Origin of the sequence: Nucisporomicrobium flavum (assembly GCF_016464385.1) — a bacterium.
Taxonomy (GTDB): Bacteria; Actinomycetota; Actinomycetes; order Mycobacteriales; family Micromonosporaceae; genus Actinoplanes; species Actinoplanes flavus_A.
On the sequence record NZ_JADMLH010000001.1, the window covers coordinates 395,445 to 452,070 of the forward strand.

Annotated in this window: 50 protein-coding genes and 2 riboswitches (2 of these 52 only partly in view); of the genes, 19 read left to right on the forward strand and 31 right to left on the reverse strand. The window is 73.9% G+C overall.

The window, feature by feature from the left end:
* Together IT780_RS01930 and IT780_RS01935 are read right to left on the reverse strand one after the other, a co-directional pair.
* Positions 1-1,950: the 5' portion of a glycoside hydrolase family 3 protein gene (locus IT780_RS01930; RefSeq protein WP_199509592.1), read on the reverse strand. 987 nt of this gene lie to the left of the window's left edge; 1,950 of the gene's 2,937 nt are visible here — the first part of the coding sequence; it begins with the start codon at positions 1,948-1,950; the stop codon falls past the left edge of the window.
* 206 nt (positions 1,951-2,156) lie between these two features.
* The gene (locus IT780_RS01935; RefSeq protein ID WP_199509593.1) at positions 2,157-3,941 is read right to left on the reverse strand and encodes a serine/threonine-protein kinase; all 1,785 of its coding nucleotides are present in this window, start codon (positions 3,939-3,941) and stop codon (positions 2,157-2,159) included.
* 132 nt (positions 3,942-4,073) lie between these two features.
* A riboswitch (FMN riboswitch) is annotated at positions 4,074-4,204 on the forward strand.
* A gap of 70 nt (positions 4,205-4,274) precedes the next feature.
* On the opposite strand from IT780_RS01935, the gene IT780_RS01940 reads away from it, so the two are divergent.
* Positions 4,275-4,991: a nicotinamide mononucleotide transporter family protein gene (locus IT780_RS01940; RefSeq protein ID WP_199509594.1), complete on the forward strand. Its 717-nt coding sequence runs from the start codon at positions 4,275-4,277 to the stop codon at positions 4,989-4,991.
* Positions 4,992-5,045: 54 nt separating this feature from the next.
* On the opposite strand, the gene IT780_RS01945 is transcribed toward IT780_RS01940, so the two are convergent.
* The 4 genes from IT780_RS01945 to IT780_RS01960 form a co-directional block, all read right to left on the reverse strand.
* Positions 5,046-5,234, reverse strand: a complete 189-nt coding sequence (locus tag IT780_RS01945) for a hypothetical protein (RefSeq protein ID WP_199509595.1) — start codon at positions 5,232-5,234, stop codon at positions 5,046-5,048.
* Positions 5,235-5,615: 381 nt separating this feature from the next.
* Positions 5,616-6,386, reverse strand: a complete 771-nt coding sequence (locus IT780_RS01950; protein WP_307831032.1) for a helix-turn-helix domain-containing protein — start codon at positions 6,384-6,386, stop codon at positions 5,616-5,618.
* 89 nt (positions 6,387-6,475) lie between these two features.
* Positions 6,476-6,988 (reverse strand): DUF6879 family protein, encoded by a 513-nt coding sequence (locus tag IT780_RS01955; RefSeq protein ID WP_372443590.1) that lies wholly within the window; start codon positions 6,986-6,988, stop codon positions 6,476-6,478.
* Positions 6,927-7,205, reverse strand: coding sequence for a hypothetical protein (locus IT780_RS01960; protein WP_199509598.1), 279 nt, complete (start codon positions 7,203-7,205; stop codon positions 6,927-6,929). Before IT780_RS01960 ends, IT780_RS01955 begins: the two co-directional genes overlap by 62 nt.
* 176 nt (positions 7,206-7,381) lie before the next feature.
* On the opposite strand from IT780_RS01960, the gene IT780_RS01965 reads away from it, so the two are divergent.
* Genes IT780_RS01965 through IT780_RS01980 form a run of 4 tightly spaced genes read left to right on the forward strand, consistent with a single transcriptional unit; the run spans position 7,382 to position 10,901 of the window.
* Entirely contained in the window at positions 7,382-8,017 is a 636-nt protein-coding gene (locus tag IT780_RS01965; protein WP_199509599.1) for a hypothetical protein, read from the forward strand.
* Positions 8,018-8,056: 39 nt separating this feature from the next.
* Positions 8,057-9,169, forward strand: a complete 1,113-nt coding sequence (locus IT780_RS01970) for a LolA-like protein (protein ID WP_199509600.1) — start codon at positions 8,057-8,059, stop codon at positions 9,167-9,169.
* On the forward strand, positions 9,166-10,074 hold the full coding sequence (locus IT780_RS01975; protein ID WP_199509601.1) for an ABC transporter ATP-binding protein: 909 nt from the start codon (positions 9,166-9,168) through the stop codon (positions 10,072-10,074). The genes IT780_RS01970 and IT780_RS01975 overlap by 4 nt, the downstream gene beginning before the upstream one ends.
* Positions 10,071-10,901, forward strand: a complete 831-nt coding sequence (locus IT780_RS01980; RefSeq protein ID WP_199509602.1) for an ABC transporter permease — start codon at positions 10,071-10,073, stop codon at positions 10,899-10,901. Before IT780_RS01975 ends, IT780_RS01980 begins: the two co-directional genes overlap by 4 nt.
* On the opposite strand, the gene IT780_RS01985 is transcribed toward IT780_RS01980, so the two are convergent.
* Together IT780_RS01985 and IT780_RS01990 are read right to left on the reverse strand one after the other, a co-directional pair.
* Positions 10,894-11,667 carry an esterase/lipase family protein gene (locus IT780_RS01985; RefSeq protein ID WP_307830997.1) on the reverse strand — a complete coding sequence of 258 codons (774 nt, stop codon included), beginning with the start codon at positions 11,665-11,667 and terminating at the stop codon, positions 10,894-10,896. The two genes, IT780_RS01980 and IT780_RS01985, sit on opposite strands and share 8 nt — an antisense overlap.
* A gap of 31 nt (positions 11,668-11,698) precedes the next feature.
* Positions 11,699-12,733, reverse strand: a complete 1,035-nt coding sequence (locus IT780_RS01990) for an aminotransferase class V-fold PLP-dependent enzyme (RefSeq protein WP_199509603.1) — start codon at positions 12,731-12,733, stop codon at positions 11,699-11,701.
* Between the two features lie 181 nt (positions 12,734-12,914).
* On the opposite strand from IT780_RS01990, the gene IT780_RS01995 reads away from it, so the two are divergent.
* On the forward strand, positions 12,915-13,181 hold the full coding sequence (locus IT780_RS01995) for a hypothetical protein (RefSeq protein WP_199509604.1): 267 nt from the start codon (positions 12,915-12,917) through the stop codon (positions 13,179-13,181).
* A 57-nt stretch (positions 13,182-13,238) separates the two neighbouring features.
* The gene (locus IT780_RS02000; protein ID WP_199509605.1) at positions 13,239-14,156 is read left to right on the forward strand and encodes an SDR family oxidoreductase; all 918 of its coding nucleotides are present in this window, start codon (positions 13,239-13,241) and stop codon (positions 14,154-14,156) included.
* Here IT780_RS02000 and IT780_RS02005 read toward each other — a convergent pair.
* The 10 genes from IT780_RS02005 to IT780_RS02050 all read right to left on the reverse strand — a co-directional run bounded on the left by IT780_RS02005 (position 14,147) and on the right by IT780_RS02050 (position 24,413).
* Positions 14,147-15,109, reverse strand: coding sequence for a helix-turn-helix transcriptional regulator (locus tag IT780_RS02005; RefSeq protein WP_199509606.1), 963 nt, complete (start codon positions 15,107-15,109; stop codon positions 14,147-14,149). The genes IT780_RS02000 and IT780_RS02005 overlap by 10 nt on opposite strands.
* A gap of 39 nt (positions 15,110-15,148) precedes the next feature.
* The gene (locus tag IT780_RS02010; RefSeq protein WP_199509607.1) at positions 15,149-16,219 is read right to left on the reverse strand and encodes a polyprenyl synthetase family protein; all 1,071 of its coding nucleotides are present in this window, start codon (positions 16,217-16,219) and stop codon (positions 15,149-15,151) included.
* Positions 16,216-17,598 (reverse strand): alkaline phosphatase family protein, encoded by a 1,383-nt coding sequence (locus IT780_RS02015; protein WP_199509608.1) that lies wholly within the window; start codon positions 17,596-17,598, stop codon positions 16,216-16,218. The genes IT780_RS02010 and IT780_RS02015 overlap by 4 nt, the downstream gene beginning before the upstream one ends.
* Entirely contained in the window at positions 17,595-18,746 is a 1,152-nt protein-coding gene (gene eboE / locus IT780_RS02020) for a metabolite traffic protein EboE (protein ID WP_199509609.1), read from the reverse strand. Before eboE ends, IT780_RS02015 begins: the two co-directional genes overlap by 4 nt.
* Entirely contained in the window at positions 18,746-19,597 is an 852-nt protein-coding gene (locus IT780_RS02025) for a TatD family hydrolase (protein ID WP_199509610.1), read from the reverse strand. Before IT780_RS02025 ends, eboE begins: the two co-directional genes overlap by 1 nt.
* A complete protein-coding gene (locus IT780_RS02030) occupies positions 19,597-20,193 on the reverse strand; it encodes an EboA domain-containing protein (RefSeq protein ID WP_199509611.1) in 597 nt (198 codons plus the stop codon). The genes IT780_RS02025 and IT780_RS02030 overlap by 1 nt, the downstream gene beginning before the upstream one ends.
* Positions 20,190-21,041, reverse strand: coding sequence for a sugar phosphate isomerase/epimerase family protein (locus tag IT780_RS02035; RefSeq protein ID WP_199509612.1), 852 nt, complete (start codon positions 21,039-21,041; stop codon positions 20,190-20,192). The genes IT780_RS02030 and IT780_RS02035 overlap by 4 nt, the downstream gene beginning before the upstream one ends.
* The gene (locus tag IT780_RS02040) at positions 21,038-21,883 is read right to left on the reverse strand and encodes an SCO3242 family prenyltransferase (protein WP_199509613.1); all 846 of its coding nucleotides are present in this window, start codon (positions 21,881-21,883) and stop codon (positions 21,038-21,040) included. The genes IT780_RS02035 and IT780_RS02040 overlap by 4 nt, the downstream gene beginning before the upstream one ends.
* Positions 21,880-23,016 carry an inositol-3-phosphate synthase gene (locus IT780_RS02045; protein WP_199509614.1) on the reverse strand — a complete coding sequence of 379 codons (1,137 nt, stop codon included), beginning with the start codon at positions 23,014-23,016 and terminating at the stop codon, positions 21,880-21,882. The genes IT780_RS02040 and IT780_RS02045 overlap by 4 nt, the downstream gene beginning before the upstream one ends.
* Before the next feature lie 170 nt (positions 23,017-23,186).
* A complete protein-coding gene (locus tag IT780_RS02050; RefSeq protein ID WP_307830998.1) occupies positions 23,187-24,413 on the reverse strand; it encodes a serine/threonine-protein kinase in 1,227 nt (408 codons plus the stop codon).
* Between the two features lie 116 nt (positions 24,414-24,529).
* On the opposite strand from IT780_RS02050, the gene IT780_RS02055 reads away from it, so the two are divergent.
* The 5 genes from IT780_RS02055 to IT780_RS02075 are packed head-to-tail and all read left to right on the forward strand — an operon-like array spanning position 24,530 to position 28,584.
* The gene (locus tag IT780_RS02055) at positions 24,530-24,844 is read left to right on the forward strand and encodes a hypothetical protein (protein WP_199509616.1); all 315 of its coding nucleotides are present in this window, start codon (positions 24,530-24,532) and stop codon (positions 24,842-24,844) included.
* Positions 24,841-26,511: an alpha/beta hydrolase gene (locus IT780_RS02060; RefSeq protein WP_199509617.1), complete on the forward strand. Its 1,671-nt coding sequence runs from the start codon at positions 24,841-24,843 to the stop codon at positions 26,509-26,511. Before IT780_RS02055 ends, IT780_RS02060 begins: the two co-directional genes overlap by 4 nt.
* On the forward strand, positions 26,511-26,987 hold the full coding sequence (locus IT780_RS02065) for a hypothetical protein (RefSeq protein ID WP_199509618.1): 477 nt from the start codon (positions 26,511-26,513) through the stop codon (positions 26,985-26,987). Before IT780_RS02060 ends, IT780_RS02065 begins: the two co-directional genes overlap by 1 nt.
* Positions 26,988-27,022: 35 nt before the next feature.
* A complete protein-coding gene (locus IT780_RS02070; RefSeq protein WP_199509619.1) occupies positions 27,023-28,240 on the forward strand; it encodes a PP2C family protein-serine/threonine phosphatase in 1,218 nt (405 codons plus the stop codon).
* The gene (locus IT780_RS02075; protein WP_199509620.1) at positions 28,237-28,584 is read left to right on the forward strand and encodes an STAS domain-containing protein; all 348 of its coding nucleotides are present in this window, start codon (positions 28,237-28,239) and stop codon (positions 28,582-28,584) included. The genes IT780_RS02070 and IT780_RS02075 overlap by 4 nt, the downstream gene beginning before the upstream one ends.
* 4 nt (positions 28,585-28,588) lie before the next feature.
* Here the strand turns inward: IT780_RS02075 and IT780_RS02080 are convergent, their stop codons facing one another.
* A complete protein-coding gene (locus IT780_RS02080; RefSeq protein ID WP_199509621.1) occupies positions 28,589-30,190 on the reverse strand; it encodes a methyl-accepting chemotaxis protein in 1,602 nt (533 codons plus the stop codon).
* A gap of 101 nt (positions 30,191-30,291) precedes the next feature.
* The gene (locus IT780_RS02085) at positions 30,292-31,608 is read right to left on the reverse strand and encodes a LysM peptidoglycan-binding domain-containing protein (protein WP_199509622.1); all 1,317 of its coding nucleotides are present in this window, start codon (positions 31,606-31,608) and stop codon (positions 30,292-30,294) included.
* A 96-nt stretch (positions 31,609-31,704) separates the two neighbouring features.
* Between IT780_RS02085 and IT780_RS41490 the strand changes: the two genes are divergently transcribed.
* Together IT780_RS41490 and IT780_RS02090 are read left to right on the forward strand one after the other, a co-directional pair.
* Complete coding sequence (locus tag IT780_RS41490; RefSeq protein ID WP_233412047.1) at positions 31,705-32,637, forward strand: glycosyltransferase family 2 protein; 933 nt, start codon at positions 31,705-31,707, stop codon at positions 32,635-32,637.
* Positions 32,634-33,791 carry a glycosyltransferase gene (locus IT780_RS02090; protein ID WP_307830999.1) on the forward strand — a complete coding sequence of 386 codons (1,158 nt, stop codon included), beginning with the start codon at positions 32,634-32,636 and terminating at the stop codon, positions 33,789-33,791. Before IT780_RS41490 ends, IT780_RS02090 begins: the two co-directional genes overlap by 4 nt.
* Here the strand turns inward: IT780_RS02090 and IT780_RS02095 are convergent.
* On the reverse strand, positions 33,709-35,028 hold the full coding sequence (locus IT780_RS02095) for a class I SAM-dependent methyltransferase (protein ID WP_199509624.1): 1,320 nt from the start codon (positions 35,026-35,028) through the stop codon (positions 33,709-33,711). The genes IT780_RS02090 and IT780_RS02095 overlap by 83 nt on opposite strands.
* A complete protein-coding gene (locus IT780_RS02100) occupies positions 35,025-35,855 on the reverse strand; it encodes a hypothetical protein (RefSeq protein WP_199509625.1) in 831 nt (276 codons plus the stop codon). Before IT780_RS02100 ends, IT780_RS02095 begins: the two co-directional genes overlap by 4 nt.
* Positions 35,856-36,004: 149 nt before the next feature.
* Between IT780_RS02100 and IT780_RS02105 the strand changes: the two genes are divergently transcribed.
* Complete coding sequence (locus IT780_RS02105; RefSeq protein ID WP_199509626.1) at positions 36,005-37,165, forward strand: molybdopterin molybdotransferase MoeA; 1,161 nt, start codon at positions 36,005-36,007, stop codon at positions 37,163-37,165.
* Positions 37,166-37,171: 6 nt separating this feature from the next.
* Here the strand turns inward: IT780_RS02105 and IT780_RS02110 are convergent, their stop codons facing one another.
* Positions 37,172-37,492, reverse strand: a complete 321-nt coding sequence (locus IT780_RS02110; RefSeq protein WP_199509627.1) for a winged helix-turn-helix domain-containing protein — start codon at positions 37,490-37,492, stop codon at positions 37,172-37,174.
* A 61-nt stretch (positions 37,493-37,553) separates the two neighbouring features.
* Positions 37,554-39,956 (reverse strand): phosphoketolase family protein, encoded by a 2,403-nt coding sequence (locus tag IT780_RS02115; RefSeq protein ID WP_199509628.1) that lies wholly within the window; start codon positions 39,954-39,956, stop codon positions 37,554-37,556.
* A gap of 194 nt (positions 39,957-40,150) precedes the next feature.
* On the opposite strand from IT780_RS02115, the gene IT780_RS02120 reads away from it, so the two are divergent.
* The 3 genes from IT780_RS02120 (at position 40,151) to IT780_RS02130 (ending at position 44,332) form a co-directional block, all read left to right on the forward strand.
* Complete coding sequence (locus IT780_RS02120; protein WP_199509629.1) at positions 40,151-40,954, forward strand: FAD binding domain-containing protein; 804 nt, start codon at positions 40,151-40,153, stop codon at positions 40,952-40,954.
* Between the two features lie 86 nt (positions 40,955-41,040).
* Positions 41,041-43,719, forward strand: coding sequence for a molybdopterin-dependent oxidoreductase (locus IT780_RS02125; RefSeq protein WP_199509630.1), 2,679 nt, complete (start codon positions 41,041-41,043; stop codon positions 43,717-43,719).
* A gap of 88 nt (positions 43,720-43,807) precedes the next feature.
* Positions 43,808-44,332 carry a Pycsar system effector family protein gene (locus IT780_RS02130; RefSeq protein ID WP_199509631.1) on the forward strand — a complete coding sequence of 175 codons (525 nt, stop codon included), beginning with the start codon at positions 43,808-43,810 and terminating at the stop codon, positions 44,330-44,332.
* 86 nt (positions 44,333-44,418) lie between these two features.
* On the opposite strand, the gene IT780_RS02135 is transcribed toward IT780_RS02130, so the two are convergent.
* Both IT780_RS02135 and metH read right to left on the reverse strand, forming a co-directional pair.
* Entirely contained in the window at positions 44,419-44,580 is a 162-nt protein-coding gene (locus tag IT780_RS02135; protein WP_199509632.1) for a hypothetical protein, read from the reverse strand.
* A 459-nt stretch (positions 44,581-45,039) separates the two neighbouring features.
* Complete coding sequence (gene metH, locus IT780_RS02140; protein WP_199509633.1) at positions 45,040-48,678, reverse strand: methionine synthase; 3,639 nt, start codon at positions 48,676-48,678, stop codon at positions 45,040-45,042.
* Positions 48,677-48,756: riboswitch (S-adenosyl-L-homocysteine riboswitch) on the reverse strand. It overlaps the preceding gene by 2 nt.
* A 264-nt stretch (positions 48,757-49,020) precedes the next feature.
* Here metH and IT780_RS02145 point away from each other — a divergent pair.
* Entirely contained in the window at positions 49,021-49,947 is a 927-nt protein-coding gene (locus IT780_RS02145; protein ID WP_372443592.1) for an MHYT domain-containing protein, read from the forward strand.
* On the opposite strand, the gene IT780_RS02150 is transcribed toward IT780_RS02145, so the two are convergent.
* The 5 genes from IT780_RS02150 to IT780_RS02170 all read right to left on the reverse strand — a co-directional run.
* Entirely contained in the window at positions 49,933-51,789 is a 1,857-nt protein-coding gene (locus tag IT780_RS02150; RefSeq protein WP_199509634.1) for an elongation factor G, read from the reverse strand. The two genes, IT780_RS02145 and IT780_RS02150, sit on opposite strands and share 15 nt — an antisense overlap.
* Positions 51,790-51,867: 78 nt before the next feature.
* Entirely contained in the window at positions 51,868-53,622 is a 1,755-nt protein-coding gene (gene cydC / locus IT780_RS02155) for a thiol reductant ABC exporter subunit CydC (protein ID WP_233412048.1), read from the reverse strand.
* A complete protein-coding gene (cydD, locus tag IT780_RS02160; RefSeq protein ID WP_199509635.1) occupies positions 53,619-55,217 on the reverse strand; it encodes a thiol reductant ABC exporter subunit CydD in 1,599 nt (532 codons plus the stop codon). Before cydD ends, cydC begins: the two co-directional genes overlap by 4 nt.
* A complete protein-coding gene (cydB, locus tag IT780_RS02165; protein ID WP_199509636.1) occupies positions 55,214-56,260 on the reverse strand; it encodes a cytochrome d ubiquinol oxidase subunit II in 1,047 nt (348 codons plus the stop codon). Before cydB ends, cydD begins: the two co-directional genes overlap by 4 nt.
* An 18-nt stretch (positions 56,261-56,278) precedes the next feature.
* A protein-coding gene (locus tag IT780_RS02170; RefSeq protein ID WP_199509637.1) for a cytochrome ubiquinol oxidase subunit I crosses the window boundary here: on the reverse strand, positions 56,279-56,626 show its end. It continues 1,050 nt past the right edge of the window; 348 of the gene's 1,398 nt are visible here — the last part of the coding sequence; its start codon lies beyond the right edge, outside the window; its stop codon occupies positions 56,279-56,281.

The following is a 56,626-nucleotide window of genomic DNA, read 5'->3' on the forward strand; positions in this document are numbered from 1 at the left end:
GGTCTGCAGGACGACGACCGTGCGCGGATTGGCCTTGAGCACCGCCCGGACGAGCTCGTGCTGGCCCTCGGCGAGCGCCATCGTGGTGCGGTCGTGGGCCTCACGGCCGTTGATGAACGGCATGCTGCCGACCACGACCACCGCGGCGTCCTTGCCCTTGACCGCGGCGACGGCCTGGTCGACACCGCTGCTGAGCACCTCCTTGGTGAAGTGCGCGGCGCCCGCGGCGGTGGCCGAGCCGAGCGCGAGCTTGCCGTCCGCGCCGACGGTCACGTACGTGTTGGCGCCGAACCAGCTCTCCTGCGTCTCGTAGCCGGCGTAGTGCAGCACGTACGTGCCGTCCGCCTGCTGCTCGAGCTTGAACTGCTGCTGGACGTACCAGCCGCTGGGCTGGTCGTCGCGGGTGACGAACGGGCCCCAGTTGTAGCCGAGGTACTTGCCCGTGCCGACGTTGCGCAACGTCTGGACGCCCTGACCCCAGTCGACCGCGTCGAACTGCGCGTTCTCGCCCGCACTCGCCCCGGTGGCGGTGACCGGCGTGGTGTCGGTGGTGCCGTTCGACGTCACGTAGCGACCGGTGGCGACGTCCTTGAGCCCGATGCGGTCGGCCGCCTCGCTGGTGGTGACGGCGGCGGAGCGCTCGCGGATGCCGTCGGCGGCGGTGACCCGGTACGGCAGGTTGGCGCCGTACCAGTCGCTGTAGAGGGTGTCGGCGAGCGGCCCGACGACCGCGACCTTCTTGCCGGTCGGCAGCGGCAGCGCCTGCCGGTCGTTCTTGAGCAGCACCATCGCCTTCGCCGCGGTCTCCCGGGCCAGCCGCTGGTGCGCGGGCGCGTTGATGACATCCGCGCCGATCTTCGCGTACGGGCCGCCGTCCGGGTCGAACTCGCCGAGGCGGAAGCGGATGCTCAGCGCGTGCCCGGCCGCCTCGTCGATGTCGCGCTCGGTGAGCAGGCCCTGGGCCAGCGCGGACTTGATCGCGTCGACCGTCGGCTGCCCGTTGGCGTTGTCCACCGTGAAGCTGTCGTTCCCGGCCTTGATGACGGCCGCGTTCGCCTCGGGCTGGGTGGCGTAGTACTGCTGGGAGCCGGTCAGGTTGTACGGGGCGTACGCGTCGCTGACGTTGAACAGCGGCTTGTCGCTCCACCGCCGCAGCAGCCCGCCCAGGTCCGGGTCCACGGTGGCGGGACGGCCGTTGACCAGGTTGTACGAGCTCATCACGCCGGTCGCGGCGCCCGCCCGCAGGGCCGGCTTGAACGCGGCGCGGTCGTACTCGTTGAGCACCCGCTGCGGCACGTTCGAGGAGGTGACGTCGCGCCCTGCCTCGTTGTTGTACGCGAGGTAGTGCTTCAGCGTCGGCGCGGTCTTCAGGTACCGCGGGTCGTCGCCGGTCAGGCCCCTGCCGTACGCGGTGGAGATCGCGCCGGTGAGCAGCGGATCCTCCGAGTAGCCCTCCTCGTTGCGTCCCCACCGGGGGTCACGCAGCGGGTTGACCACGGGCGCCCACAGGTTCAGCCCCCACACCCGGTCGTTCTGCGCGTGGTAGCCGCGCGCCTCGTCCCCGACGACCGAGCCGACGCGCCGCAGCAGCGCGGGGTCCCAGGTGCTGGCGAGCCCGACGGGCTGCGGGAACGACGTGCCGCTCGCCGTGACCACCGCGCCGTCGTTGTCGGCGTCGTTGGACCACGCGACGCCGTGCAGCGCCTCGGTGCCGGCCTTGAACAGCTTGATGCCGAGCCGCGGGATCGCCGGCTGGTACTGGTGCAGCAGCGAGATCTTCTCGTCGAGCGTGAGCCGGCCGACAAGGTCGTCGACCCGCCGGTCGAGGCTCAGCCGCGGGTTCTGGAACGGGTACTCGGGGGCGGCGAGCGCGGCGCCGGGCAGGGCGGGCGCGGCGAGCACCGCGAGCGCGAGCGCGGCGGCACCGCGGCGCAGGAAAGCCTTTCGCATGGTCACGATCCTTTGCGGAGAACACGCGGAATCGCCTTTCCGGCGGGTTCTACCGGAAAGGATGCGTCCTGATGAAGCCGCTGCTCAGCAGCGGGGAAGAATCGGTCGAAGCGCTTCGACGATGGGTCAGTCGGTAACGTCGGGGAAATACGGTGGATGGTTGCCAACCATAGATGTCGCACGATGCGAAGGCAACGGCCCGCGGCTCACCAGTCGAACTCGGCGCCGCGCGTCGTGCCGCCGGGCAGCAGCGACCGCCCGGTGTAGCGCCAGCTCTCCACCACGACGTACCGGCCGCCGCGCGGCGCCGCGAGATCCACCGGCCCGCAGGTGTGCTGCACCGCCGAGTCGGTGAACATCAGCCCCTCGCAGGTGTGCGGCCCGGCGACCACCTCTCCCGTCCGGGCATCCTGGACGGTCAGCGTGACGTCGGCCTGCACCCCCGGCGTCGCCTCGATGCGGCCCTTCACCCGGACCCTGCCGCCCAGGGCGTGACAGGGCTGGGCGAGCACGGGGTGCCCGACGTCCCAGGTGAAGGCCTCGCCGCACTCGTACGGCCCGAACCCGGCCTCGACGCCGGCGGAGCCCGTACCGCCCGGCAGCCGGACGCCCGCCGACACCCGCGCCGCCGCCGTGCTGCCGGACTCCCGCTGCGACGGCGACGGTGCGGCGGCGGTGGCGCCTCCGGTCGGCGAGCCCGGCCGGGGCACCCCGAGCGCCGCCCGGGACCTGGGCGCCGGGGCGCTTCCCGCGCCGATCACCGGTTCCCGAGGCGCCACCGCCGTGGTGGCGGCGGCCGCGTCCTGGCTGCTCTGCCACGCCCGGTAGCCGCTGACGCCGGACGCGGTCAGCGCGCCGCCGATGAGCGCCACGAGCGCCGCCCGGCGGCCCCAGGCCCAGCTGGCCGGCCGGTTCGGCGGCCGCCGCTTCGGCCGGGAGGGACGCGGCGCCGCGGCGGGCGTCGCATGCACCCGCGACACCGGCTCGTCCGCGGGGAACGGCTCGGGGGCGGAGGGCCGGGCGGGCATCGCGGGCGCGTCGGCGACGTCGCGGCGGAGCTCGTGCAGCATCCGCTCCAGCTCGCCCGCGGCCGGGCGCCGCGCCGGGTCCTTGTCCAGGCAGGACGAGATCACCGTCCACACCGGCTCGGGCATGCCGGCCGGGCGCTCCGGCACCTCGTCCAGATGCCCGCGCAGCACGGCGAACGGCTCACCGGTGTACGGCGTCCGCCCGGTCACCAGCTCGTACAGGACGATGCCGAGGCCGTACACGTCCGCCGCCGGGGTCGCGTCGCCGCCGCTGATCACCTCGGGCGCCATGTAGTACGGCGTACCGATGACCGCATGGGGCGTCGTCACGCCCGGCGTGTCCAGGACCCGGGCGATGCCGAAATCGGTCAGCTTCACGTCCGGCCGCTCGTCGTCGCCGTGCAGCAGGATGTTGTCCGGCTTGACGTCGCGGTGCACCACGCCCAGCGAGTGCGCCTGCCCCAGCGCGGCGCACACCTGCGCGAGCAGCCGGGCCGCCTCGGCGGGCGCCAGCGTGGCGGCGCCCCGCAGCCGCTGCCGCAGGCTGCCGCCGCCGACGAAGTCCATCGCCAGTCCCAGCGACTCCCCCACGCTGAACAGGTCCCGGACGCCCACGATGTGCTCGTGGCGCAGCATCTTCAGGATCGAGCGCTCCTGCACGAACCGGGTGACCAGCTTCGGCTGGCGCAGCAGCCCCTCGTGCAGCAGCTTCACGGCCACCTGATCGCCGGAGGTGCTCTCCAGGCCGCGCCACACGACGCCGGTGGCGCCCTGCCCGACCGGGCAGATGAGCACGTACGAGCTGCCCACGCACCGCCCGCTGAGGTCCATCGTTGCCAGGTCGCCGTTCAATCCGCCGGTGTGTCCTTCCCGCTTCTCCTCGTCAGGGCGCGGCCGATGGTGGCCGTCGATGCGGGTGCCCGGCAATGGGCGTACGCCCGATCTGTCAGGAAGCGTCAGCATCCCGCCCGGGCCGTCACCGTGGGCCCGCCGCCTCGTTGGGCAGGTCTGCCCTCCCGGGGGCGACTGTGGCGTTCATCGCTTGCCGCCGCGCCGGCGGCGGGCGGTACTACGATCCGAATCAGCACCAACGTTCAGCGTGCTCCGGGGTCGGTGAAAGTCCGAACCGGCGGTGACAGTCCGCGACCCGACCGCAGCCGGCGGCCGGTTGACCCGGTGGAATTCCGGGACCGACGGTGAAAGTCCGGAAGGGAGGCAGCACGCGGACGCCCGAACATCCGCGTGCGCGGTCGCTCCCCGGCGTGCACCTTCGCTGACCTGTGGAGGTGGACCCCGATGCACTGGCTCGACACCCTGCTCACGTCGTTCTACGACGCCAAATGGCAGGTCACGGACAACCAGGCGATCTACTACCGCGAGATCGTGGGCAACGCGTTCGGCCTCGGCTCGGCGCTGTTCGGCCTGCGGCGCAACGCCTGGGCGTGGCCCGTCGGCATCGTCGGCAACGTGCTGCTGTTCACTGTCTTCCTCGGCCAGGCGCTCGGCAACGACCAGGGCACCCCGCTCTACGGCCAGGCATCCCGCCAGGTCTTCTTCATCGCCACGAGCGTCTACGGCTGGTGGCGCTGGCGGCAGAACCGGCACGCACCGGGCGGCGCCGCGGTCACGCCCCGCTGGGCGACCAGGGCGCAGCGCGCCGTCTTCATCCCGCTCGCGCTGGCCGCGGTGATCCTGTGCTTCTACGTGTTCCGCGCGGTCGGTGCGGGCTTCCCGGTCCCGTGGTGGTACTACCTCGCGGACTCCTGGATCTTCGTCGGCTCGATCCTGGCCACGTACGCGATGGCCCGCGGCTGGGTCGACTTCTGGCTCTGCTGGCTCGCGGTGGACCTGATCGGGGTGCCGGAGCTCCTGCACTTCCGCTACTACCCCTCGGCGATCCTGTACGCGGTCTACGCCGGGTTCGTGGTGTGGGGCTTCGTGGTGTGGCTGCGCATCTCCCGCCGCGAACAGCCGCAACGCGTCGACTCGCCCACCATGGAGACGGTGGCCTGATCCCGTCAGCGCAACGAGGCGGCCGGTGAGCAAGTGCCGGGGGGACTCGTCGTTTCAGGACGCCCGTCCCCGGCACTTCTGCACATGCTCCGCCACTACCTCGGCAAGCTCGGTGAGCTCGGTTATCCCGCCCGCGTACAACTCCAGGTAGCACTCAGCGCAGCGAATCAGGCTCGCCCGCAGCGGCCACCGCATCGTGTCCACGCCCACTGGAACCACGATCGGGAGATCTTCCGTCGTCATCGCGCCCACCGCCGGCCGTTGCCCGCACGCCACGCGCCTGCCAGCGTGAGCCGGCCGGCGCGCCCGGCGTTGGCACCCGCTGACCGCTCCCCCAGGTCGTCCGAGGCCCTGGCCGGCCGCTGGACGGCGCACACGCCCACCGCGCGAGCGGACGCCGGTTCGGCCTCGGGCGGCAATGTGCCGGCGTCCGGACACCGCCAACGCAGACCACACCGACACCGCCGGCCGAACGTCCCGCGCCAATCCCGACGATGCACCGGCCCGACCAGGATGGGTCGTGCCATGCGGATCACCGTCCTTCCTCACCTGGGTCACACAGACGAAGTTAGGATTGAGGCGATTACCACTCAACGAGTGTGCGCGAAATTGCGGGGCGATTCCCTACTCGCTGATCACGCTGATAGCAGCCATAATCCGCGACCGAGCGGCGGCACCGTAGACCGCAGCGTCGGCAAGTTCGGTGAATACTTGTGCATACATGGCTATTTCGCGGGGCTGCGTGACCGTGAGGTGTCCTGAGACCAACTCGACGGCGACCTGTTCGTCATCGAACATGTAGAAAGCCTCAACGGGCCAAGCGGCATCACGATCAGGTCGCCAGGGTAGGACGCCCAGGCTGACGTTAGGCAGCGCCGAGACTGAGATCAGATGTCCGAGCTGGCCGACCATGACGTCAGTTCCGCCGATGCCGGCCAAGAGGGCGGATTCTTCGACCAGGCAGGCGAAGCGACGACGCGAGTCGAACAGAACCTGCTGCCGCTCCATGCGCGCGGCAACCGCGTCATCGAGGTCATCGGGTACGCCGCGCCGCCGAGCGATGGCCGCGAGAATCGCGGCCGTGTACGCCCTCGTCTGGAGCATTCCAGGAAGGATGTTCGGCGTGTAGATGCGGAACTGCCGCGTTCGCTGATACAGCGGAAGGCGCGCCACTTGAGCACGTCGAAGGCCATTCCGTTCCATACGTCGCCACTCGACCCACATACCCTCCACGGCGCGGAGCGACGCGATGATATCTGCTGTCCGGTCCTCGGCATGACAGTGCCGACACCATGCGCGAATGTCGTCCTCGGACGGTGCCGCCGATCCATGCTCTATCCGCGACACCTTCGATCCGTGGCGACCCATGAGACGCGCGAGATCGCGTGCCGTCAGGCCGGCTTCCTGGCGAACATCTCGCAGCCGTCGACCGAGGGCTTCCCGTGCCTCCTGAGCGGCTGACGATGACGATGCGGGCAACTCTGCTAACTCGTGACAGGTCGATAGTCGGCATGCGGCACGCCCAGCGCCCAAGCCGTGTCGAAGACTTCGGTGAGGCGCTTGGCCAGCGCGTCATCATTTCTCAGGTCCTCTTCAACCCAATTCCCGTCACCGTCGAAATGGTTGAAGGTCGTCACCTCATCAACGACCCAAAAATCAGTTGGCGGGAGGAACAACTCCGATGCGGTACGACGCGGAAGCCAGCGAACGTCCTCGCCGGCCGCAACGTTGTGCGCCTGAGTGATGTCGTATTCGTATTGGACGTAGGCAGAAATCGGCTCCGAGACGACGCGAAGCCGTCGGACGGAGACACCTCGCCCGGTGATCTCCCGGACCATGCCGGACCACCCTGCGCGCGTCACGGGAACGTCGGGTTGCTGCCCGGCACGCCATGTTCGCCAGTCCGGATCGTCCAACGTGTACCAGTCACGAAGCTCAAGATGAATTGCCGAACGGGCCGACGCTTTCAAGAGGTCGGCGATTGTCGACCCTGGCATTGCAGACCTCCTGGAGGAAGGGAATCATTCGGCCCGGCAGCCGAAGCACCGTCTCATGCTCCGGGACCGGGCGGGCCGACTGGATGGCCGCCAGCGTGCTCGCGTCTTCGATCTTCCAGCCCTGGACGACGATGCTGCCGTCCTCATCGTCGACCCAAATCGTCGGCGACCCGCCGTCCGGGCTTCCTGGGTCTTTGCCGATGAACCGAAGCGACATCGTGAGCCTCCCTGGACGATCGCGGGTGCGTCGTGGTCAAGTTTGCGCGGCGGGCCGCAACGCCTCAAGGCAGTGTGCGCGAGTTTGCGCGCCGGACTTCGGCGCCCAGACAGCGTTCGCCACTGACCGCAGCGGAACGTCACCCAACCGGGCGGCCGTGTGATTCACTGCCCGGCATGCGGGGGCGTAGGGGTCTGATCGTCAGTGTCGTCGTGCTCCTCGCCGGGGTCGCCGCGATCGCCGGGTGGCGGTGGTGGCACGGCCGGGCGCCGTACCCTCCGGAGGCCCTCGGCACCCGCACCACCCTGGAGCTGGTCGACCAGGCCACCGCCGCGGCCGCTCTGCGGCCGGTCAATGTGGAGGTTTCCGGCAAGGGCGATCAGATCCTGCTCGGCACGGTGAGCTGGACCGTCCCGGCGTCGGCGCCCGCGGGCGGGTCGTTCCGCCTGGTGCTGCTGGACCGGCGGACGATGGCCCTGCCGGGCTTCCTCTCGGTGACCTCGCCCCGGCCGGAGAGCGTGGGCTCCGGTTCGGACGACACGCTCGACGCCGCGGCCGGCCGCTACGACTGGCTGGCCCGGGCGGGGACCCGGGAGATCGACGGATCGTTCCGGAGCCCGGGCGACTTCATCACGGCGGATGCGGACGCCTCGCCGGTGACGTTCGCGGCGGTGCTGCACCCGGCGGACCCGCGGGCGCGGCCGCAGGAGGCGGTCATGTCCGCGCCGGTCACCCTCGACGATGTGCTGCTGGTGCTGATCGGGGTGGGGCCGGACGGGCAGGTGTACTGGGCGCAGCGGCTTTCGCCGTAAGGGCATGGCGGGCGGTTCGCCGGGTACGTTGGCGGGACCATGGGCGCGCACCGTACCGTCGTCTCCGCGCAGGCTCGCCGGCGGTGGGTCGTCGTGCTGGCCGTTGTCGCCGTGCTGGGCAGCCTGCCCGTGCTGGCCGGGCTGCGGCCGGTCCGGGCCGCCGAGGTCGGCCTCGCGACGCTGCGCGAGCGCATCGCCGCGTCCGGGCGTCAGGCCCATGAGGGGTACGCGCTCAGCAGCGGCCTGCTTCCCCTGCCCGCCCTGCCCGACCTGGAGCAGGTGACGGCCCTGGTCACCGGCACGACCGAGCTGCGCACCTGGTACGCCGCCCCGGACCGCTGGCGGGTCGACGTGGTCGACGAGGCCGCGGAACGGGACCTGTACCAGACCCCGGACGCCCAGTACGCCTGGGACTACGGGCAGAACCAGCTCACCCGGATCGCCGGCGCCCAGCCGGTCCGCCTGCCGCGCGGCGCCGACGTGACCCCGCCGGCCCTGGGCACCCGGCTGCTCGGGCTGGCCGCCGCGGACCGGTTCACGCCGCTCCCCGGCAAGCGCGTGGCCGGGCTCGCCGCCGCCGGGCTGCGGATCGTGCCGGCGAGCGCGGACACCACGGTGGCCCACGTGGACCTGTGGGCGGACCCGGGCACCGGGCTGCCGCTGCAGGTGGAGGTCACGGCCCGGGGCGGCAGCCGGCCGGTGTTCGTCACCCGGTTCCTGGAGGTGCACCTGCGCACGCCGGACGCGTCGGTGCTGACGCCGCCGGCCCCCGTGGCGGGCATGGGCTTCACCGTGACCGACACCTCGGACATCCTCGGCGCGATCGACCGGCTGGGCGTCGGCGGGCTGCCCGAACGGCTGGCCGGGTCGCCGCGCGAGGCCACGGCCGTCGGGGCCGCCGGGGCGTACGGCGCCGGGCTGGCCCGGTTCGTGGTGGTGGCGCTGCCCGGCCGGCTCGGCTACCGGACGTACGGGCGGCTGCGCGCGTTCGGCCAGGCCGTGACCGTGCCGCAGGGTGAGGCCGCGATCCTGTCCACCGGCCTGCTCACCGTGCTGGCGGTCCGCGCCGACCGGACGTACCTGGTCGCCGGCCTCGTCCAGCCCGCGCTGCTGCGGCGCGTCGCCGCCGAGCTCGCCGGAGGGGCCGCATGATCGTCACCCGCGACCTGACCAAGCGGTACGGGCGCCTCACCGCGGTCGACGGCGTGCACCTCGACGTGCGCGAGGGTGACCGGTACGGGCTGCTCGGCCCGAACGGCTCCGGCAAGACCACGCTCGTACGGATGCTGCTCGGGCTGGTGTTCGCGACCCGTGGGGAGATCGAGGTGCTGGGCCGCCCGGTGCCGCGCCGCGTCGGCGAGGTGCTGCCCGACATCGGCGCCCTGGTCGAGGGGCCGGGGGCCTATCCGCACCTGTCCGGGCGGGCCAACCTGCGGCTGTTCGACGCGGCCGGGCCGGGCGGGAGCCGCCGGGACCGGCGCCGCCGCGTCGACGAGGCTCTCGAGCGGGTGGGGCTGGCCGGGGTGGACCGGCGGCCGGTGCGGGCGTACTCGCTGGGCATGCGCCAGCGGCTCGGGCTGGCCTCCGCGCTGCTGCGCCGGCCCCGGCTGCTCGTGCTGGACGAGCCCACCAACGGTCTCGACCCGCGCGGCATCCGCGAGGTCCGCGACCTGCTCACCGAGCTGAACGCGCAGGGCACCACGGTGCTGCTCTCCAGCCACCTGCTCGCCGAGATCGACGCCTTCTGCACCCGCGTCGGGGTGATGGACCGCGGCCGGCTCGTGCTCCAGGACGAGCTGGCCGCGCTGCGCGAGCCGACCGGGCGGGTGGTCGTGGCCACCCCGGAACCCGAGCGTGTGGTGGCACTGCTCGACGGCCGGGTCGAGGGCCGCGACGGGACGACGCTGACCATCCGGCACGCCGACCCCGCCGCGCTCAACGCGGACCTGGTCGCGGCCGGCATCCGGGTCACCGAGCTGGGGCCGGAGCGCCGATCGCTGGAACAGGTGGTCCTCGACCTGACCACGACCAGCGCCGACCGGGTGGAGGCGGCGTGATCGCGGTCGAGCTCGCCAAGCTGTTCCGCCGGCCCAGGACGTACGTGATCACGGGTCTGCTCTGTGCCCTGCCCCTGATCGTCGCGATCTTCCTCGCGACCACGCGGGTGCCGCCGCCGCCCGGGCAGGGCGGCGCGTTCCTGTCCGCCGTGCTGAGCAACGGTGCGCTGTACCCGGCCGCGGCGATGGCGCTGGTCATGCCGGTGTTCCTGCCGGTGTCGGTGGCGGTGCTGGCCGGCGACGCGGTGGCCGGCGAGGCGACCACGGGCACGCTGCGCTACCTGCTGATCCGCCCGGTCGGCCGCACCCGGTTGCTGGCCGCCAAGCTGATCGCGCTCGTCGTGTTCGTGCTGTTCGCGATCGTGGCGGTGCTGCTCACCTCGTACGTGACGGGCCTGGCGCTGTTCGGGTCGCAACCGTCGGCCGGGGTGGCGCTGCCCGCGGACGTCACCTCGCTGTCCGGGGTCACGATCACCCCGGCCGGGCTGGCGCTGCGGATGCTCGGCACGGTCGCGTACATCGTGATCAGCATGCTCAGCGTCGCGGCGATCGCGCTGTTCCTGTCCACGGTCACCGACTCGGCGCTGGGCGCGGCCATGGGTGCGCTCGCGGTGCTGGTCACCAGCCAGGTCCTGGTCACGCTGGACGCGGCCGCGGCGGTGCGCCCGTACCTGCCGACCCGCTACTGGCTGGCCTGGATCGACTTCTTCCGCGACCCGGTGCTCTGGCGCGACATCGAACGCGGCGCCGGCATCCAGCTCGTCTACCTCGTCGTGCTGCTCGGCATGGCGTGGGCGAACTTCCTCACCCGCGACGTCGTCAACTGACCGGGCACGCCCCCGGGACCGCGAGCGGCGCGGTGCCGAGCGCGGCGAGCACCAGGGCGGTCACGGCCGGGTCGGTGGGCAGGCCGCTGTGCGAGACCTGCCGCTGCGGGCAGACGCTCTGCAGGGGTACGTTCATCGCGCCGTCCAGCCGAGCGGACTCCGGCGGCTGCACGGTCTCGTCGTTCAGCGTCCAGATCGACAGCCACGGCAGCCCCCGCGGCAGATCCTCGTCGCCCAGCTCGTCGAGCAGCGCGCTGCCCGGCGCCAGCTGCCGGCACGCCGGCGGGCACGCATCCGGCGCCAGCGCGGCACCCGCCCCGGCGATCCGCGCCCCGTGCAGCGGCGACCCCAGCGTCACCACCCGCCGCGCCACCTCCGCGCCGCGGTGCCGGTCCACCCACAGCCGGGTCACCACCCCACCGGCGGAATACCCCACCACGTCGACGGAGGGCGCCCCGGCGGCCAGCGCGGCCCGGACGGCGTCGTCGAGCGTCTGCGCCTGCTTCACCAGGTCGCCGGTGCCCCCGTCGGGCAGCGTGACGACCTGCGCGGTACGCCCCTCCGCGGCGAGCCGGTCCGCCAGCCGGGACAGCGCGGTGCGGCTGCCGCCGTACCCGGGGACCAGCAGCACGGCGCCCGGCGTGGCCTGGTCGGGCCGTACGCCGCTGTCGTCGTCGCCGCCGAACAGCCGCACGCCGGCCACGGCGAGCACCGCCACGACGACCGCGGCGGCCACGACCAGCAGCAATCGACGGCGCGGCGACACGTACCCATGATGCCCCGGCGGGCGGCCTCGATCAGACGGTCAGGGCTTTCAGGGCCAGGTCGACGTCAACCTCGGTGGAGTAGACGTGGAACGACGCGCGGACACGGCCGGCCCGTACGGCCGCGCGTACGCCCGCCGCCGCCAGTTTCGCCTGGGCGTCCGGGACGTCGACCGTGACGATCGCGCTGTCGGCGGGCGGCCGGCCGAGGCCCTCGAGGAAGCGGTTGGCCAGGGCGACGTCGTGGTCGTGGATGGCTGGGACGCCGATCCGCTCGATCACGTCGAGCGCGGCCGCGCTGCCCACCCAGCTGAACCATGCCGGGGAGATGTCGAAGCGCCGGGCGTCGGGGGCCAGCCGCATCGGGCCGCCGTAGTAGGAGCCGTGGACGTCCTCCGCGGCGTACCAGCCCGCGGCGATCGGGCGGATGCCGTCGCGGACGCGGGGGCTGAGGTAGGCGTACGCCGTGCCGCGGGGGCCCATCAGCCACTTGTATCCGCCCACCACGACCACGTCCGCGAGGCCCGCGTCGAACGGCAGCCACCCGCACGCCTGCGTGGCGTCCACGACCACCATGGCGCCCGCGGCCCGGGCCGCCCCGACGATGCCCGCGTAGTCCGCCACCTCGCCCGTCGCCGACTGGACCAGCGAGAACGCGACGACGTCGCAGCCGTCGGCGACGGTCTCCGCCAGCCGGCCGGTGGGTACGGGCGTCACCCGCAGCCGGTCACCCTGCGCGATCCAGGGGAAGACGTTCGACGTGAACTCGATGTCCGGTACGACCACCCGGGACCCGTCCGCGACGGCCGCCGCGACCGGCGCGATCAGCTGGGACACCTGCGCACCGACCGCGACGTCGGCGGGCGTCACCCCGGTCAGCCGTGCGAACGCCGCCCGCGCCGCGGTCGTCGCCTCGCCCCAGCCCTCCCAGCTGACGGCGCCCACGCGCCAGTCGGCGAGGGCGGCCTGCAACGCGTCCCACGCGGGCTGCGGCGGCAGGCCGTAGCTGGCCGTGTTGAGCCACCCGGGCTCCGGGCTCCAGAGCTGCTGCGCATCCTCGATCTCCACGGGCCGAGTCTGTCACCGCTGCCGGCCGGCGGGTAATGGGTGGAGCCGTACGGCGGCACGCTGCTAGCGTCGCCGGCATGTACCTCAGCTGAGACTCCCGAGCACAGGCATCCCGCCTCCGCGGCCCCACCGCGGAGCGTCGTCTCCGCACGTGTATGTCCCAGCAGAATGAGGTTCATCAGTGGTCAGCACTCCATCCGCCTCCCTCGCAGCGCTGCGGTGCCCGTACCGGCACGGGCGTCCCTTCCCGGCACCGCACGCCGGCGTCCTGCAGGTCACGGTCCGGCCGTGGCACGGCCTGGCGCCGCGCCGCAGCGTCAGCCGGGGCGGCTATCCGCAGCCGCGACCGGCCCGGCGGCGGGGCTTCCCGGGGCGATCGCCGCTGTCGTGGCGGTTCTCGCGGGGTCAGGCGCGGGCGCGGCGGCACCTCGGCCGGCGCGGCCGCTGACAACACGTCCGGGAAAGCAGACACGGGTTGTCAGGTTTTGCGGCAAGCATCGGCCGTATGACACAGCAACCACTCACCGGCAGGGTCGCCCTGGTCGCCGGGGCGACCCGCGGCGCCGGCCGGCAGATCGCCGTCCAGCTCGGCGCGGCCGGGGCCACCGTGTACGCCACCGGCCGCAGCACCCGGGCGCAGCGCTCCGAGATGGACCGGCCCGAGACGATCGAGGAGACCGCCGAGCTGGTGACCGCGGCCGGCGGCACCGGCATCGCGGTGGCCGTCGACCACCTGGTGCCGGAGCAGGTGGAGGACCTGGTCCGCCGGATCGACACCGAGCAGGGCCGGCTGGACGTCCTCGTCAACGACGTGTGGGGCGGTGACCCGCTCACCACGTGGCACAAGCCGGTCTGGGAGCAGCCGCTCGAGCCCGGGCTGCGCCTGCTCCGGCTCGCCGTCGACACGCACATCATCACCAGCCGGTACGCCCTGCCGCTGCTGATCCGCGAGCCGGGCGGGCTGGTGGTGGAGATCGGGGACGGCACCACGGCGTACAACGAGGTCAACTACCGGCTGTCGGTCTTCTACGACCTGGCGAAGTGGTCGGTGAACCGGCTCGCGTTCGCGTGGTCGAAGGAGCTGGCCGAGCACGGGGCTACCGCGGTGGCGCTGACCCCCGGCTGGCTGCGCTCGGAGATGATGCTCGACAACTACGGCGTCACCGAGGCGAACTGGCGGGACGCCACCCGCAAGGAACCGCACTTCGCGATCTCGGAGACTCCCGCGTACGTGGGCCGGGCGGTCGCCGCGCTGGCCGCCGACCCGGACCGGGCCCGGTGGAACGGACGGTCGGTGTCCAGCGGCGAGCTCGCCCAGGTGTACGGCTTCACCGACCTCGACGGCAGCCGGCCGGACGCGTGGCGGTACCTGGTCGAGGTGCAGGACCCGGGCAAGCCGGCCGACGTGACCGGTTACCGGTAGAGCGCCGCCGTCCGGGCCGCGGCCTCGGCGAGCCGGGCGCGTAGCTCGGGCGGCTCGACCACCTCGGCGTCCGGGCCGAGGCGCAGCAGGTACGAGTACGCGACGTCGAGCGACTCGACCGGCAGCCGGGTCCGGACCCACCCGTCCGGGCCCGGTTCGCCGGCCGCCGCGGTGGCCTCCTGCACGGCGACGGGCTCCGCGACGTGGCGCAGCGCGCGCAGGCCGTACGGGCTGAGCCGGACCGTGATGGTGTCCCGCAGCATCCGCCGGACGAACTCGGCGGCCCGAGCGGCCCAGAACGACGGCAGGTCGAAGGCGGGATCACGCTCGAACGTCTCCCCCGTCGGCTCGGCGGCGGTGACCCGGTCCACCCGGTACGAGCGCAGGTCCGCGCCCACCTTGCCGACCAGGTACCAGACGCCGTTCTTGAGCACGAGTCCGTACGGCTCGACCGTGCGGGTGACCTCCTCGTCGCGCCGGTATCGCAGGGTGAGGACCTCGTCCTGCCAGGCCGCCCGGGTGAGCGCGGCCAGCAGCGGCGGCGGCGAGGCGTCGGTGAACCAGCCTGGGGCGTCGAGGTGGAAGCGCTGCCCGGCCCGTTCCGACGCCTCCCGCAGGCCCGGCGGCAGCGCGGCGAGGACCTTGCGCCGCACCGCGCGGACCGGTTCGCCGAGGCCCATGTCGCCGGCGGGGCCGGGCAGACCGGCGAGGAACAGCGCCTCCGCCTCGGCGCGGCTGAGCCCGGTCAGCCGGGTGTGGTAGCCGCCGACGAGCCGGTACCCGCCGGCGCGGCCCTGTTCGGCGTAGACCGGCACGCCGGCCGCGGACAGTTCGAGGACGTCGCGGTAGACCGTACGCTCCGACACCTCGAGCTCGGCGGCCAGCTCGGCCGCGGTGAGGGTGCCGCGGGCCTGCAGCAGCAGGACGAGGTTGATCAGGCGGGCCGCACGCACAGCCGATTCTGGAACGCCCGGTGCGCGGGCACAAGGACGTCAGCGGCGGCGCGCGATGACCGACGACGCCAGCGCGGTCAGCGCCTCGCGGGCCTCGGCCGTCAGCGGGGCGTTGTCCAGCGCCGCGGTCGCCGCCGCGGCCCGCCGGCTGATGAGGTCCTCGACGCCCTCGAGCGCGCCCGTGCCGACGATCACCGAGCGCAGCTCCTCCGCGCCGGCGTCGTCGAGATCCGGGTTGCCGAAGAGGTCGCGGATGCGCGCGGCCTGGCCCCGGTCGGCGCGGTCGCGGGCCATGGCGATCATCACCGTGGGCTTGCCCTCGCGCAGGTCGTCGATGACCGGCTTGCCCGTGACGACCGGGTCGCCGAACACGCCGAGGACGTCGTCGCGCAGCTGGAACGCGTCGCCGAGGGGGTCGCCGAAGGCCTGCAACGCCGCCTGCACCCGGGGTGGCGCCCCGGCGAGGGCCGCACCGATCTGCAGCGGACGGGTCACCGTGTACCGCGCCGCCTTCATCCGGATCACCGTGAGGGCGCCCGCGACGGAGCCGTCGCCCACGCCGGAGACCAGGTCGAGGTACTGCCCGGCGATGACCTCGGTGCGCATCACCGTGAAGAGCCGGTAGCCGCGGTGGATCCAGTCGACCGGCAGCCCCGACTCGTGGAACATGTGGTCGGCCCAGGCGGCGCAGAGGTCGCCGCAGAGCAGGGCGGCGCTCTGGCCGTACCGGGCGGCCTCGCCGCGCCAGGAGTGGCGGACGTGCACGTCGGCGAAGTGCCGGTGCACGGTCGGCTGGCCGCGGCGCAGGTTGCTGCCGTCCATGATGTCGTCGTGGATGAGCGCGAACGCGTGGAACAGCTCGAGCGCCGCCGCGGCCACCACGATCGGCTGGCCGTCCGGCTGTCCCGCCCCGCGCCAGCCCCAGTAGCAGAACATCGGGCGCAGGCGTTTGCCGTCGGCGAGCACGAAGCGGCGTACGGCGTCGAGCACCCCGCGCGGCGTGCCGTCCGGCCAGTGCGGCCGCTGCCGGTCCAGGTACGCGATGAGCGCCGACTCGCAGCGCCGCGCGAGCCCCGCCGCGTCGGTGCCGGTGGCCGCCTCGACGGTCATGAGGAGAGCCCGGCGAGGCGCAGCAGCAGACCCTTCACCTCGGTGGCGGCGATCCGGTCGCTCGCCGCGGCGGGGTCGGAGCAGAGCAGCACGGGTGCGTCGCCGGGGTCGGTGGGCAGCCGCCCGTGCGAGCCGCGGACCGCGCGGGCGCCGGCGTCGAGGCCGACCACGCTCATCGTGTAGCGCATGCCGATCTTCTTGCGCAGCAGCGCCAGCGCCGCCCGGCCCTTCGCCGCGGCCGGGCCCGCCGGGTCGAAGAAGAGCTCGGCGGGGTCGTACCCGGGTTTGCGGTGGATCTCGACGAGGCGGGCGAAGTCGGGGGCGGCCGCGTCGTCGGTCCAGTAGTAGTAGGTGAACCAGGCGTCCGGCTCGGCGACGAGGACCAGCTCACCGGCCCGGTCGTGGTCGAGGCCGTGCGCGGCCTGCTCGGCGCGGCCCAGCACCTGCTCGACGCCGCCCAGCCCGGCGCACAGCTTGGCGACCAGCGGGACGTCGGCGGGGTCGCGGACGTACACGTGGGCGACCTGATGGTCCGCGACGGCGAAGGCGCGCGACGTCCACGGGTCGAGGTACTCCATCCCGGCCTGGGTGTAGACGTTGAGCAGCCCCTCGCTGCGCAGCAGGCGGTTGACGTGCACCGGGCGGGAGACGTCGGTGATGCCGTACTCGGACAGGGCGACGACCGTCGCGCCGCGGGCGGCCGCCGCGGCGAGCAGCGGCCCGAGGGTGACGTCGAGCTCGGCCGCCGCCGCGGCGGCCCGCGCCGAGGAGGGGCCGTACCGCTGCAGGTCGTAGTCGAGGTGCGGGACGTAGACGAGCGTGAGGTCGGGGTCGTGCGCGGCCATGATCTGCTCGGCGGCCCGGCAGATCCAGGCGGAGGAGGCGATGCCCGCGTTCGCGCCCCAGTAGCTGAACAGCGGGAACGTGCCGAGCTTCGCGGTCAGCTCGTCGTGCAGCTGCGGCGGGTACGTGTAGCAGTCGGGGTCCTTGCGCCCGTCGGCGTGGTAGACCGGCCGCGGAGTCACGGTCCAGTCGACGTCGGCGCCCATGGCGTACCACCAGCAGACGTTGGCCACCGTGTAGCCGGGGACGGCGGCACGGGCCGCGTCCCACACCTTCTCCCCGCCGACGAGCCCGTTGTGCTGGCGCCAGAGGAACACCTCGCCGAGGTCGCGGAAGTACCAGCCGTTGCCGACGATGCCGTGCCCGGACGGCAGCTCGCCGGTGAGGAACGTGGACTGCGCCGAGCAGGTGACCGCGGGCAGCACGGTGCCCAGCGGCGCGCGGAAACCGGTCTCGGCCAGCCGCGCCAGCCGCGGCATGTGCTGCAGCAGCCGGGGCGTGAGGCCGACGACGTCGAGGACGACCACGGGGGTCACGGCGACACCTCCTGCGAGGACGACAGGCCCAGGGCGGTCAGCTGGCCGCGGGCGAAGAACAGTTCCGAGGCGATCCCGGAGGCCAGCTCCGCCGGTCCGGACGGGCGCGAGGCCGGCGGCAGCACATGCCACGTGTACGTCTCGACGTCGAAGTGGTCGCACTCCGGGCTGTCGCCGGACAGCAATTCGCGCAGGGCGCTGACCAGCACCCCGACGGTGGTCTGCAGCGGCGGTACGGGCGGCGCGTGCAGCGGCACGTGGTAGTGGATCCGCCACGGCTGCTCGTCGGCGCCCGGGGTGGCCAGGGCCTCGTCGAGGTCGTCGGCGGACAGCCCGAACGGGCCCCGGGTCTGGTGCAGGAAGCGGGGTTCGACGTACTCGCCGAGCACCGCGGCGTCGCGGCGGGGGTCGGTGCTGGCCAGCGCGGCCGAGATCTGCGTCTTGACCACGGGGAGCCCGGCCTCCCGCAGCCGCCCGAGGGCCAGCGCGGGTTCCTCCCACGCGCAGGCGAGGTGGGCCAGGTCGAGGCAGACGCCGAGCACGGAGGTGTCGGCCTCGCCGAGCAGCGCCACGGCCTCCGCGGTGTTCTCGATGATGCACCCGGGCTCGGGCTCGAACGCGACCCGGATCGGCCGGGGCATCCCGTGCAGCCCGCGGGCCAGCTCGTCGAGGGCGCGGCGGCAGGCGCTCGCGCGGGCCGCGTCCCAGGGCTCGCGCCAGGCCAGCGGCAGCGTGGAGATCGAGCCACGGGCCGCGTCGGCGGGCAGCAGGTCGCACAGGACCCGGGCCAGGTCCATCGTGTACGCGAGCCGGTGCCGCGTGGTCCAGTCCGGCTGGTAGACGGCGTGCTTGACCACGGGCGCCTGGAAGGCCTGGTACGGGAACCCGTTGAGCGTCACCACCTCGAGCCCGCGCGCGTCCAGGGCCTTGCGCAGCCGCTGCCGGTCGGCGACGTCGGAGGCGAGCCCGGCGGCGACCGGCGCGGCGAGCCACAGCCCGAGCCCCAGCACGTCGGCGCCGAGCCGCTCCCGGATGGGCACGGCGTACGTGTCGAGCTGCTCGAGGATCCCCTCGAGGTTCTCGGCCTCGTGCACGTTGGTGCAGTACGACAGGTGCACGGTCTGCCCGCCGGGGTGGCTCAGCCGCATCAGCTGCCTCCCCGCGCGATGGAGCTGCCGGCGTACGTGGTGTCGGGCTTGTCGAGGTCGGAGAGGTCGAGGCGCCCGGACTGGGCGTAGAACGCGACCGGGTTGCGCCACAGCACGAGGTCGACGTCGTCGGCGGTGAACCCGGCCGCGAGCATGGCCCGCCCGGTCTCCACGGTGAGCAGCGGATCCGAGTGGCCCCAGTCGGCGGCCGAGTTCACCAGCATCCGTTCGGTGCCGTACTCCTTGAGGATCTCGACCATCCGCGGCGGCGACATCTTCGTCTCGGGGTAGATGCTGAAGCCCATCCAGCAGCCGGATTCGCGCACCAGGCCGACGGTGACCTCGTTGAGGTGGTCCACCGCCACCCGCCCGGGCTCGATTCCGGACGCGGCGACGACGTCCAGGGTCCGCTTGGTGCCGGTGGCCTTGTCGCGGTGCGGGGTGTGCACGAGGGCGGGCAGCTCGTACTCGACGGCCAGCTCGAGCTGGGCGGCGAACGCCTCGTCCTCGGCCGGGGTCATGGAGTCGTACCCGATCTCGCCGACCGCGACCACGCCGTCCTTGTCGAGGTAGCGCGGCAGCAGGTCGAGCACGCCCCTGCAGCGCGGATCGTTGGCCTCCTTGGGGTTGAGCGCCAGCGTCGCGTGGTGCCGGATGCCGAACTGCGACGCCCGGTACGGCTCCCAGCCCAGCAGCGAGTCGAAGTAGTCGGCGAACGAGCCCGGGTTGGTACGGGGCTGGCCGAGCCAGAACGCCGGCTCCACCACCGCCTGCACGCCGTGGGCCGCCATCGCCCGGTAGTCGTCGGTGGTGCGCGAGGTCATGTGGATGTGGGGGTCGAAGACGCGCATCAGTCCTCCTTGCGCAGCAGGTGCCGGTTGAGCAGCGCGAGGGCGTCGGCCGGCATACGGCGCCCGGCGGCGGCGCGCTCGCGGGCGAGGGCGGCCAGCATGGCGGTCAGCCCGGCGTCGGCGCGGTCGTCGAGGCGGTCGACCACGCTCAGCGGGATGCCCATGAACACGCATTTGACGACGCCCTGACGCCAGGTGGCGGCGTCGAGGTGCGCGGCGTACGGCCCCAGCGCGGCGGCGACGAGCCGGGTGTCGTTGGTGCGCAGGGCGTCCTCGGCCAGCGGCACCCCGCCGTTCCCGATCGGGAGCAGGGGCAGGGCGTGCAGGACCGCGAGGCGTTCGGCGGCGTCGCCCTGCCAGTACAGCTGCGCGGTGCGCTCGGCGTCGCTCAGCGCGAGCAGGAGCAGGATCCGCCCGGCCAGCGCGGGTGTCCACCCGGGACGGTCGGGCAACGGTTGACGGCCCAGCTTGCGTCCGGCGCGGGCGAACAACGGCCCGGCGTCGTCGGGGTTGGCCCGGAGCTGCGCCTCGGCCTCGTCCAGCCAGGCGCGGCCCGGTACGGCCGCCACCACGGCGCGCAGCTCGTCGGGCGTCATTCCGCCCCCTCCCCGGAAGCCTCGGCCGCCCGCAGGAACGCGAGGGATTCCCGGGCCACCGTGGGCGCCGCGTGCGAGTGCCGGGGCAGCTCGACGGCGACCAGCCCGCGGTAGCCGCCGTCGACGAGGGCGCGCAGCACGGGCGGGAAGTCGATCTCCCCCTGGCCGAACTCGAGATGCTCGTGCACGCCCCGCCGCATGTCGTCGATCTGCACGTTGACCAGGTACGGCACGGCCTCGGCGACGACCTGCGGCACCGGGCCGGGCTCGAGACAGCGCACGTGCCCGATGTCGAGGGTCAGGCCGAATGCGGCGGGCGCGCCCAGCTCCGCGCGCAGCCGGTGCCAGCCGGCGAGGTCCTCGACGAGCATCCCGGGCTCGGGCTCGAAGCCGAGCGGGATCTTCGCGCCGGCGGCGGCCGCGGTGAGCTCGGCGCAGCCGTCGACGAGGCGGGACCAGGCGGTGCGCTCGGCCACCTCGGGCGGGCGTACGCCGGCCCAGAACGACACAGCCTCGGCGCCCAGGTCGGCGCCGATCGCCACGGCCCGGCGCAGGAAGTCGAGCCGGACCTTGCGGTCGTCGTGCAGCAGCGTCGGCGCGTGCTTGCGCCACGGGTCGAGCAGGTAGCGGGCGCCGGTCTCGATCACCACGCCGAGGTGCCGGTCGCGCAGCTGGTCGGCGACCGCGGTGACCCGCCCGGCCAGGCCGGAGGCGTACGGGTCGAGGTGGTCGTGGTCGAGGGTGAGCGCGACCCCGCAGTAGCCGAGGTCGGCGATCACGGCGATGGCCTCGGCGAGGCGGTGGTTGGCGAAGCCGTTCGTGCCGTAGCCGTACCGCAGGGTGCTCATGTCGGGGAGATCTTCCGCGCGAGCAGCCGGGCGAGCGGGGCCGCGGCCGCGACGGCGAGGCCGGTGAGGTGGCGTCCCGCGCGGGCGGTCAGCGCCCCCTGCAGCGCCGGCAGGGCCGTGATGCCCGCGCCGACGGCGGCCCGTACCCGGGGCGCGGCCGGGTCGATGAGCAGCTTCGCCTGCGCCCGGCCGCAGCCGGCGGCGTACTGACCGGCGAGGACGGCCGGAACCGCTCCCCCGGCGGCTGTCGCGGCGGTCACGGCGGCGGTGGCGGCCAGCGTCGCCGCGGGCAGGTGCCGGCCGGGGCTGCCCGCGACCTCGTGCCGGGACAGGGCGGTCACGGTCCACGTATGTGCGGCGATCGCCGTCGCGGCGGGGACCGCGCGCACGGGGTTGCCGGCGCTCGCGCCGAGCAGGACGTCGAGGGCGCGGCAGGCGGCCATCCCGGCGGGCCCGGCGGCGGTGTTCTTGAGTCTCAGGTCGTAGGCCCACACGGCGGCGGCGAGCGGTACGGCCACGGCCATCGCCCGCGCTCCCCCGGCCCGGGCGGCGAGCGCGAGGCCCGCGGCGGTGAGCCCGGCGGCGACGCCGAGCGCGGCGGGGGCGGAGATCCGGCCGGACGGGATGGGCCGCTCGGGGCGCTCCACCGCATCGAGGTCCCGGTCGGCCCAGTCGTTGGCGGCCATCCCGGCCCAGTACAGGCACACCGAGGCGCCCGCGAGTCCGGCGCTGCGGGCGCCGAGCGTGCCCGCCGCGGCGGCACCGGCCACGACGTCACCGGGCACCGACAGCGCGGCCGGCGCGCGGACCAGCTCGGCGAGGGTCCGCAGCGGCGCCTTCATCGGGTCAGCCCGGCGACGAAGCCGGCGAGGGTGGCCCACTGCTCGGCGAGCGCGGACGGGCCGTCGCCGAGCGGATCCTTGAAGAAGAAGCCCAGCTGCGGCAGCGGCCCGGCGTGCCCGGCGTGGTGCGCGGCGGCGGTGAGCCGGGCGAGGTCGAGCACGAGCGGCGCGGCGAGCGCCGAGTCGCAGCCGTGCCAGGTGAACTCCATGCGCATGCCGGTGCCGAGGAATCCGGAGAACGTGATCAGGTCCCACGCGGTCTTGAAGTCGCCGATCTCCGCGACGTAGTCGATGCGGCTGGTGCCCTCCGGCACGTAGCCCAGCGCGTCGCCCAGGACCCGCTGCTTGCTGGCGACCTTGGCGGCGTTCGCGCCCGGGTCGGCGAGGTTCGCCCCGTCGCCGCCGCCGAGCAGGTTCAGCCCGGACCAGCTGGTGACCCGCAGGTGGCGCAGCGCGAACATCGGCGCCAGCACGGACTTCACCAGCGTCTCGCCGGTCTTGCCGTCGTTGCCGGCGTACGGCAGCCCCTCGCGGGCGGCCAGCTCGGCGAGGGCGGGCAGGCGGGCGCCGGTCGAGGGGGTGAAGTCCACGAAGGAGCATCCGGCGCGGAAGGCGGCGTACGCGGCGAGCGCACTGGCCGGCAGCACAGTCCCCTCCTGCCGCAGCGCGTCCTCCAGCGCGGCGAGCGACTCGTGGGCCGGGTGCGGCGCGGTGACCGGCTCGGTGGTGGCGACGTTGACGACGACCACCCGTTCCAGGTCGTGGCGGTCGCGGAAGTCACGCAGGTCGGCGCGGATCCGCTCGGCCGTCTCCGCCTGGGTGGCGGCCGCGGGCAGGGGACGCAGGTCGTGCTCGGCGCGGACCAGCTCGTCGGCGAGCGCCGTCACGAGCCGGCCGGGCAGCACCCCGGCGGCGGCGAGCGCCTCCGCCTTCTTCAGCACCGGCAGGGTGACCACGTCGTGCCCGCCGAGGACCAGATCGGACCAGGCGGGCAGCGCGGGGCTGCGCAGCTCGGGGAGTTCGGTGACGCAGCCGGTGGCCTCGACGAGCCGGGCCCGCAGGGCGCTCGCGCCGGCCAGAGCGGTCACGGCCACGGAGCCGCGTGCGCCCATCAACCAGATTCCGGTACGCATGCAGCATCCCTCCCGTATGCGGACAGAGGCGCGCTCAGCGATAACACGACGTGTCGCCCGTGTTACGTGAAGCGACGCTAACCCAGCGCCCGGGACAAAGGAAACCCTCGATATTGAGAAACTTCTCCATCCGGCGAAGAAACTTTCCCCGCCGCGTACGAAAGTCCGGCTCAGCCCTTCTTCTTGCCGACCGGCTTCGGCGCCTTCGGTTTCTTCGGCGCCTGGGGCTTCTTCGGCTTCTCGGCCGGCTCGTGGACGCGGGTGGGCTTCGCGGGCTTCACCACCGCCGCGGTCCTGATGATCGGAGTGGACGTACGGACGTCCCGCCGGGTCTGCTTCGACACCGGCGCCGTGTCGCCCTTCGGCTCGCAGGCGTTGCGGACGGCGCAATGCCGCGGCGCGGGGCCGGCGGCGGAGGTCGCGGGCGCGGCCTCGGCGGGCGCAGGCGCGGGGCCGCCCGACGGCCACATCGCCGACGCGGCGGCCACCGCGGGCACCACGACGGCAGCGGCCAGCAGGGCGGCCCGGCGGCGGCGGGTCAGCGGCGGGCGCATCGCCACCGTGGCCGGGTCCTCCTCGTCGCCCCGGCCCGGCACGAGCGTCAGTGGCGCCAGCCCCGCGGCCTCGGTCAGCACGCGGGCCGCCTCCGCGGCGTCCGGGCGGTCCTCCGGCCGCTTGGCCAGGCAGCGCCGGCTCAGATCGGCGACCTCCGGGGGCAGCCCGGGAATCCGCGGCAGCGGGCCCGGCTCGGTGTACACGTGGGCGCGCACCATCTCCGTCACCGTGGCCGCGTGCCACGGCATCCGCCCGGCCAGGGACCGGTGCAGCAGGAGGCCGAGGCCGTACACGTCGCTCGCGGGCCGCACCGGGCCGCCGTCGAGCCGCTCCGGGGCGAGGTACGCGGGCGTACCCAGCACCTCACCGTCCATCTCGTCGACCGCGCCGGCGGCGGCCGAGATGCCGAAGTCCAGCAGCTTCACCCCGTCGGAGGTCACCATCACGTTGCCGGGCTTGACGTCCCGGTGCACCACGCCCCGCGCATGGGCGGCGGCGAGCGCGGCCGCGACCTGGGAGCAGATCAGCACCGCCGTCCGCCACGGCAGGGCCTGCCGCGCCAGCACGGACGACAGGGTCTCACCCTCGACCAGTTCCATCACGATGTACGGCTCACCCGACGACTCTCCGTAGTCGTAGACGCCGACGATGTTGGGGTGCCGCAGCCCGGCCGCGGCGCGCGCCTCCAGGCGGATCCGGCCGAGCTGGGCCGGATCCGGCGCGGCGGCCGCCGACAGCACCTTGATGGCGACGTCGCGGCCGAGCACCTCGTCATGGGCACGCCAGACGACCGACATGCCGCCCACGCCGATCCGGTCGAGCAACTGGTAACGAACATCCACGGCCGCCCCCTTGCCCATCGCACCGTGATCGAAACCCCTCGGGCGGGACATCGAAGCGTGACGACATGCGGTACCGTGCCGCTCACACGCCAGACGTTGCGTTCACGGGGGAACGGATGTACGAGCCGGTGCCGGAAGTCGACATACCCGGCCTGACCCGGGTGGGGAGTGCCGTCGAGGCCGCCTCGGTGACCTGGGGCAAGGCCCACAGCGCCCACGCCGCGCAGCTGCCGCCGGGCGACGCGCTGACCGGCTGGTCCTCCGGGGCCGCGCTCGCCGCGGCGAACGACGGCTGGGCGGGGTTCATGACGCGGCTCAAGGAGGAGCTGCACGTGTACGCCGCCGGCCTCACCCAGTCGGCCAAGGACTACCAGGCGGCGGACGACGCGGCGGCCGCCGGGGTGCACGGGGCGGGTGGCGGTCCGCGATGAGCCTCACCCTCAAGGTCCTCTGGGACACCAGCCCCGAGGCGATCGCCACGCGGGCCGCGGCGTGGACCGACATGGCGAAGGACATCGACGACGCCGCCGAGGAGGTCATCCGCGGCAGCCGCGACGTCGAGGACGTGTGGCCGTCCGGGGCCGCCGCCGAGGCCGCCTGGAAACGCGCCGCCGAGCTGCGGGCCGAGGTGAGCAACGCGTACAACCCGTGCAAGCGGATCGGGCAGGCGCTGCGCGAGCACGCCGACACCGTGCGGTCCCTGCAGGAGCAGCTGCGCGACATCACCACCTCGGCGTCGAAGGCGGGTTTCGACGTGGACATCGCCTCCGGCACGGTGACCGCCCCGCAGCGCATGTACGACGAGACCACCGCCCCGCACACCGTCGCGCAGCAGGTCAGCGCGTACGTCGGGCAGCTGCAGGGCGTGCTCGACCGGGCCGCGGAGTCCGACGATCGCTGCGCCGGCGTCATCACCGTGAACCTGCCCGACCCGCGCAGCGGCTTCGGGTCGCTGAGCCTGCGCCCGGTGAGCAAGCAGGACCTCGAGTCGCAGAAGGGCCGCCCGCCGAAGGACGTCCGCGCCTGGTGGGACTCGCTCACCCCGGAGCAGCAGGAACAGGCCATCCAGGACTATCCCGAGCTGGTCGGGTGGCTCGACGGTGTACCGGCCTCCGACCGCGACGTGGCCAACCGCATCACGCTCGACCGCAACCTCGCCGACCTGAACTCGCAGCGCACCTCGGTGATGTCCCGCGAGGACTACCTCAAGGCGATGGCGGAGCAGGGCCGGCTCGGCGAGGTCTACCCGGAGTCCATGAACCCGGTCGGCAGCTACCTGGCCGAGATGGACCAGCTCGAGAAGCAGCGCGAGGACCTCGACAACCGGCTCAAGGGACCCACCACCATCCACAACCGGCTCGGCGACCCGAACAAGCCGCCGGCGCTGCTGATGGGCTTCGACCCGGCCGGCGACGGCAAGGCCATCGTGTCGATCGGCGACCCCGACACCGCCGACAACGTGGTGACGTACGTGCCCGGCACCACGTCCGACCTGCCGGGCTTCGGCACCGACCTGAACCGGGCCGACGTGATGCGCGCCGACGCGGACATCTACGGCACCGGCGGTAGCACCGCGTCGATCGTGTGGCTCGGCTACGACGCGCCGGACGCGATCCCGAACGCGACCAAGGCGCACTACGCCGAGGACGGCGCCCCGGCCCTGAGGCAATTCCAGGAAGGGCTGCGCGCGACCCACGACGGCGACCCGTCGCACAACACCGTCATCGGCCACAGCTACGGCAGCACCACGGTCGGGTACGCGGCCAAGGACGGCCACCTCGCCGCCGACGACCTCATCTTCGTCGGCAGCCCCGGGGTGGGCGTGGACTCGGCCACGGAGCTGCACTTCGACGGCGGCGCCCAGGACGTCTACGCCAGCACCGCGAAGAACGACATCATCTCGGGGGCCGGGCTCGACGACACCATGGTGCACGGGGAGAACCCCGACAACCCAGGCTTCGGCGGCCGGCAGTTCACCAGCGCCGACGGGTCCTTCTGGCATCCCATCGACACCCATTCGCAATACTGGGACCAGGGAAACCCGTCCCGGAAGAACATCGCGCTGGTCGTGACCGGCCAGGGAGACAAGGTCAGCTGATGTCGTCCTTGCGGCGTACCGTCCTCGCCCTTCTCGCCGCCGGCGCCCTGCTCGCCGGCTGCGACAGCACCCAGGAGTCCACCGTGACCAAAGAGGAAGCCGTCCAGCGGGTCGCCGCGCGCGCCCAGGAGGCGCTGCAGCAACTGCCGCCCGGTGCGACGCTCAAGCAGACCCTGCACACGCCCGACCTGGCCTGCAACGACCAGGACCGCGACGGCGCGATCTTCGTGGAGACCACGTACCAGGTGATCTACCCGCAGGGCTGGCCGGTGGACCAGACCATGGCGACGATCAGCGCGTACTGGGACAGCCACGGCTACAAGGCCGTACGCGACGACCGCGACGACACCGCCCACCCGGAGCTCGTGGTCGAGAAGGAGGACGACGGGTTCCGCATCGGCTACGTGATCAGCCGCCGCGCCAACGGGACCGAGGACGTCTTCCTCCGCAGCAGCTCACCCTGTTTCCAGCCCTGATCGTCGCGGGGCCGCGGGCCCCGTAGGGTGGGTTCATGACATCCGAGGACGCCGCGTGGCACGGGGTGATCCACGAGATCCTGGATCAATCGCACCTGTGGCGCCCCGAGGACCTCGCGGGGGTGGTGGACGGCGCAGCGGCCCGGCTGGGGCTGACGGCGACGATCTACCTGATCGACCACGAGCAGCGGTTCCTGCGCCCGCTCGATGTTCCCGGCCGGAAGCTGCCGGAGCCGCTGGCCGCGGACGGCACGACCGGCGGGGAGGCGTTCACCCGGGTGGAGTCGATCCCGGCCGGTGACCGGGTGTGGTCGCCGATGGTGAACGGCACCGACCGCCTCGGCGTCATCGATTACACCCTGCCCGCCGGCGCCGATCATGAGTTCATCCGGCAGTGCGAGCTCGTGGCCGGGCTCGTCGGGCACCTGATCACCACGACCCGGCCCCGCGGCGACGGGCTCCGCCTGGCCCAGCGCTCACAACCGATGACGCCGGGCGCCGAGCTGCTCTGGCAGCTGCTGCCACCGCTGACCGTGAGCGTCCGGGACTTCGCCGTGTCCGCCGTCCTGGAACCGTCGTACGACGTGGGCGGGGACGCGTACGACTACGTCGTCGACGACCGCCGGCCGCAGTTCGTCGTGCTGGACGCCGCCGGCCGCCGGCTGCGGGCGGGCCTGGCCGCGGCGGTGGTCCTGTCGAGCATCCGGGCCAGCCGCCGTGCCGGCGGTGACCTGCTCGAGCAGGCCCGCGCCGCCGACGCCGAGCTGCTGGCGCAGTTCTCCGACGCACGCTTCGCCACGGCGGTGCTGGCCGAGCTGGACCTCGGCACGGGCGTGCTGCGCTACGTCAACGCCGGGCACCCGCCGCCGCTGGTGATGCGCGACGGCAAGATCGTGGAGACCCTGACCGCGGGCCGCCGCATGCCGCTGGGCATCCCGGACCCGCAGGCCACGTACGGCGAGGTGACGCTGCACCCGGGCGACCGGCTGGTGCTCTACACCGACGGCGTGTCGGAGGCCCGCAACGCCGCCGGCGAGCAGTTCGGCACCCGGCGCCTCGCCGAGCTGGCCGAGCGGCACTCCACGGACGACCTGCCGCTGTCCGAGGGCCTGCGCCGGCTGGCCCACGCGGTCCTCGCCCACCAGGACGGGCCCCCGTCCGACGACCTCACGCTGCTGCTGGTGGAATGGTCGGCGGGCGCCGCGCTGCGGACCCTGCCACCGAGCTCACGAGAGAACGCCGAGGCGGGATGAGTACCGACATTCTCAGCGTCACCGCCCGCGACACGGCCGGCGGCGCCCGGGTCGTGGCGGCGACCGGCGACCTGGACCACGACAGCGTCCTGGTGCTGCGCGACGCCGTCGAGGCGGCCTGGACCGACGGGTGCGTCCACGTGGTGGTGGACCTGGCACTGGTCACTTTCTGCGACTCGGCCGGACTGAGCTTCTTCGTGGAGGCGCACCGGCGCGCGCAGGCCCGCCACGGCTCGTTCCGGCTGGCGGCGCCCGGCCGGGCGGTCCAGTACGTGCTGGAGGCCACCAACCTGGGCCGCTACCTGAGCATCCACCCGAGCGTCGACGAGGCGCTGGCCGCGTAGCCGCTCACCGCCGGAAGGCCGAGACCAGGCCGGTGAGCTGCGTCGACATCCGGGCCAGCTCGGTCGTGGCCTGCTGGGTCTCCTCGACCCCCCGGCTGGTCCGCCCCGCCGCGTCGGCGACGCCGGTGATGCTCCTGGCGATGTCGCCGGTGCCGGTGGCCGCCTCGGAGACGCTGCGGTTCATCTCGGCGGTCGTCGCGGTCTGCTCCTCCACCGCGGAGGCGATGGTGGTCTGGTAGTCGTTGATCCGCGCGATGACCTTCGAGATCTCGTCGATGGCGGTGACCGCGCCGGTGGTGTCGGCCTGGATCGCCTCGATCCGCCGGGAGATGTCCTCGGTCGCCTTCGCCGTCTCCTGCGCCAGGTCCTTGACCTCGCTGGCGACCACGGCGAAGCCCTTGCCCATCTCCCCGGCGCGGGCCGCCTCGATGGTGGCGTTCAGCGCGAGCAGGTTGGTCTGCTCGGCGATCGAGGTGATCACCTTGATGACGTTGCCGATCTCGGCGGAGGACTCCCCCAGCTTGTTCATCGTCGCCGAGGTGGTCGACGCCAGCATCACCGCCTCCGCCGCGACGTGGGCCGCCTCGGTGGCGTTCTGGGAGATCTCCCGGATCGAGGCGCCCATCTCCTCCGCGCCGGCCGACACGGTGTCGACGCTGCGGGAGATCTGCTCGGCCGCGGCGGAGACGGTCTGCGACTCCGTGGAGGCGCTCTGCGCCGATTCCGCGATCTGCGCCGCCGTCGCGCTCATCTCCTCGGATGCGCTGGCCAGCGAGGACGCCGACTCGTCGATCGTGCCCACGGTCCGGCGCAGCGAGGCGACCGCTGCGTCGAGCGCCTGGCCCATCTGCCCGGTCTCGTCGCGCGACGTCAGGCCGCTGGAGCGGGTGAGGTCGTTGGTGGCCAGTGCGTCGCAGACCGCCTTGACCCGGCCGAGCGACTTGACGATGCGGCGGGCCACCAGTAATCCGAGCAGCAGGGCGAGGATCAGGCCCACGACGAGCAGGGTCAACGACAGCATCCGGCTGAAGCCGTACGTGTCCTTCGCCGCGTCGGAGTTCTTCACCGCGTCGGCCGTCTCCGCAGCGTCCAGCTCCGCCAGATCCGTTCCGATCTTGTCGAGCACCGGCACGGCCTCCTTGGCCCGGACGGCCGACCACTGATCGAGTTCGTTGGCGGCGCCGAGCGGGAGCAACTTCGTGCGAGCGAGCTCAGCGTAGGACTGAAATGTCGTCTCCAGCTCGCTGATGGTCTGTGGCGAGCCGGCCGGGTTGCTGCGCCGGTACGCCGTCATGGCATCGCCGAACGAGGTCACGTCGGCTGCGAACCGGTCGGCGAAGCTCTTCGCCATGGCGTCATCCGGTGACAGCGCCTGCAGCGCAGTGTCCAGCCGGCTCTGCGTCACGGCGGACTCCAGATGCCCGACGGCCTTGATGCTCGCCACGTTGCTGCGCGCGATGAGGTTCGCCGCGTCGCTGGTCTTCTGCAGGCCGATCAGGCCGGTGACGCCCACGATCACCGCGACGAGCGCGGCGGCCGCCACGGCGCTGAGCACCTTCACGTTGACGCTGAGGTCGTCCAGCGACCGCCGCTTGCCTGCCGTCATCGCATCCCCCGGGTCGACGCCCCGGCGGCGCCGGGTCCTGTTGCCATCATCAGCACAGACGGCGGCCCACCGCGCGTGATTCGGCGAAGAACAGGCCGGGCTCAGGCGGGGGCTACGGCGCCGGGGGCGTACACCATGACGCCCAGCGAACCGGTGTCCAGCCGGCCGTCGGCCTGCAGCCGGAAGCGCCAGCGGTCCTCGCTGGTCGCGCCGAGCACGACCACCGCCCAGGCGGCGTCGCCGCGGGCCGCCAGCTCGCGGATGCGGGGCAGGTCGGGGGCCGGCGGGGCGGAGCCGAGCAGCAGCACCCCGGCACCCGGCGGTTGGGCCTCCGCGGCGGCGATCGCCTCCTCGACGGTCTGCGCCGAGGCCACCTGGACCCCGGGGGCGATGTGCTGGGCCAGGCCACCCGCGACCACCCGGACCCCGGTGGACCAGGGGCTGGTGGTCAGCTCGGTCGCCCACGCGGCGGCGAGCGCGGCGGTGGCGGCGGGGTCGCCCTGCAACGCGATGACCCCGGGTGCCTGGCCCAGGTCGAGCAGCTCCCGGGTGCCGTACAGGGATCCGAGCGTGACCAGTCGCGGGCACAGCACGGCAGCGGCCGGATCGACCGGCAACACCTGCAGGTCCCGCAGCGCGGCCATCCACAGCCGGCCACCGTCCTGCGCGAGCCACGGCGCCGGCGCCGGCTCGTGCGGCACGACCAGGCGCAGCTTGAGCCACGCCTCGTCGACCGAGACGCCGTAGATCGCCGGGACGCCCGCGCCCGCCGCGGTCGTGAGCACCCGCAGGGCGCGGTCGACGGTCCAGGAGGCGGCGGTGTCGAACAGGTGGGCGGGCGGCCCGGTGCGCTGCCTCGGGATGCCGAGCGCGGCCGCCGCGGCCGGGGCGCCGCGGCGCCGGCGCACGAGCAGCACGAGCAGCACCGCGCCGGTGATCACGAGCAGGACCCCGAGGATCAGCGCCACGGGCAGCCACGGGAAGCCGTCGTCCGCCGGGGCGGCCGGCGGAGAGCCGGCGCTCGAGGCGGAGGGCGCCGCGGCGGAAGGGGCCGCCACCGGCAGCGGGGAGAACTCCACGCCGGGGCCCTGCGCGTCGGGCGGCAGCTGCAGGATCCAGCCCGGCTCGATCTCGTCGGGCACGGTGAGCCGCTTGCCGTCGGGCTGCAGCCGGCCCTTGTTCAGCGTGAAGATCTCACTGTTGCGGTCGCCGTCGCCGAGAAAGCGCTCGGCGATCTCGTACAGGAACTCGTCCTGGCCGTTGAAGCTGGGCCTGACCCTGTACCACTTCACCGGGTCCGTGGGCTCGGCGAGGACGGCGTACGCGGCCACCGGCGCCGCGTCCACCCGGCCCGGTGCGTACGGCGCCGCGCCCGCGAGGGCGGCGAGCAGCGCCATGAGAACGATTCGCGCACGCATGGAACGGGACCTTACCGCCGTCGATCTCCAGCCGTCGGCGCGAGGTCATCCGGCGTTCAGGGGGTGGACGCGGAGAGCTCCTAGCCTTCGGGCGTCATGGACACCACCCCCGAGGTCAGCGTGGTCATCCCGACCCGTAACCGTCCCGAGCTCCTGGCCCGCGCGGTCCGCAGCGTGCTCGCACAGACCGTCGCCGCGCTCGAGGTCGTCGTCGTGGCCGACGGACCCGACGAGGCCACCCCGAAGGCCCTGGCCGAGATCGGCGACCCCCGGGTGCGCCTGATCGCCCTGCCGGTCCGGGGCGGCGCGCCGAACGCCCGCAACACCGGCATCCGCGAGGCCCGCGCGCCGTGGACCGCGCTGCTCGATGACGACGACGAGTGGCTGCCGCCGAAGCTGGCCGTGCAACTGGAGCTCGCCCGCTCGGCGGACTGCGCGCGCCCCGTGGTCGCCAGCCGGCTGCTGAACCGTACGCCCCGCGCGGAGTACGTGATGCCGCGGCGGCTGCCCGCCGAGGATGAGCACCTGAGTGAGTACTTCACCGTGCGGCGCGGGCTGTTCCACGGCGAGGGCTTCATCCAGACGTCGACGATCCTGGCGCCGACCGAGCTGCTGCGCGCCGTGCCGTTCACCGTGGGCCTGCGCCGGCAGCAGGAACTGGACTGGACGCTGCGCGCGATCCGCGCCGAGGGCACCCGGCTCATCGTGGCCGCCGAGCCGCTCGTGGTGTGGCACCAGGACGAGGACCGGGAACGGATCAGCCACGGCATGCCCTGGGAGTCCCAGCTGGCATGGCTGCGGCGCAGCCGGGAGCTGTTCACCCCGCGGGCGTACGCGGCCTTCACGATGAGCGTGCTCAGCTCGATGGCCGCTCCGACGCGCAGCGCCACGGTCTTCCGCGAGCTGCTGCGCGAGGCCCGTACGCACGGCCGCCCGGCGCCCATCGACTACCTGACGCATCTGCAGATCTGGGCGATCCCGCCGCACCTGCGCCACGTGCTGCGCGACCGGGTGCTGGGGCGCCGGTGAGCCGCGTCGTCGTCTGGCGCAGCGCACTGCTGTCCGGCTCGGAGACGTTCGTCCGCGCCCAGGCCCGCGCGCTGACCCGCTGGGACGCCCGGTTCCTCGGCGCCGTGAAGGCCGAATCGCCGCTCGCCGAGGAGACCGACGTCATCACCTTCCCCCCGGGATTCCTGCGGCTGCGGCTGACCGGGCGGTCCCCGCGGCTGCGCCGGATCCTGGCCGGGCTGGGGCCCGACCTGGTGCACGCCCACTTCGGCGGGGACGGCTGGCTGGTCAGCGCGGCGGCGGCGGAGCTGGGCGTACCGCTGGTCGTCACCGTGCACGGCCACGACGTGACCCGCCAGCCGCTCGCCCGTGGCCTCAAGGGCATGCGCTACCGCCGGAACCTGCGCACGGTGTTCCGCCGCGCGGCGCTGGTCCTCGCCGTCTCCGGGCCCATCCGGGACGCCGCGATCGCCCGGGGCGCCGACCCCGCGAAGGTGCGCCTGCACCACACCGGCGTCCCGGTCCCCCCGGCGCCGCCCGCCGGGCCGAAGGAGTGGGACGTCGTCTTCGTCGGCCGGTTCGTGGCCAAGAAGGGCCTCGACGATCTGGTGGCGGCGCTCGGCACGCTGTCCGACCTGGCGCCACGCGTCCTGCTGGCGGGTGAGGGCCCCCTGCTGCCGGAGATCCGCTCCCGTGCGGCCGCGCTGGGCCTCGACGTCACGTTCCCCGGCGCGCTCGGCCACGCCGCCGCGGAACGGGCCATGGCGGCGGCCAAGGTGTTCGCGTCGCCGTCACGGACCGCGCCCGACGGCGACAGCGAGGGCCTGCCCACCACGATCCTCGAGGCCGCGGCGCGGGGTGTACCCGTGGTGTCGACCCGGCACAGCGGCATTCCCGAAGCCGTGGTGCACGGCGAGACCGGGCTGCTCGGCGCGGAGGGCGACCGGGCGGCGCTGGCGGCGCACCTGCGGCTGCTGCTGACCGACGGCGAGCTGCGCGAGCGGCTGGGGCGCCGGGCCCGCGAGCATGTCCGGGACCGGTTCGACCTTGCCGTGCAGACCCGGCGCCTCGAGGACCTCTACGACGCCGTCATCAGGGGCGGCGCAGCAGGCGGCGGGCCGCGCGTACCCCGCCCACGAACGCCCGCCCCGCCCGGGCCGGACCGGTACCGCTGAGCAGCTCGACCGTCCGCCGGGCCAGGCGCAGGTCGGCCTCACGGGCGGTCAGCTCCTCCGCCAGGAACGCGGCCTGCGCCCGGGCCTCGGCCAGCTCGCGGGTGAGCCGGTCACGCTCGGCGCGCAGCTCGGCGAAGGGCAGCGCGCGCCGCTCCGTTTCCTCGCCGATCGCCAGCTCGCGGCCGGCCATGGCGGCCAGGGTCGCGGCGAGGTCGGTGCTGCCGGGCCACGGATGGCCGCCGCGCTGCAGCCGGTCGGCCAGGTCGCGCAGGGTCGCGGCGACGTCGCCCGCCGGCGCCAAGGGGGTCAGGGTGCCGTCCGGGCCGCTGAGCACCTGACCGGCCGGGACCCCGGCCGCCGGGCCGTCGAGCCACGACCCGAGCAGCTCACGCACGGCGGGCAGGTCACGCCGGGCGGCGGCGCCGGCTATGCGACTGAGCAGGGTACGGGTGCCCGGGGCGGCCCCCGGTGCCGTGGCCGGAGTCCTCAGGGCGTCCCTGGTGCGGGCGGCGACCACGACCCACGCGGGCGCGAGCACGTGGCCCTGCCGGAGGCTCGCCAGCGCCGGCGGCACCGGATCGGTGAGCACCTCGGCGTCGTCGTCGAACGCGCCCGCCACCACAGCTTCCGCGGCGGCGTCGTCGCGCGTGGTCTCCAGCACGACCCGCGGCCGCACGGGGTCGGGGTAGAGGGCGTACACCCGCGACGCCCCGGACCCGGTGAGCGGTCCCGGCCCGGCCGGCCGGGTGTCGTCCCAGGCCGGGGTCCAGTCCGAGTCGGACGGCGGCCGCGGGGGCGCGACGAGCCGGTGTACGCCCAGCGGGTTCTCCAGCGCCAGCATCAGCAGCCCGTCCGGCTTCAGCACGCCGCGCAGCACGTCGAGCGTCTGCGCCCAGCTCAGCTCGTCGTGCTCGGCCGTACCGAGGCGTTCCAGGCCGTCGAGCGCGATGACGGTGTCGAACGGCTCCTCGGCCGCGAGCTTGGCGACGCTGCCGCAGAGCACCTCGAGGCCGGGCAGGCCGGCGAGCCGTTCCGCGTCGGGGACGCCGCGCACCAGCACCGTGGCGCCGGTCAGCCCGGCCAGCAGGGCGGGGTCGTGCGGGCCGGCGACGAGCGTACGGCCGCGGGCGGCGGCCAGGAACGGCGCGAGGGCCTCGCCGCGCACCGGCCCGGGCCCGTGGGTGCCGTCGAGATCCGACCAGACGAGCATCTCCCCGCCGATCAGCCGGTACGTCACCGTTGCCTCCGGTTCCAGCGCAGCACATGGCGCAGCTCGGCCGCCGGCGCGAGCCGGTCCGCGCCCAGTTCCTCGACGGCGGCCGCGTACGCGACCCCGGTGTCCACCTGCTCGCCGTGCAGCTCGGCCCACTGGCGGCGGATCCGGGCCTGCCCGCCGTGCCGCGGATCCTCGTTGCTCAGCGTCATCGGGTCGCCGTACACCGCGGGCTCGCAGCCGGCCAGGATGCCGTACCAGACGGCGCTGCTGAGCCGGTTGGCGGCGACCCTGCGGTGCCGGCGCAGCTCGGTCAGCTGCCGGTCGAGGAACCCGGGATCGCCGGCTCGGAGGGCGTCGCCGCGGTACCCGTGGCACACCACGCGGAAGCCCGCGCGCTCGTAACGGCGGCGTACGGCGGGCATCCGGAATTCCTGCCAGTAGAGACACACGGTGACCGGGCCGGGCTCGGTGGCACGGATCCGCGCGATGAGCCGGCCGTGGTCGCCGGTCACGTGCTGGCCCTCCCAGCCGTGGAACGGGTACCAGATCGTGCCCTCGCGCGCCGCGGCCGCCTCCGGGGGCTCCGGGCGCAGCCGCAGCAGGTACGCCCACGGCGCCCCGACGACGTACGTGCCGCGCCGCCCCAGCGACCAGGCGCGGCGCCGGGTGCGCTCGGACCAGAGGAACAGCGGCACGCCGGGGACGTACTCATGATCGCCGGCCATCCCGTCGCCGATGTTCCACCCGTGCTGCAGGTAGCCGTACATGCGCGGGGGCGGATCGCCGTCGACGCCGCAGTAGCGAGCCAGGACGTGGGAGTGGCCGTAGTAGTCGTTGGCCCGGTGCACCGGGGGATTCTCACCCGGCCCCGAACCCGCCCGCCACCGCTGCGCCGACTGTTCCGCGGAGCGTCGCCTCCCCGTTGCCTGACGCCGCAACGCGTGACACGCGCGGGCCCGCGCGGCGCGCGGCGGGCGGGGATGTGACACTCACCGGGATGCCCGGACACCACACGGCCCTGCCCTGGCGCGAGGCGGTCGCCGTCGCCGCCCGCGCGGCCACACCGCTGCCCGCCGAGGACGTGCCGCTCGCCGAGGCGCCGGGACGCGTCCTGGCCGTACCGGTCGCGGCCCGCAGCGACCTGCCCGGCACCGACACCGCAGCCATGGACGGGTACGCGGTCGCCGGCCCGGGCCCGTGGACGGTGACCGCCCGGGTGCTCGCCGGGGGCGCGCCGTGGCCCGGCCGGCTCGGCCCGGGACAGGCGGTCGAGATCATGACCGGCGCCCCGGTGCCGGTCGGAGCGGTCGCCGTGGTGCCGTACGAACACACCACCGTCACGCCCGAGGGCGCGGTGTCCGGGCCGATCGGTCAGCGGGCCCACATCCGCCGCGCCGGGGAGGACGCCCGGGCCGGGGACGAGATGCTGCCCGCCGGCCGCCTGGTGACCGCCGCGGTCGCGGGGCTGCTCGCCCAGGCCGGCGCCGACGTCGTCCGGGTACGGGCCCGCCCCCGCGTCCGCCTGCTGGTCACCGGCGACGAGGTGATCGCCGCGGGCGTGCCGGCGTCCGGGCAGGTCCGCGACGTGTTCGGCCCGATGGCGCCCGCCGTGATCACGGCCGCGGGCGGCGTCCTGCACGACCGGCGGCTGCTGCGCGACGACCCGGGGGCGCTCGCCGACGGCCTGCTGGCACCGGACGCCGAGGTGGTCGCGGTCAGCGGGTCCTCGTCGGCGGGGCGCGCCGACCACCTGCGTACGGTCCTCGACAAGATCGGCGGGCGGCCGCTCGTGGACCAGGTCGCCTGCCGCCCGGGGCACCCGCAGCTGCTGGCGGCGCTGCCGGGCGGGCGCTGGCTGGTCGGGCTGCCGGGCAACCCGTTCGCCGGCCTGGTCGCCGGCATGACGCTGCTGCGGCCGCTGCTGCGAGGGCTCACCGGCCTCGCCCCGGCCCGGCCGTGGCGGCTCCCCGTCCACGGCGAGGTCCGGCCCGCGCCGGGCATCACCCGCCTGGTGCCCGTGACGCTCGACGGCGACCGGGCGGTGGTCGTACCGGGGGCGCGGCCCGCGAGCCTGTCCGGCGCGGGCCTGGCCGACGCGCTGGCCGTGCTGGAGGAGGACTGGACGCCCGGCGAGCCGGCCGACATCCTCCCCTGGTAGAGGCCCCTAGGCCGGGACGGCGAGGCGGAAACCCACGCCGCGGCGGTTCTCGATCCACGCCGGGTCGCCCAGCTTGCGGCGCAGGCTCGCCACGTGGAAGTCCAGGGTCTTGCTCGGCCCCTCGAAGCCCGGGCCCCACACCTCGTCGAGGATGCGGCGCCGGGTCACCACCGCGCCGGGTTGCTCGGCGAGGAGCAGGAGCAGGCCGAGCTCCTTGGGGCTGAGCGGGACCGGGATGCCGTGCACCCGCACCTGCCGGTCCCGCGGGTCGATCGTCATCGGGCCGTACCCGGGTACCGGACCGCCCGTCACCAGCTGCACGCTCATGGACCTTGGTACGGAACAACGCACCCCGCCGGTTCAGTGCCCGGCGGGGTGCGTTCGCAGATCAGCCGCGCGTGGCCCAGTCGCCGAGCGACCAGTCACGCACCTCCGGCATGTCCTCGAGGTGCTCCACCACGTACCGGTCGTGGCGCTCCAGCTGGCTCTCGCACCACGCCTTGAGGTCGGACGCGCCGCGCGGCAGCCGCTTGGCGTTGTTGATCGCGTCCATGACCAGGTGGTAGCGCGACGCCTTGTTGCGCACCGTCATGTCGAACGGGGTCGTGGTCGTGCCCTGCTCGATGAAGCCGCGGACCCGGAACCGGTCGGCGTCGGGGCGGCCGTGCACCAGCTGGTGGATGGCGCCCGGGTAGCCGTGGAACGAGAACACCACGTCCACCGTGTCGGTGAAGAGCTCGGTGAACATCGTCTCGCTCATGCCGTGCGGGTGGTCCTTGGGCCGGGGCAGCGTCATCAGGTCGACGACGTTGACCACCCGCACCTTGAACCCGGGCAGCCGCTCCTTGAGGATCTGGGCGGCCGCGACGGTCTCCATGGTGACCACGTCACCGGCGCAGGCCAGCACGATGTCCGGGTCGCTGCCGCCGTCGTCGGTGCCGGCCCAGTCCCAGATGCCCGCGCCGCGGGCGGCGTGCTCGACGGCCTCGTCCATCGTCAGCCACTGCAGCTGCGGCTGCTTGTCGATGACGATGAGGTTGACGTACGAGCGGGACCGGAAGCAGTGGTCGGCGACCGAGAGCAGCGTGTTGGCGTCCGGCGGCAGGTAGATGCGCGACACGTCGCCACGCTGGGTCAGCACCACCTGGATGAGACCCGGGCCCTGGTGCGAGAAGCCGTTGTGGTCGTTGCGCCACGCGGTGGAGGTGAGCAGCACGTTGAGGCTGGGCACCTTCGCCCGCCACGGCAGGTGCTTGGCCTCCTGCAGCCACTTGCCGTGCTGCACGGTCTGCGAGGCGCTGACCATGGCGAACGCCTCGTACGTGGCGAACATGCCGTGCCGGCCGGTCAGGTTGTAGCCCTCGAGCCAGCCGTGGCAGTTGTGCTCGGAGAGCACCTCCATGACCCGGCCGTCGCGCGAGATCTTGACGTCGTCGGCGGTGACGCTCTCCATGAACCCGCGGTCGGAGACCTCGAACACGGCGCCGAGCCGGTTGCTGTTGGTCTCGTCCGGGCAGAACAGCCGGAAGCGGTCGGGGTTGCGCGAGTAGATGTCGCGCATGAACTCGCCGAGCTTGCGGGTCGACTCGGCGCGCTCGGCGGCCGGCTCGGGCACGTCGACCGCGTAGTCGCGGAAGTCCGGCAGGTCCAGGTCGCGGCAGATCACGCCGCCGTTGGCGTGCGGGCTCGCGCTCATCCGCAGCGCCCCTTCGGGCGCCAGCTCCCGCACGATCGCGGTCGGCGCGCCCTGCGCGTCGAAAAGCTCCTCCGGACGGTACGACCGCAGCCAGGTCTCCAGGATCGCCAGGTGCTCCGGGTTGTCCTTGACGCCCGACAGCGGCACCTGGTGCGAGCGCCACGTGCCGGTCACCGTGACACCGTCCACCGCGTCCGGACCGGTCCAGCCCTTGGGCGAGCGGAGGATGATCAGCGGCCAGCGCGGGCGGGTGCCGTCCCAGTCGCCGTCGCGGGCGGACTGCTGGATCCCGCGGATCTTGGCGTACGAGTCGGCGAGCGCCGCGGCGAACCGGTGGTGCATGCCGGGCAGGTCGTCGCCCTCGACCTCGATGACCTCGTACCCGTGGCCCTCCAGCAGCGAGCGCACCTCGCCGCGGTCCTTGCGGGCCAGCACGGTCGGCCCGGCGATCTTGGCACCGTTGAGGTGCAGGATCGGCAGCACGGCGCCGTCACGGGCCGGGTTGATGAACGAGACGCCCTTCCAGGAGCCCTCGAGCGGGCCGGTCTCGGCCTCGCCGTCGCCGACCACGGCGATCGTCAGCAGGTCCGGGTTGTCCATCACGGACCCGAACGCGTGCACGAGCACGTACCCCAGCTCGCCACCCTCGTGGATGGAGCCGGGCGTCGTCACCGACACGTGGCTGGGGATGCCGCCGGGCGCGGAGAACTGGCGGAACAGGCGGAGCATGCCGTTCTCGTCCTGCGTCACGGTGGGGTACACCTCGGTGTAGGTGCCCTCGAGGTAGCCGGCGGCGACGAGCGCCGGGCCGCCGTGGCCGGGGCCGGCGAGGTAGATCGCCTGCTGTCCGGTGTGCTTGATGAGCCGCGAGACGTGCGCGTAGATCAGCGAGAGGCCGGGGCTCGTACCCCAGTGGCCCAGCAGCCGCGGCTTGATGTCCTCGGGCGAGAGCGGGCGCCGCAGCAGCGGGTTCGCCTGCAGGTAGATCTGCCCGATGGTCAGATAGTTGTTGGCGCGCCACCACGCGTCGAGACTTGCCACCTCCGTGTCGTCCAGTCGGCCGAGGCTGGTCAGGTCCTGCGAAACCGTCGTCATGATCCAGATCCTATGGTCGCTCGTGAACGCTGGTCAGGGACTTAGGTCCCCTACCCGGGGGGCGCTTCGGCAAGCATCCACCGGTCACTCCACCCTAGGTGCTCGCGCGTGCCGTGTTCGTCCCGCGCCGGAAACACATCCCGCGTACCGTACCGTTGGTCCTGGTCAGAGGTTCGTCGTGCGAGGGGGCCGGCGTGGATCTGCACACGGTCGCCGAGGTCGTCAGCCCGGCCGGCGCGGGCCAGTGGCGGCCCGGGGACGCCTGGCTCGCCGGCGGCACCGCGCTCTTCGCCGAGCCGCGCCCGGGGGTGACCCGGCTGCTGGACCTGGCCGCCGCCGGCTGGACGCCGATCACTGTCCGTGACGACGGGCTGGAGATCGCGGCCACGTGCACGGTCGCGGAGCTCGCCGCGTACGCCCGCGCGCCGCACCTGACCGCGTTCCACGGGCTCGCCACCGCTTGCTGCCACGCGTTCCTGGCCTCCTTCAAGATCTGGAACGTGGCCACCGTCGGCGGCAACCTCTGCGCCGCGCTCCCGGCCGGCCCGATGATCGCGCTGACCGCGGCGCTGGGCGGGGAATGCCTGATCCTCGGCCCCGGCGGGGAGCGGCGGGTGCCGGTGACACGCTTCGTGACCGGCGACGGCACGACCGCGCTGAGCCCCGGCGAGCTGCTGCGCTCGGTCACCCTGCCCACGGCCGCGGCGACCGGGCGTACGGCGTACCGCCGCGGCTCGCTGTTCACCCACGGCCGTTCGGCCGTGCTGCTGGCCGGACGGCTCGCGCCCGGCGGCCTCGTCCTGACCGTGACCGCCGCGACCGTCCGCCCCTACCAGCTGACCTTCGACGGGGTGCCGGGCGCCGCCGCGCTCCAGGCGGCGCTGGCGGACGCCGTGCCGGACGACGCGTGGGCGGACGACGTGCACGGCTCCCCCGCGTGGCGGCGGCACCTCACCTTCCGCTACGCCGAGGAGATCCGCCGGGAGCTCACGGCATGAGCGACTGCACCGAGCCACGCCCGCCGGCACCCGGCAACGGCCCCGACGGCGAGGGCCAGGAGGGCATGCCCCGGAGACACAGCCCCATGACTGTATCCATCAACGGCGCGGACCACGACCGGCCGCCGCGGCCCGGGCAGTGCCTGCGCACCTACCTGCGGGAGGAGGGCTGCACCGGGGTCAAGAAGGGCTGCGACACCGGCGACTGCGGTGCGTGCACCGTCCACGTCGACGGCGTGCCCGTGCACAGCTGCGTCTACCCGGCGTTCCGGGCGCGGGGCCGGCGGGTCACGACGATCGAGGGGCTCGCGCCGCCGGACGGGCTGCATCCGGTGCAGCAGCGGTTCCTGGACGCGCAGGGCTTCCAGTGTGGCTTCTGCACCGCTGGCCTGATCATGACCACGGCCGCGCTCGACGAGGCGCGGCTGGCCGACCTGCCGCGGGCGTTGAAGGGAAACCTGTGCCGGTGCACCGGATACCGCGCGATCGGTGACGCGATCCGCGGCGTGCGTACCGTGGACGATGCGGACGGCGGACCCGCGGTGGGCGCGAGCGTCGGCGCCCCGGCGGGAGCTCAGGTCGTCACGGGAGCGGCTCAGTACACGTTCGATGTGGACGTTCCCGGGCTGCTGCACCTCAAGGTGCTCCGCTCGCCGTACGCGCACGCCCGCATCGCCGGCATCGACACCGCCCCGGCGCTGGCCGTGCCGGGGGTCCGGGCGGTGCTGACCCACGAGGACGCCCCCGGCCGCCACTTCTCCACGGCCCGGCACGAGCATCCCACCGAGGACCCGGCCGACACCCGCGTCCTCGACGACGTGGTCCGCTTCGCCGGCCAGCGCGTCGCCGCCGTGGTCGCCGACACCGAGGCCGCCGCCGAGGAGGGGTGCCGGCGGCTGCGCGTCGCGTACGAGGTCCTGCCCCCGGTCCTCGGCCCGGAGGCGGCGATGCGCCCGGGCGCGCCGCTCGTGCACGGCGACAAGGACCCGGTCGCGAACCGCATCGCCCGGCCGGACCGCAACCTCGCCGGCGAGCTGCACGCCGAGCTCGGCTCGGTCGCTGACGGATTCGCCGAGGCCGACGTCGTGTACGAGGAGACGTTCCGCACCCCGCGCGTGCAGCACGCCAGCCTCGAGACCCACGGCGCGATCGGCTGGCTGGACAATGAGGGCCGGCTGACGCTGCGTTCCAGCACCCAGACGCCGTTCCTCACCCGGCTGGCCCTCGCCGACCTGTACGACCTGCCGCCCGAGCGGGTGCGCGTGCTCACCGGCCGGGTCGGCGGCGGCTTCGGCGGCAAGCAGGAGATGCTCACCGAGGACCTCGTCGCGCTCGCCGTCCGCACGACGGGACGGCCCGTCAAGCACGAATACACCCGCGCCGAGCAGTTCACCTCGGCCACGACCCGGCACGCTTTCACCGTACGGATGAAAGCCGGCGCCCGCCGCGACGGCTCCCTGACCGCGCTGCAGCTGCACGTCGTCACCGACACCGGCGCGTACGGCAACCACGGCCCCGCGGTCATGTACCACGGCTGCCACGAGTCGATCGCGGTCTACCGCTGCCCGAACAAGAAGGTCGACGCGTACGCGGTCTACACGACCACCGTCCCGGCAGGAGCGTTCCGCGGCTACGGCCTGGGCCAGGTGTCGTTCGCGGTGGAGTCGGTCCTGGACGAGCTGGCCCGGCGCCTCGGCATGGACCCGGTGCTGTTCCGGGAACGCAACGTGGTCCGGCCCGGCGAGCCGCTGACCGCGCCGGGCGAGCACGCCGACGATTTGCTGATCGGCAGCTACGGCCTGGACCAGTGCCTGGCCGCGATCCGCTCGGCCGCCGCGTCCACCGGTACGCAGGCGCCGCCGGGCTGGCTGGTCGGCGACGGCATGGCGATGGCGATGATCGCCGCCGGACCGCCGGGCGGCCACGTCGCCGACGCCGCGGTCACCCTGCTGCCGGATGGCCGCTACGAGCTCGCCGTCGGCACCGCGGAGTTCGGCAACGGCAGCACCACGGTCCACGCCCAGATCGTCGCCGACACCCTGGGAACCACGCCGGACCGGATCGTCATCCGGCAGTCCGACACCGACCTGGTGGGGCACGACACCGGCGCGTTCGGCTCCACGGGCGTCGTGGTCGCCGGCCACGCGGTGCTGCTGGCCGCCCGCGCGCTGCGGACGCGGATCCTGGAGTCGGCCGGCGGGTCCACCCTGTCCGCCGGGGCCGTCCACCTGCCGGACGGCACCTCGCTGCCCCTCACCCGGGTGGGCCCGGTGCAGGCCGAGGGCCGCTGGGCGGGCACGCCCCGCTCGGTCGCCTTCAACGCCCACTGGTTCCGCATCGCGGTCGACCCGGACACCGGCGAGCTCCGCATCCTGCGCAGCGTGCACAGCGCCGACGCGGGCCGGGTGATGAACCCGCTGCAGTGCCGGGGCCAGATCGAGGGCGGCGTGGCGCAGGCGCTGGGCTCGGCGCTCACGGAACGCATGGTCGTCGACGAGGCCGGGCGGGTCACCACCACCGGCTTCCGGCAGTACCACCTGCCGGCGTACGCGGACGTGCCGGAGACGGAGATCGTCCTCGCCGACACGGAGGACTCGATCGGCCCGCTGGGCGCGAAGTCCATGAGCGAGAGCCCGTACAACCCGGTGGCGCCCGCCCTGGCGAACGCGCTGCGCGACGCGACGGGCGTACGGTTCACCGAGCTCCCCTTCACCCGCGACCGCGTCTGGGCCCGGCTGCAGGACCGGGCCGGCCCCTCGGCCTGACGGTCGGTCAGCCGACAGTGCGCCGGCCGCTCCCGGTGGGAAGCTGCGAGGTGACCCATGGCGACCGCGGACTGCGAAGGACCCGGCCATGACACAACCCGCAGCATCCGGCACGTCCGTCCACCCGGTGACCGACGAAGGATGGGCCCGGCTTCAGCGCGCCCACGCCGTCAACCAACCGGCGGCCCAGGAATCGCGGACGGCGGACCAGCACGCCGGCCTCATCGCGGCGGTCGCCTCCCTCGCGGCGAGCCTGTCGCTGACCGGCGCCACGCTGATCCTCGACGAGAACGCGCTCGACCGGCCGTCCTGGGTGCGATGGTGGTTCGGCCTCGTACTGGTGCTCAGCGTCACGCTGTTCGTGCTCGCGGCGATCATGTCGCTGCGCGTCCACCTCGAACGGAGGCCCCTGCGCGAGGACCTCACCGACCACGACCTCGCCCACTGGGTGACCGCCGCCGCGGAGCAGCTCGAACGGGACGTACGGGCCAACTGGGCGACGGCCGCCGCCAAGCACCGCAAGGTGGTGTGGGCGCTGGGCTGCCTCATCGCCGGGCTCGTCCTGGTAGCCGTCCTGACAGTGCTCGCCTGGGTGAGCGCGGCGGCGGCCTGAGCCGCCCGCAGCCGGCCCGGCACCCGAGTTGTCGGGCCGCGCGTCCCCGGCCGACCGACAGGGCGATGCGCGCCGAGCCGACCGGCTCAGAGCAGCGCGGCGACCACCGTGGCGAGCAGCGCGAGGACCGCCGCGAGCGAGCCGATCCGCAGGATCGCCGGGTCGGCCAGCACCTGCGTGATCCGCACCGGCGCGGCCGCCTGCCCGGGCTGCCCCGGCCGGTCCAGCACGCTCGCTTCGACACTCATGTTCGGCTCCCCACGACAGCGTTCCTGCGTTGACGAGCACGACTATCCCGCCGATCGCGCCGCCGCCGCATCGGTGCGGAGCCGGATTCGCCGGCCCCGCGACTCGGTCGAAAGTCATAGGCGCGACCCCGCCGCCCAGCCAGGCCGAGCGGCCCGGGCAAGCAGCGACCGAGCCGGGCCGGGCAGGCAGCAGGGGGCCGGGGCGCGGCGGGGCGCGGCGGGGCGCGGCGGGGCCGGGGCGGGGCGGGGCGCGGCGGGGCGCGGCGGGGCGCGGCGGGGCGCGGCGGGGCGCGGCGGGGCGCGGGGAGCTGGGTAACCCGCGCCGAGCCGGCCCGGGCAAGCCGCGTCGAGCAAAGCCGGCCCAGGCGAGCCGGGGGTAGGCAAGCCGGGGCGGGCCGGGCAGAGTGGGCCGGGCAGAGCGGCCCCGTCAGAGTGATCCGACCGGGCCGCTCCCCTGTCTCAGGCCACCGGGATCTCGTACGCGAGGTTCGGCCGCAGCCAGCGCTCCACCTCGTCCACGCTCATCCCCCGCCGCGCCGCGTAGTCCTCGATCTGGTCCTTGGCGAGCCGGCCCACCGTGAAGTAGCGGGACTGCGGGTGGGCGAAGATCAGGCCGCTGACCGCCGCCGCCGGGGTCATCGCGTACGACTCCGTGAGGCCGATGCCGAGCTTGTCCGAGCCGAGCAGGTCGAAGAGGTCCTTCTTCTCGCTGTGGTCGGGGCTCGCCGGGTAGCCGAGCGCCGGGCGGATGCCGCGGAACCGTTCCGCGTGCAGGTCCTCGAGGGCCGGGTCGGCGTCCGGCTCGAACCAGTCGCGGCGGGCCTGCAGGTGCAGGTACTCGGCGAAGGCCTCGGCGAGGCGGTCGGCGAGGGCCTTGACCATGATGGCGCGGTAGTCGTCCTGCTCGGCCTCGAAGCGGGCGGCCAGCTCGCCGGCGCCGTGGATGGCCACCGCGAACCCGCCGAGGTGGTCCTGGCCGGCCGACGGAGGGGCGATGTAGTCGGCGAGGCTGCGGTTCGCGCGCCCGTCCGGCTTGCGGGTCTGCTGGCGCAGCATCGGGAAGCGGACGCCGTCGGCGAGGACGATGTCGTCGCCCTCGGCGTGGGCCGGCCAGAAGGCGTACGCGCCGCGCGCCTGGAACGAACCGTCCGCGATGATCTTGTCGAGCATGGCGTTGGCGTCGTCGAAGAGCTCGCGGGCGACCGGCTGGTCCAGGATCGCCGGGTACTTGCCCTTGAGCTCCCAGGCGAGGAACAGGAACTGCCAGTCGATCAGCTCGCGCAGCGTGGCGATGTCCGGCTCGACGGTGCGCACCCCGGTGAAGGCCGGCGTGGGCAGGTCGGTGAAGTCGACGGTCTCCCGGTTGGCGCGCGCCTCGGCGAGGGTGAGCATCGGCTGGGAGTGCCGGTTGGCGTGCTGCTCGCGCAGGCGTTCCTGCTCGGCGCGGTTGGCCGTGTCGAGGGTCTTGGCGCGACCGGGGTCGAGCAGGTCGGAGACCACCCCGACGACCCGGGAGGCGTCCAGGACGTGCACGGTCACCGCGTCGTACGCCGGCGCGATGCGCACCGCCGTGTGCTGGCGCGAGGTGGTGGCCCCGCCGATGAGCAGCGGCATCGTCATCCCGCGGCGCTTCATCTCGGCGGCGACGCTGACCATCTCGTCCAGCGACGGGGTGATCAGGCCGGAGAGGCCGACCGCGTCGGCGCCCTCGGCGATCGCGGTGTCGAGGATCTTCGCCGCCGGCACCATCACGCCGAGGTCGATGACCTCGTAGTTGTTGCAGCCCAGCACGACGCCGACGATGTTCTTGCCGATGTCGTGCACGTCGCCCTTGACCGTGGCGAGCACGACCTTGCCCTGGCCGCGCCCGGACGCCTTCTCCTTCTCCATGAAGGGCTCGAGGTACGCCACCGAGCGCTTCATCACCCGGGCGCTCTTGACGACCTGGGGCAGGAACATCTTGCCGGCGCCGAAGAGGTCGCCGACGACCTTCATGCCGTCCATCAGCGGGCCCTCGATCACGTCCAGCGGACGGGGCAGCAGCTGCCGGGCCTCCTCGGTGTCCTCCTCGACGAAGTCGACGATGCCGTGCACGAGGGCGTGCTGCAGCCGCTCCGCGACCGGTGCCTCGCGCCAGGACAGGTCCACGACCCGCTTGGTGCCGGAGCCGGTGACCGTGGAGGCGAAGGTGACGAGCCGGTCGGTGGCGTCCTCGCGGCGGTCGAACAGCACGTCCTCGACCAGTTCGAGCAGCTCCGCCGGGATGTCCTGGTAGACGGCGAGCTGGCCGGCGTTGACGATGCCCATGTCGAGGCCGGCGCGTACGGCGTGGAGCAGGAACGCCGAGTGCATGGCCTCGCGCACCACGTCGTTGCCGCGGAAGGCGAAGGACAGGTTCGAGATGCCACCGCTGGTACGGGCACCCGGGCAGCGCTGCTTGATCAGCGGCAGGGCGTCGATGAACGCCCTGGCGTAGCCGTTGTGCTCCGCGATGCCGGTGGCCACGGCGAGCACGTTGGGGTCGAAGATGATGTCCTCGGGCGCGAAGCCGGCCTTCTGCACGAGCAGGTCGTACGCGCGGCCGCAGATCTCGACCTTGCGCTCGGCGGTGTCGGCCTGGCCCTTCTCGTCGAACGCCATGACGACCACGCCGGCGCCGTACGCGAGGATCCGCCGGGCCTGCTCCAGGAACGGCTCCTCACCCTCCTTGAGGCTGATCGAGTTGACCACGCCCTTGCCCTGCACGCACTTGAGGCCGGCCTCGAGCACGCTCCACTTCGAGCTGTCGATCATCACCGGGATCCGGGCGACCTCCGGCTCGGTGGCGATGAGGTTGAGGAACGTGGTCATCGCCCGCTCGCTGTCGAGCAGGTCGGCGTCCATGTTGACGTCGAGCAGGTTGGCGCCGCCGCGCACCTGCTCGAGGGCGACGTCGACCGCGGCCTGGTAGTTGTCGGCCTCGATGAGCCGGCGGAACTTGGCCGAGCCGGTGACGTTGGTGCGCTCGCCGATCATGACGAAACCGGTGTCGGGGCCGATCTCGAACGGCTCCAACCCGCTGAACCGGGTGGCGGGCGCGGGCGCGGGGAGCTGCCGGGGCCGGGCGTCGCGGACCGCCTCGGCGATGGCGGCGATGTGCGGCGGGGTGGTGCCGCAGCAGCCGCCGACGATGTTCACCAGGCCGTCCGCGGCGAACTCGGAGAGCAGCTGCCCGGTCTGCTCGGGCGTCTCGTCGTAGCCGCCGAAGGCGTTCGGCAGGCCGGCGTTCGGATGCGCGGCGACGTAGACGTTCGCCAGGCGGGCGAGGTCGGCCACGTGCGGACGTGCCTCGGCCGCGCCCAGGGCGCAGTTGACGCCGACGACCAGGGGGTGCGCGCGCTCGATGGAGCGCCAGAACGCCTCCACGGTCTGCCCGGACAGGGTCCGCCCGGACAGGTCGACGATGGTGACCGAGATCCACAGCGGCAGCTGCGGGGCGACCTCGCGGGCGGCGGCGACGGCGGCCTTGGCGTTGAGCGTGTCGAAGATCGTCTCGATCAGCAGCAGGTCGACGCCGCCTTCGGCGAGGGCGGAGATCTGCTCCGCGTACGCCGCCTTGACGGTGTCGAAGGAGACGGCCCGGTAGGCGGGGTCCTCGACGCGCGGCGACAGCGAGAGGGTGACGTTCAGCGGCCCCACCGACCCGGCGACGAACCGCCCCCCGGCCTCGTCGGCGGCCTGGCGGGCGAGCTGCGCGCCCCGGACGTTCATGTCGCGCACCAGGTGCTGCAGCCCGTAGTCGGCCTGCGCGATGCTGGTCGCGGTGAACGTGTTGGTGGTGGTGATGTCGGCGCCCGCGGCCAGGTACTGCCGGTGCACGTCGAGGATGACGTCCGGCCGGGTGATGTTGAGCAGGTCCGGGTCGCCGGTGACGTCCTGCGGGTGGTCCGCGGGGATCAGGTCGCCTCGGTAGTCGGCCGGGGTGAGCTGGGCGCCCTGGAGCATCGTGCCCCAGGCCCCGTCGAGCACGAGCACGCGCTCGGCCAGGAGCTTGCGCAGCTCCCCGGCCACATCGCTACCGTGGGTTACTACTGACACAGCGACCACCTCCGCAGACATCTCGGAGGCGCCCTTGGTCGGTGTGGTTCCGGTCCGAGCGTGGCGGGGTGAACCCCCGTTGCAGCGCCCCTCGGCCTGGCGCACAACAGTACCCGAAGACGGTCGTACCGGGCTCGAGGGCGGGTCGCGTCCCGAGGGTTGGGCTGCTGCGGGCGGGTCGTCGCCGCCACCGGCACGTCCGGCGGCCACCGCGGGCCGAAAGCTGCGCCGGGTGACCGCCTGGCCACGGTCACGCTCGGCTGACCGGGCCGGGCCGGGTCGCCCGTACGGGCCGTTCCCGCGTCGGTCCCCCTTCGGCCGCCTGCACCCCGCGCGAACCCGCGTCAGGATGCATCCGGAACTGTGACCTGGGGGGACATCGACATGGAGATCCACCACTTCGAGCACGGATGGGTCACCCCGGCGGTGAGCTACACACTGTCCGTGCTCGGCTCGCTGCTCGGCCTCGTCTGCGCCGTACGGCTGCGCTCCGCGCGAAGCGGCGGCGGGCGGGCCTGGTGGCTGGCGCTGTCCGCGATCGCCATCGGCGGCACCGGCATCTGGACGATGCACTTCGTGGCGATGCTCGGCTTCGGCGTGGTGGGTACGCCGATCCGCTACGACGTCGCGCTCACCGCGGCCAGCGCGGTCCTGGCGATCGCCGCGGTCGGCGCCGGCATGATGATCGTCTTCGGCGGCGAACGGGCCCGCGCCGCCCGCATCGTCGCCGGCGGCCTGCTCGCCGGCCTCGGCGTCGCGGCCATGCACTACATGGGCATGTACGCCATGCACCTCAACGGCCACATCTCGTACGGCACCCCGCGCGTGGCCGCCTCGGTCGCGATCGCGGTCGTGGCCGCCACCGTCGCGCTCTGGCTGACCGTGACGGTGCAGAAGCCGCTCGCCATCCTCGGCGCGGCCCTGATCATGGGCGTGGCGGTCAACGGCATGCACTTCACCGGCATGTCGGCGATGACCGTGCGCGCCGGGGACGCGGCCGGCACCCCGTCCGGCGCGACGGCCACCACGCTGCTCATCCCGATCGGCCTCGCCGTCGTCTTCGCCGCGCTGGGGCTGGTGTACGCGCTGATGGCGGCCCCGACCGACGAGGACCGGGCGGCTGCGGCGTACCTGGCGGCCCGCCTGGAACAGGGTGACGCGGCGGCACGCCCGGGCACCCCGCGCCCGGCGCCGGCTGCGGCCCCGGCGGGCCCGCACGTCCCGCAGCAGCGCGGCTCGGCCCTCGGCGGGGCGTCGTGGACGTACCGGGACCGGTCATCGCGTCAGTGACGGCGCGGCCAGGAACCGCAGGTACGCCTCGCGGTCCAGCGGGTCGCCGTCCAGTCGCGCACGGACCGGCGGGGTCCCCCGTACCGGCCGGTCGGGGCCGGGGCGGCTCCACAGCGCCCCCTCGCCGTGCGTCAGCCCCGGCAGCGCCCGGGCCAGGTCCTGCACCAGCCGGGACGGCAGCACACCGGTGATCACCCACCCGTCGGCGCGCGGTACCGACCCGGACAGCTCCGCACCCAGCGCCGACATCGCGCCGAGAACGGTGCTCAACGCGTCGGCGGGGACCTCGACCTCGACCGTGTGACACGGCTCGTGCACGCGCGTACCGGCCCGCTGCAGTGCCCGGAGCAGCACGACGGGTGCGAGGCCGCGGAAGTCGGCGGCGGTGGAGGTCGGCGACTTCCAGCCGATGCGGGTCACCGTGACCGTGCAGTCGAGCACCTCCCATCCGGACAGGCCCTGCTGCAGGGTGCGGCGTACAGCCTCCTCGGTCGCCACGTGGAACGCCCGGGGCACCGCCCCCCACTCGGCCCCGTGGCGGTACCGCAGGCCGGAGCCGCGCGGGCCGGGCTCGACGCGCAGCCCGATCGTGGCCCAGAAGTCGTTGCCGCGGTGCTTGTCGAAGGCCCGCTCCGCGTGACCGGTGCCGATCAGCCGCTCCGCGTACACGGGCTGCACGTCGCCGAAGACCGCCTCGACGCCGAAGTCGCGCGCGAGCCGGTCCGCGATGACCTCGCGTTGCACGGCCCCGTACAGCAGGACCGACGTCCTGCCAGCGCCCGCCGCGCGCGTGCGGATGAGCGGGTCCTCGTCGGCCAGGCCGGTCAGCGCGGCGTGCAGCTCGGCCTCCTGGCCGGGGTGCCGGGGCTCGACCAGCGCCTCCAGGCCGGGCGGCGAGAACTGCCGGGCGGCCTCGCGCGGCGGGTCGCCCAGCCGGTCGCCGACGCGGGCGCCGGTCAGCCCGCGGACCCGGGCGATGCCGCCGGCCCGGAGCACCCGCTCGCCGGTGCCGGGGACGCTCAGCCCGGTGACGCGGCCGGTGACGGCGCCGCCGGGGCGGGTCAGCCGCAGGCGCTGACGTTCCCTGACCTCGCCGCCGAACAGGCGCAGATACGCGATCTTCTCGCCGCCGGGCGCGCGCTCCACCGCGAACACGAGCCCGCTGGTCGTGCGGCCGGGCGGTGGCGGGCGCAGCAGCGTCGTGAGCCCGGCGGTCAGCTCCCGGACGCCCTCGCCGGTCAGCGCCGAGCCGAAGAACACCGGGTGCAGCCGGCCGGCGGCGGTCTCCTCGGCGATCAGCGGGTGCAGCTCGTCGAGCGACCGGTCGGGCCGGGCGGTGGCGGCCGGGGTGCCCGGGTCACGCACGGCGCTGACGGCTATGACATCGGCGTCCAGCTTGGATCGCAGCTCGTGAACCAGTCCGGCGGTCCGGGCACCCGTACGGTCGATCTTGTTGACGAAGAACAGCACGGGCAGGCCGAGCCGGCGCAGTGAGCGCCACAACACGCGGGTCTGTGCCTGCACGCCCTCGACGGCGGAGACGACGAGGACGGCGGCGTCGAGCACGGCGAGCGCCCGTTCCACCTCAGCGATGAAGTCGGGGTGCCCGGGCGTGTCGATGAGGTTGACCCGCCGGTCGCCGGCGCGGAACGAGGCGACCGCGGAGCGGATCGTGATGCCGCGCTCGCGTTCGAGCTCGCCGCTGTCGGTCTGGGTGCTGCCGGCGTCGACGCTGCCGAGCGCCGCGATGACACCGTGCTCGTAGAGCAGGCGTTCGGTGAGGCTGGTCTTACCGGCGTCGACGTGCGCCAGAATGCCGAGATTGAGCGGTGTGGAGGGCAAGGAGATCCTCGAATGGCCGGAACGGATGGATGGTCCGGGGCGTTCCGAGCTCTCGCATGCTTCCTCCAGGATCGGCGGTCAGCCGCACCCTACGACGGCCGGTACGGCGACCGCGACCGAATTATCCCCGCAGGTCACGACCTGGTCGACGCCGCCCAGGTCGTCGGTGCGGTGGGTGATGAGCAGGACCGTACGGTCGTGCGCGGCGGCCAGCAGGTCCGCGGTGAGCGCGTGCGCGGTCTCGTCGTCGAGGTGTTCGGTCGGCTCGTCGAGGATCAGCACCCGCGCGTCCGTCAGCAGCGCGCGGGCCAGCACCAGGCGGCGGCGCTGGCCACCGGACAGCTGCATGCCGTGCTCGCCGACCAGCGTGTCCAGCCCGCGCGGCAGCCCGTCCACCCAGTCCAGCAGCCGGGCGCGGCCGAGCACGTCGCGCAGCTCGGCGTCGGACGCGTCGCGGCGCGCGATCCGCAGGTTCTCGGCGATCGTCGTGTCGAACAGGTACGCGTCCTCCGGCAGGTACGTGATGACGCGCCGTACGTCGGCCGGGTCGAGGGTGCGCAGGTCGGCGCCGTCGAGGGTGATGCGGCCCGCGCGCGGGTCGAGGAAGCGCACCAGCAGCGCGGCGATCGTGGACTTGCCGGAGCCGCTCGGGCCGATGAGCGCCGTACGGCTGCCCGGATCCAGCGTGAAGGACACGTCCCGGACGGCGGTCTGTCCCGCGGTCCATCCGGCCGTGACGCCCTCGACGCGCACGACGCCGGGCCCGGCGGGCAACGGCTCCGGGTCGGTGACCTCCATGACGGGTACGGACGCGGCCATGACCTCGGCGAGCCGGCGCAGCGCGGCGCGTGCGGACGCGAAGTGCTGGGCGGCGCCCGGCAGCGTCCCGGCGATCTCGAACACCGCGAGCGGGGTGAGGACCACGACCGCGAGCAGCTCGCCGGAGAGGGTTCCGGCGCGGACGGCCACAGCCCCGGCGGCCAGGCCGACGATCAGGCAGAGCCCGGTGCTCAGCGCGGTGACGGCCGCGGAGACTCCGGTGGCGAACGCCGAGCGCTCCCCCGCCCGGCGCAACCGCGCGTCGGCCTCTGCCAGCCGGGCCAGCTGCCGGTCGACGGCGCCGTACGCGGTCAGGTCGCGCAGCCCGTGCGCCAGGTCCACGGCGGCCGTGGCGAGTTCGCCGCGCAGCGGGGCCAGCCGGCCGTCCGCCCGCCGCGCGGCCCGGGCCTGCAGCAGCGGGACGACGACGGCCACCACGACCAGCGCGGCCGCGAGGGTCAGCCCGGCGACCGGCAGGAACGAGCCGACCAGCAGCACCGCGCCGGCGCCCGCGACCGCCGCTACCGCGTACGGCAGCAGCACCCGGGTGATGAGGTCCAGCACGGCATCGACGTCGGTGACGAGCCGCTGCACGAGGTCGGCGCGGCGGAAGTCGGCGAGCCCGGCCGGGGCCAGCTTCTCGAGGCGGCTGTAGAGGCGTACGCGCAGCGCGCCGAGGATCCGGAAGGCCGCGTCGTGCCCGGCGAGGCGCTCGACGTAGCGCAGCGCGCCCCGGCCGATGCCGAACGCGCGCACGGTGACGATGGCGACCATGAGGTGCAGCACCGGCGGGTGCAGGGCGGCGCGCGAGATCAGCCAGGCGGAGGTCGCCATGAGCCCGATGGCGGCCCCGGCCGCGCCGACGCCCGCGAGCACGGCGATGAGCAACCGCCCGGCGGCCGGCCGCAGCAGCGCGACGACGTTCATCCTGTGCCTGCTGGGCATGCCCTCCTGGCCCTCGCTGTCACGGCCGTCCGCCTCTCCCGGCAGCAGCGGCTCGGTGCAGTCGGTCATGCCGCCACCGGGGCCAGGGAGATCTCGCGGTCGGCGAGGGCGATCAGCTCGGGGCGGTGCGCGGCGATGACGACCGTACGGCCGGCAGCGAGCCGCCGGATCGCGGCCATGACCCCGTCGGCGGTGTCCGCGTCGAGATTCGCGGTGGGCTCGTCGAGCAGCACGACGGGCGCGTCGCGGTGGAACGCCCGGGCGAGCGCGATGCGCTGCCGCTGGCCGGCGGACAGGCCGCTGCCGTCGTCGCCGAGCGTCATGCCGGGGCCGGTGACGAACGTGTCGGCGCCCGCGTCGCGCAGGGCGGCGGTCACGTCCCCGGGGGCACCCAGCGCGACGTTGTCCGCGACCGTGCCGGCGAACAGGTACGGCCGCTGCGGCACCCAGGCGAGCCGCTGCCGCCACCGCTCGGGGTCCACACCGGACAGCGGGACTCCCCCGACGGTGACCCGCCCGGAGGACGGGGTGGCGAAGCCGAGCAGCACGTCCAGCGCGGTGGATTTGCCGCACCCGCTGGGCCCGGTCAGCGCCACCACCTCGCCGGGCTGGATGAGCGCGGACAGCCGCAGCGCGTCGGCGTCGCGGTAGCGCACCACGACGTCCTCGAACGCGATCGTGCCGGCCGGCGCCGGATCGCTTCCGGCGGCCGGCACCGGGCGTTCGAGGATCGCGAAGGCATCCTCCGCGGCGGCCAGGCCCTCGGCGCTGGCGTGGTAGTTGGCGCCGATCTGCCGCAGCGGCAGGTACGCCTCCGGCGCCAGGATCAGCACCAGCAGCGCGGTGGCCAGGTCGAGGTGCCCGGAGACCAGGCGCAGGCCGATGCCGACGGCGACCAGCGCGACCGAGAGGGTGGCCAGCAGCTCCAGCACCAGCGAGGACAGGAACGCCGTGCGCAGCGTCCGCATGGTGAGCCGGCGCTGCTCGGCGCTGATCCGGCGGATCGTGCCGGCCTGGGCCCGGGCCCGGCCGAAGAGCTTGAGCGTGGGAAGCCCGGCGACGACGTCGAGGAAGTGGTGCGAGAGCCGGGACATCAGCCGGAACTGGCGCCGGTTGGCGGCCTCGGTGTGCAGGCCGACCAGCGCCATGAAGACCGGGATCAGCGGCAGCGTGAGCGCGATGGTCCCGGTCGCGACCAGGTCGGCCGGCAGCAGCCGGGCCAGCACGATCGCGGGTACGAGCGCAGCCAGCACCAGCTGCGGCAGGTACCGGGCGAAGTACGCGTCGAGCGCGTCGAGCCCCCGGGTGACCAGCGTGAGCACGGCTCCGGTGGGCTGCCGGTCGCGGGGCCCGAGCTCGGCCAGGCGGGCAAGCACCTTGCGGCGCAGCTCCGACTTGACCCCGGCGGCGGAGCGGGCGGCCATGACCTCCTGCGCCCACGCCACGAACCCGCGCCCGGCCACCACCACGGCCAGCCAGCCCAGCGTGGGCAGCAGGTCCGCCGCCGTCGCGCCGTGCAGGAAGACCGCGGTGATGCCGTCGGCGAGGAGGGTCGCCTGCGCCACGATCAGCGCGGCCAGGGCCACCCCCAGCGCCACGGTGACCGCCAGGTACGCCCGGGTCGAACGGGCGTACCTGAGCAGGCGCGGGTCGAGCGGTTTCACCGGGCTTCCGTCGCGGCGCCGGCGGGTGCGGGGCTGACCGGGATCGGGCTCGCCGGGATGTGCTCGACGGTGAGCCGCTTGCGGAACACCCAGTACGTCCAGCCCTGGTACGCCAGCACGACCGGCGTGAACACGACCGCCACCCAGGTCATGACCTTCAGCGTGTACGGCGTCGACGCGGCGTTGGTGGTGGTGAGGCTGTTCGCGTCGGCGATGGTGGACGGCATCACGTTCGGGAACAGCGTGACGAACAGCGCGAACACGGCCAGCACGATGGTGGCGGCGGTGGCCAGGAACGCCCAGCCCTCGCGGCGTACCCGGGTGGCGAGCGCGGCCCCCACCAGGCTGAGCGCCGCGACGGCCGAGAGCGCCCAGCCGGCCGCGTCGTGGTGCGCCAGCGCGGTCCACAGCAGGAACGCGCCCGCGACGGCGATGGCCGGTACGGCGAGCCGGGCCGCCAGGGCGCCGGCGCGCTCGCGCATCTCCCCGCCGGTCTTCAGCGCGAGGAACACGGCGCCGTGCAGCGTGAACAGCACCAGCGTGGTCAGCCCGCCGAGCAGCGCGTACGGGTTCAGCAGATTGAAGAACCCGCCCACGTACTCATGGTCGGCGTCGAGGCGCACGCCGCGCACGATGTTGCCGAACGCCACGCCCCACAGCAGCGCCGGGACGAGGCTGCCGACGATGATGCAGAGGTCCCACCGGCGCTTCCACTCGGCCTCGTCGCGCTTGCCGCGGTACTCGAACGCGACGCCGCGCACGATGAGCGCCACCAGGATGATCAGCAGCGGCAGGAAGAAGCCGGAGAACAGGGTCGCGTACCACTCGGGGAACGCGGCGAAGGTCGCGCCGCCGGCCACGAGCAGCCACACCTCGTTGCCGTCCCAGACCGGGCCGATGGTGTTGATGAGCAGGCGCCGCTCGCGGTCGTCGCGGCCGAGCACCGGCAGCAGGATGCCGACGCCGAAGTCGAAGCCCTCGAGCAGGAAGTACCCGGCCCAGAGCACGGCGATCAGGCCGAACCAGACAGTCGTGAGTTCCATGACGATCAGCTCCGGGTCTCAGTAGGCGAACGCGAGCGGGCGGTCGGCGTCGTCGGTGTCGTCCGCCGGGGGCTCGATCTCGGGCGCCCCGGCCTTGGCGTACTTGAGGAAGAGCCCGACCTCGACGACGGCGAGCACGCCGTACAGCAGGGTCAGCACGATGAGCGAGGTGGCGGCCTCCCCGGTGCTCACCGCCGGGGAGCCGCTCTCCGCCGTCCGGAACACGCCGAAGACCGTCCACGGCTGGCGGCCCATCTCGGTGAAGATCCAGCCGAACGAGTTGGCCAGCAGCGGCATCGCGACCGTGGCGATCGCCGCGGGCCACAGCCAGCGGTTCGCCGGGGTACGCCCGCGCCGGGTCAGCCA

What these genes read in the sequence shown, in the direction of transcription:
- IT780_RS02035 (WP_199509612.1), bottom strand. Translation starts at nt 21,041, where the DNA reads ATGAGCACCCTGCGGTACGGCTACGGCACGAACGGCTTCGCCAACCAC.
- IT780_RS01955 (WP_372443590.1), bottom strand. Translation starts at nt 6,988, where the DNA reads ATGCCAGGGTCGACAATCGCCGACCTCTTGAAAGCGTCGGCCCGTTCG.
- IT780_RS01970 (WP_199509600.1), top strand. Translation starts at nt 8,057, where the DNA reads ATGGGCGCGCACCGTACCGTCGTCTCCGCGCAGGCTCGCCGGCGGTGG.
- metH (WP_199509633.1), bottom strand. Translation starts at nt 48,678, where the DNA reads ATGTCTGCGGAGGTGGTCGCTGTGTCAGTAGTAACCCACGGTAGCGAT.
- IT780_RS01965 (WP_199509599.1), top strand. Translation starts at nt 7,382, where the DNA reads ATGCGGGGGCGTAGGGGTCTGATCGTCAGTGTCGTCGTGCTCCTCGCC.
- IT780_RS02135 (WP_199509632.1), bottom strand. Translation starts at nt 44,580, where the DNA reads ATGAGTGTCGAAGCGAGCGTGCTGGACCGGCCGGGGCAGCCCGGGCAG.
- IT780_RS02040 (WP_199509613.1), bottom strand. Translation starts at nt 21,883, where the DNA reads ATGAAGGCGCCGCTGCGGACCCTCGCCGAGCTGGTCCGCGCGCCGGCC.
- IT780_RS02115 (WP_199509628.1), bottom strand. Translation starts at nt 39,956, where the DNA reads ATGACGACGGTTTCGCAGGACCTGACCAGCCTCGGCCGACTGGACGAC.
- IT780_RS02110 (WP_199509627.1), bottom strand. Translation starts at nt 37,492, where the DNA reads ATGAGCGTGCAGCTGGTGACGGGCGGTCCGGTACCCGGGTACGGCCCG.
- IT780_RS02105 (WP_199509626.1), top strand. Translation starts at nt 36,005, where the DNA reads ATGCCCGGACACCACACGGCCCTGCCCTGGCGCGAGGCGGTCGCCGTC.
- IT780_RS01935 (WP_199509593.1), bottom strand. Translation starts at nt 3,941, where the DNA reads ATGCTGACGCTTCCTGACAGATCGGGCGTACGCCCATTGCCGGGCACC.
- IT780_RS02030 (WP_199509611.1), bottom strand. Translation starts at nt 20,193, where the DNA reads ATGACGCCCGACGAGCTGCGCGCCGTGGTGGCGGCCGTACCGGGCCGC.
- IT780_RS02045 (WP_199509614.1), bottom strand. Translation starts at nt 23,016, where the DNA reads ATGCGTACCGGAATCTGGTTGATGGGCGCACGCGGCTCCGTGGCCGTG.
- eboE (WP_199509609.1), bottom strand. Translation starts at nt 18,746, where the DNA reads ATGCGGCTGAGCCACCCCGGCGGGCAGACCGTGCACCTGTCGTACTGC.
- IT780_RS02125 (WP_199509630.1), top strand. Translation starts at nt 41,041, where the DNA reads ATGACTGTATCCATCAACGGCGCGGACCACGACCGGCCGCCGCGGCCC.
- IT780_RS02065 (WP_199509618.1), top strand. Translation starts at nt 26,511, where the DNA reads ATGTCGTCCTTGCGGCGTACCGTCCTCGCCCTTCTCGCCGCCGGCGCC.
- cydC (WP_233412048.1), bottom strand. Translation starts at nt 53,622, where the DNA reads ATGACCGACTGCACCGAGCCGCTGCTGCCGGGAGAGGCGGACGGCCGT.
- IT780_RS02130 (WP_199509631.1), top strand. Translation starts at nt 43,808, where the DNA reads ATGACACAACCCGCAGCATCCGGCACGTCCGTCCACCCGGTGACCGAC.
- IT780_RS02070 (WP_199509619.1), top strand. Translation starts at nt 27,023, where the DNA reads ATGACATCCGAGGACGCCGCGTGGCACGGGGTGATCCACGAGATCCTG.
- IT780_RS01945 (WP_199509595.1), bottom strand. Translation starts at nt 5,234, where the DNA reads ATGACGACGGAAGATCTCCCGATCGTGGTTCCAGTGGGCGTGGACACG.
- IT780_RS02085 (WP_199509622.1), bottom strand. Translation starts at nt 31,608, where the DNA reads ATGCGTGCGCGAATCGTTCTCATGGCGCTGCTCGCCGCCCTCGCGGGC.
- IT780_RS02010 (WP_199509607.1), bottom strand. Translation starts at nt 16,219, where the DNA reads ATGACCGTCGAGGCGGCCACCGGCACCGACGCGGCGGGGCTCGCGCGG.
- cydB (WP_199509636.1), bottom strand. Translation starts at nt 56,260, where the DNA reads ATGGAACTCACGACTGTCTGGTTCGGCCTGATCGCCGTGCTCTGGGCC.
- IT780_RS01975 (WP_199509601.1), top strand. Translation starts at nt 9,166, where the DNA reads ATGATCGTCACCCGCGACCTGACCAAGCGGTACGGGCGCCTCACCGCG.
- IT780_RS02075 (WP_199509620.1), top strand. Translation starts at nt 28,237, where the DNA reads ATGAGTACCGACATTCTCAGCGTCACCGCCCGCGACACGGCCGGCGGC.
- IT780_RS01960 (WP_199509598.1), bottom strand. Translation starts at nt 7,205, where the DNA reads ATGTCGCTTCGGTTCATCGGCAAAGACCCAGGAAGCCCGGACGGCGGG.
- IT780_RS01940 (WP_199509594.1), top strand. Translation starts at nt 4,275, where the DNA reads ATGCACTGGCTCGACACCCTGCTCACGTCGTTCTACGACGCCAAATGG.
- IT780_RS02055 (WP_199509616.1), top strand. Translation starts at nt 24,530, where the DNA reads ATGTACGAGCCGGTGCCGGAAGTCGACATACCCGGCCTGACCCGGGTG.
- IT780_RS02025 (WP_199509610.1), bottom strand. Translation starts at nt 19,597, where the DNA reads ATGCGCGTCTTCGACCCCCACATCCACATGACCTCGCGCACCACCGAC.
- IT780_RS02060 (WP_199509617.1), top strand. Translation starts at nt 24,841, where the DNA reads ATGAGCCTCACCCTCAAGGTCCTCTGGGACACCAGCCCCGAGGCGATC.
- IT780_RS02000 (WP_199509605.1), top strand. Translation starts at nt 13,239, where the DNA reads ATGACACAGCAACCACTCACCGGCAGGGTCGCCCTGGTCGCCGGGGCG.
- IT780_RS02080 (WP_199509621.1), bottom strand. Translation starts at nt 30,190, where the DNA reads ATGACGGCAGGCAAGCGGCGGTCGCTGGACGACCTCAGCGTCAACGTG.
- IT780_RS41490 (WP_233412047.1), top strand. Translation starts at nt 31,705, where the DNA reads ATGGACACCACCCCCGAGGTCAGCGTGGTCATCCCGACCCGTAACCGT.